General features: G+C 65.8%; 51 protein-coding genes and 2 pseudogenes (1 of these 53 running past the window's edge). 34 read left to right on the top strand and 19 right to left on the bottom strand.

Going from position 1 to position 57,671, the window contains the following annotated elements; genetic code table 11:
• A protein-coding gene (locus AC5RWD_RS10395) for a VOC family protein (protein WP_494019923.1) crosses the window boundary here: on the bottom strand, nt 1-179 show its start. Its footprint begins 184 nt before the window's first position; 179 of the gene's 363 nt are visible here — the first part of the coding sequence; the start codon lies at nt 177-179; the stop codon falls past the left edge of the window.
• Nucleotides 180-235: 56 nt separating this feature from the next.
• On the bottom strand, nt 236-1,198 hold the full coding sequence (locus AC5RWD_RS10390; RefSeq protein ID WP_494019922.1) for a sugar-binding transcriptional regulator: 963 nt from the start codon (nt 1,196-1,198) through the stop codon (nt 236-238).
• Between the two features lie 139 nt (nt 1,199-1,337).
• On the opposite strand from AC5RWD_RS10390, the gene AC5RWD_RS10385 reads away from it, so the two are divergent.
• The 10 genes and pseudogenes from AC5RWD_RS10385 (at nt 1,338) to holA (ending at nt 15,658) form a co-directional block, all read left to right on the top strand.
• Nucleotides 1,338-3,104 (top strand): glycerol-3-phosphate dehydrogenase/oxidase, encoded by a 1,767-nt coding sequence (locus AC5RWD_RS10385; RefSeq protein WP_494019921.1) that lies wholly within the window; start codon nt 1,338-1,340, stop codon nt 3,102-3,104.
• A gap of 57 nt (nt 3,105-3,161) precedes the next feature.
• Nucleotides 3,162-3,908: an MIP/aquaporin family protein gene (locus AC5RWD_RS10380; RefSeq protein ID WP_494019920.1), complete on the top strand. Its 747-nt coding sequence runs from the start codon at nt 3,162-3,164 to the stop codon at nt 3,906-3,908.
• Between the two features lie 88 nt (nt 3,909-3,996).
• Entirely contained in the window at nt 3,997-5,511 is a 1,515-nt protein-coding gene (gene glpK, locus AC5RWD_RS10375) for a glycerol kinase GlpK (protein WP_494019919.1), read from the top strand.
• A gap of 362 nt (nt 5,512-5,873) precedes the next feature.
• On the top strand, nt 5,874-8,399 hold the full coding sequence (leuS, locus tag AC5RWD_RS10370) for a leucine--tRNA ligase (protein WP_494019975.1): 2,526 nt from the start codon (nt 5,874-5,876) through the stop codon (nt 8,397-8,399).
• Nucleotides 8,400-8,472: 73 nt separating this feature from the next.
• The gene (locus AC5RWD_RS10365) at nt 8,473-9,501 is read left to right on the top strand and encodes a DegV family protein (RefSeq protein ID WP_494019974.1); all 1,029 of its coding nucleotides are present in this window, start codon (nt 8,473-8,475) and stop codon (nt 9,499-9,501) included.
• A gap of 126 nt (nt 9,502-9,627) precedes the next feature.
• Nucleotides 9,628-11,273: pseudogene (locus AC5RWD_RS10360) on the top strand (HNH endonuclease signature motif containing protein).
• A 176-nt stretch (nt 11,274-11,449) separates the two neighbouring features.
• Nucleotides 11,450-11,635, top strand: coding sequence for a hypothetical protein (locus tag AC5RWD_RS10355; RefSeq protein ID WP_307103089.1), 186 nt, complete (start codon nt 11,450-11,452; stop codon nt 11,633-11,635).
• A 213-nt stretch (nt 11,636-11,848) separates the two neighbouring features.
• Entirely contained in the window at nt 11,849-12,760 is a 912-nt protein-coding gene (locus AC5RWD_RS10350; protein ID WP_494019918.1) for a ComEA family DNA-binding protein, read from the top strand.
• A 160-nt stretch (nt 12,761-12,920) separates the two neighbouring features.
• A complete protein-coding gene (locus AC5RWD_RS10345; protein ID WP_494019917.1) occupies nt 12,921-14,708 on the top strand; it encodes a ComEC/Rec2 family competence protein in 1,788 nt (595 codons plus the stop codon).
• Complete coding sequence (gene holA, locus AC5RWD_RS10340) at nt 14,645-15,658, top strand: DNA polymerase III subunit delta (protein WP_494019916.1); 1,014 nt, start codon at nt 14,645-14,647, stop codon at nt 15,656-15,658. The genes AC5RWD_RS10345 and holA overlap by 64 nt, the downstream gene beginning before the upstream one ends.
• 219 nt (nt 15,659-15,877) lie before the next feature.
• Here holA and rpsT read toward each other — a convergent pair whose 3' ends face one another.
• Together rpsT and AC5RWD_RS10330 are read right to left on the bottom strand one after the other, a co-directional pair.
• Entirely contained in the window at nt 15,878-16,138 is a 261-nt protein-coding gene (rpsT, locus tag AC5RWD_RS10335; protein ID WP_003800822.1) for a 30S ribosomal protein S20, read from the bottom strand.
• 185 nt (nt 16,139-16,323) lie between these two features.
• The gene (locus AC5RWD_RS10330) at nt 16,324-16,884 is read right to left on the bottom strand and encodes a type II toxin-antitoxin system PemK/MazF family toxin (protein ID WP_494019915.1); all 561 of its coding nucleotides are present in this window, start codon (nt 16,882-16,884) and stop codon (nt 16,324-16,326) included.
• Between the two features lie 182 nt (nt 16,885-17,066).
• Here AC5RWD_RS10330 and lepA point away from each other — a divergent pair, with 182 nt between their 5' ends.
• Entirely contained in the window at nt 17,067-18,920 is a 1,854-nt protein-coding gene (gene lepA, locus AC5RWD_RS10325; protein WP_494019914.1) for a translation elongation factor 4, read from the top strand.
• A gap of 36 nt (nt 18,921-18,956) precedes the next feature.
• Nucleotides 18,957-20,186: a radical SAM family heme chaperone HemW gene (gene hemW / locus AC5RWD_RS10320; RefSeq protein ID WP_494019913.1), complete on the top strand. Its 1,230-nt coding sequence runs from the start codon at nt 18,957-18,959 to the stop codon at nt 20,184-20,186.
• Between the two features lie 124 nt (nt 20,187-20,310).
• Here the strand turns inward: hemW and AC5RWD_RS10315 are convergent, their stop codons facing one another.
• Both AC5RWD_RS10315 and AC5RWD_RS10310 read right to left on the bottom strand, forming a co-directional pair.
• Nucleotides 20,311-20,730: a DUF4870 domain-containing protein gene (locus AC5RWD_RS10315; protein WP_003800826.1), complete on the bottom strand. Its 420-nt coding sequence runs from the start codon at nt 20,728-20,730 to the stop codon at nt 20,311-20,313.
• A gap of 123 nt (nt 20,731-20,853) precedes the next feature.
• Nucleotides 20,854-21,705 carry a DUF3097 domain-containing protein gene (locus AC5RWD_RS10310; RefSeq protein WP_494019912.1) on the bottom strand — a complete coding sequence of 284 codons (852 nt, stop codon included), beginning with the start codon at nt 21,703-21,705 and terminating at the stop codon, nt 20,854-20,856.
• A gap of 212 nt (nt 21,706-21,917) precedes the next feature.
• Between AC5RWD_RS10310 and hrcA the strand changes: the two genes are divergently transcribed.
• Genes hrcA through AC5RWD_RS10295 form a run of 3 tightly spaced genes read left to right on the top strand, consistent with a single transcriptional unit; the run spans nt 21,918 to nt 24,887 of the window.
• Complete coding sequence (gene hrcA / locus AC5RWD_RS10305) at nt 21,918-22,931, top strand: heat-inducible transcriptional repressor HrcA (RefSeq protein ID WP_494019911.1); 1,014 nt, start codon at nt 21,918-21,920, stop codon at nt 22,929-22,931.
• Between the two features lie 58 nt (nt 22,932-22,989).
• Nucleotides 22,990-24,114, top strand: coding sequence for a molecular chaperone DnaJ (gene dnaJ / locus AC5RWD_RS10300; protein WP_494019910.1), 1,125 nt, complete (start codon nt 22,990-22,992; stop codon nt 24,112-24,114).
• Nucleotides 24,115-24,116: 2 nt separating this feature from the next.
• Nucleotides 24,117-24,887, top strand: a complete 771-nt coding sequence (locus tag AC5RWD_RS10295) for a 16S rRNA (uracil(1498)-N(3))-methyltransferase (RefSeq protein WP_494019909.1) — start codon at nt 24,117-24,119, stop codon at nt 24,885-24,887.
• Nucleotides 24,888-24,889: 2 nt separating this feature from the next.
• On the opposite strand, the gene AC5RWD_RS10290 is transcribed toward AC5RWD_RS10295, so the two are convergent.
• Nucleotides 24,890-25,921 (bottom strand): GerMN domain-containing protein, encoded by a 1,032-nt coding sequence (locus AC5RWD_RS10290; protein ID WP_494019908.1) that lies wholly within the window; start codon nt 25,919-25,921, stop codon nt 24,890-24,892.
• Nucleotides 25,922-26,153: 232 nt separating this feature from the next.
• Between AC5RWD_RS10290 and AC5RWD_RS10285 the strand changes: the two genes are divergently transcribed.
• From AC5RWD_RS10285 to AC5RWD_RS10265, 5 genes are all read left to right on the top strand, one after another.
• Complete coding sequence (locus AC5RWD_RS10285) at nt 26,154-27,254, top strand: PhoH family protein (protein WP_494019907.1); 1,101 nt, start codon at nt 26,154-26,156, stop codon at nt 27,252-27,254.
• Nucleotides 27,238-27,711, top strand: a complete 474-nt coding sequence (ybeY, locus tag AC5RWD_RS10280) for an rRNA maturation RNase YbeY (protein ID WP_306923804.1) — start codon at nt 27,238-27,240, stop codon at nt 27,709-27,711. Before AC5RWD_RS10285 ends, ybeY begins: the two co-directional genes overlap by 17 nt.
• Nucleotides 27,708-29,039, top strand: coding sequence for a hemolysin family protein (locus AC5RWD_RS10275; protein ID WP_494019906.1), 1,332 nt, complete (start codon nt 27,708-27,710; stop codon nt 29,037-29,039). Before ybeY ends, AC5RWD_RS10275 begins: the two co-directional genes overlap by 4 nt.
• Nucleotides 29,023-29,982, top strand: a complete 960-nt coding sequence (era, locus tag AC5RWD_RS10270; protein ID WP_494019905.1) for a GTPase Era — start codon at nt 29,023-29,025, stop codon at nt 29,980-29,982. Before AC5RWD_RS10275 ends, era begins: the two co-directional genes overlap by 17 nt.
• A gap of 143 nt (nt 29,983-30,125) precedes the next feature.
• Complete coding sequence (locus tag AC5RWD_RS10265; protein WP_494019904.1) at nt 30,126-31,703, top strand: LCP family protein; 1,578 nt, start codon at nt 30,126-30,128, stop codon at nt 31,701-31,703.
• 138 nt (nt 31,704-31,841) lie between these two features.
• On the opposite strand, the gene AC5RWD_RS10260 is transcribed toward AC5RWD_RS10265, so the two are convergent.
• Complete coding sequence (locus tag AC5RWD_RS10260; RefSeq protein ID WP_494019903.1) at nt 31,842-33,794, bottom strand: M13 family metallopeptidase; 1,953 nt, start codon at nt 33,792-33,794, stop codon at nt 31,842-31,844.
• Between the two features lie 251 nt (nt 33,795-34,045).
• Between AC5RWD_RS10260 and leuA the strand changes: the two genes are divergently transcribed.
• From leuA to AC5RWD_RS10245, 3 genes are all read left to right on the top strand, one after another.
• Entirely contained in the window at nt 34,046-35,785 is a 1,740-nt protein-coding gene (leuA, locus tag AC5RWD_RS10255) for a 2-isopropylmalate synthase (RefSeq protein ID WP_494019902.1), read from the top strand.
• 91 nt (nt 35,786-35,876) lie between these two features.
• Nucleotides 35,877-36,626, top strand: a complete 750-nt coding sequence (gene recO, locus AC5RWD_RS10250; RefSeq protein WP_494019901.1) for a DNA repair protein RecO — start codon at nt 35,877-35,879, stop codon at nt 36,624-36,626.
• Nucleotides 36,627-36,628: 2 nt separating this feature from the next.
• Entirely contained in the window at nt 36,629-37,450 is an 822-nt protein-coding gene (locus AC5RWD_RS10245; RefSeq protein ID WP_494019900.1) for an isoprenyl transferase, read from the top strand.
• A 23-nt stretch (nt 37,451-37,473) separates the two neighbouring features.
• Here AC5RWD_RS10245 and AC5RWD_RS10240 read toward each other — a convergent pair whose 3' ends face one another.
• Complete coding sequence (locus AC5RWD_RS10240) at nt 37,474-38,445, bottom strand: alpha/beta hydrolase (RefSeq protein WP_494019899.1); 972 nt, start codon at nt 38,443-38,445, stop codon at nt 37,474-37,476.
• Between the two features lie 91 nt (nt 38,446-38,536).
• On the opposite strand from AC5RWD_RS10240, the gene AC5RWD_RS10235 reads away from it, so the two are divergent.
• Nucleotides 38,537-39,613: a quinone-dependent dihydroorotate dehydrogenase gene (locus AC5RWD_RS10235; RefSeq protein WP_494019898.1), complete on the top strand. Its 1,077-nt coding sequence runs from the start codon at nt 38,537-38,539 to the stop codon at nt 39,611-39,613.
• A gap of 184 nt (nt 39,614-39,797) precedes the next feature.
• On the opposite strand, the gene AC5RWD_RS10230 is transcribed toward AC5RWD_RS10235, so the two are convergent.
• Complete coding sequence (locus AC5RWD_RS10230; protein ID WP_494019973.1) at nt 39,798-40,388, bottom strand: DUF3043 domain-containing protein; 591 nt, start codon at nt 40,386-40,388, stop codon at nt 39,798-39,800.
• 129 nt (nt 40,389-40,517) lie between these two features.
• Between AC5RWD_RS10230 and AC5RWD_RS10225 the strand changes: the two genes are divergently transcribed.
• From AC5RWD_RS10225 to AC5RWD_RS10205, 5 genes are all read left to right on the top strand, one after another.
• The gene (locus tag AC5RWD_RS10225; protein WP_494019897.1) at nt 40,518-41,948 is read left to right on the top strand and encodes a dipeptidase; all 1,431 of its coding nucleotides are present in this window, start codon (nt 40,518-40,520) and stop codon (nt 41,946-41,948) included.
• A gap of 164 nt (nt 41,949-42,112) precedes the next feature.
• Nucleotides 42,113-42,502: a HesB/IscA family protein gene (locus AC5RWD_RS10220; protein ID WP_306923786.1), complete on the top strand. Its 390-nt coding sequence runs from the start codon at nt 42,113-42,115 to the stop codon at nt 42,500-42,502.
• 185 nt (nt 42,503-42,687) lie between these two features.
• Nucleotides 42,688-43,560, top strand: a complete 873-nt coding sequence (gene ctaC / locus AC5RWD_RS10215; RefSeq protein WP_306923784.1) for an aa3-type cytochrome oxidase subunit II — start codon at nt 42,688-42,690, stop codon at nt 43,558-43,560.
• Between the two features lie 10 nt (nt 43,561-43,570).
• Nucleotides 43,571-45,292, top strand: a complete 1,722-nt coding sequence (ctaD, locus tag AC5RWD_RS10210; protein WP_307103042.1) for an aa3-type cytochrome oxidase subunit I — start codon at nt 43,571-43,573, stop codon at nt 45,290-45,292.
• On the top strand, nt 45,289-45,690 hold the full coding sequence (locus AC5RWD_RS10205) for a cytochrome c oxidase subunit 4 (RefSeq protein WP_494019896.1): 402 nt from the start codon (nt 45,289-45,291) through the stop codon (nt 45,688-45,690). The genes ctaD and AC5RWD_RS10205 overlap by 4 nt, the downstream gene beginning before the upstream one ends.
• An 80-nt stretch (nt 45,691-45,770) precedes the next feature.
• On the opposite strand, the gene AC5RWD_RS10200 is transcribed toward AC5RWD_RS10205, so the two are convergent.
• Complete coding sequence (locus AC5RWD_RS10200) at nt 45,771-46,064, bottom strand: HPr family phosphocarrier protein (RefSeq protein WP_494019895.1); 294 nt, start codon at nt 46,062-46,064, stop codon at nt 45,771-45,773.
• 185 nt (nt 46,065-46,249) lie between these two features.
• On the opposite strand from AC5RWD_RS10200, the gene AC5RWD_RS10195 reads away from it, so the two are divergent.
• The gene (locus AC5RWD_RS10195) at nt 46,250-47,041 is read left to right on the top strand and encodes a GntR family transcriptional regulator (protein WP_494019894.1); all 792 of its coding nucleotides are present in this window, start codon (nt 46,250-46,252) and stop codon (nt 47,039-47,041) included.
• A gap of 125 nt (nt 47,042-47,166) precedes the next feature.
• On the opposite strand, the gene qcrB is transcribed toward AC5RWD_RS10195, so the two are convergent.
• From qcrB to ctaE, 4 genes are all read right to left on the bottom strand, one after another.
• Nucleotides 47,167-48,837, bottom strand: a complete 1,671-nt coding sequence (gene qcrB, locus AC5RWD_RS10190; protein ID WP_494019893.1) for a cytochrome bc1 complex cytochrome b subunit — start codon at nt 48,835-48,837, stop codon at nt 47,167-47,169.
• Entirely contained in the window at nt 48,815-49,885 is a 1,071-nt protein-coding gene (gene qcrA, locus AC5RWD_RS10185) for a cytochrome bc1 complex Rieske iron-sulfur subunit (RefSeq protein ID WP_494019892.1), read from the bottom strand. Before qcrA ends, qcrB begins: the two co-directional genes overlap by 23 nt.
• Before the next feature lie 100 nt (nt 49,886-49,985).
• Entirely contained in the window at nt 49,986-50,774 is a 789-nt protein-coding gene (qcrC, locus tag AC5RWD_RS10180; protein ID WP_494019891.1) for a cytochrome bc1 complex diheme cytochrome c subunit, read from the bottom strand.
• An 88-nt stretch (nt 50,775-50,862) separates the two neighbouring features.
• Nucleotides 50,863-51,501 (bottom strand): aa3-type cytochrome oxidase subunit III, encoded by a 639-nt coding sequence (ctaE, locus tag AC5RWD_RS10175; protein ID WP_217491537.1) that lies wholly within the window; start codon nt 51,499-51,501, stop codon nt 50,863-50,865.
• Between the two features lie 148 nt (nt 51,502-51,649).
• On the opposite strand from ctaE, the gene trpD reads away from it, so the two are divergent.
• Nucleotides 51,650-52,708: an anthranilate phosphoribosyltransferase gene (gene trpD, locus AC5RWD_RS10170; RefSeq protein ID WP_494019890.1), complete on the top strand. Its 1,059-nt coding sequence runs from the start codon at nt 51,650-51,652 to the stop codon at nt 52,706-52,708.
• 79 nt (nt 52,709-52,787) lie between these two features.
• Here the strand turns inward: trpD and AC5RWD_RS10165 are convergent, their stop codons facing one another.
• Together AC5RWD_RS10165 and AC5RWD_RS10160 are read right to left on the bottom strand one after the other, a co-directional pair.
• Nucleotides 52,788-53,069: an Lrp/AsnC family transcriptional regulator gene (locus AC5RWD_RS10165; protein ID WP_003800871.1), complete on the bottom strand. Its 282-nt coding sequence runs from the start codon at nt 53,067-53,069 to the stop codon at nt 52,788-52,790.
• Between the two features lie 109 nt (nt 53,070-53,178).
• Nucleotides 53,179-53,589 carry a DUF3054 domain-containing protein gene (locus AC5RWD_RS10160; RefSeq protein WP_494019889.1) on the bottom strand — a complete coding sequence of 137 codons (411 nt, stop codon included), beginning with the start codon at nt 53,587-53,589 and terminating at the stop codon, nt 53,179-53,181.
• A gap of 98 nt (nt 53,590-53,687) precedes the next feature.
• On the opposite strand from AC5RWD_RS10160, the gene AC5RWD_RS10155 reads away from it, so the two are divergent.
• The 3 genes from AC5RWD_RS10155 to AC5RWD_RS10145 all read left to right on the top strand — a co-directional run bounded on the left by AC5RWD_RS10155 (nt 53,688) and on the right by AC5RWD_RS10145 (nt 55,334).
• Nucleotides 53,688-54,071, top strand: coding sequence for a VOC family protein (locus AC5RWD_RS10155; RefSeq protein WP_494019888.1), 384 nt, complete (start codon nt 53,688-53,690; stop codon nt 54,069-54,071).
• Nucleotides 54,072-54,240: 169 nt separating this feature from the next.
• Nucleotides 54,241-54,714 carry a VOC family protein gene (locus tag AC5RWD_RS10150; protein WP_494019887.1) on the top strand — a complete coding sequence of 158 codons (474 nt, stop codon included), beginning with the start codon at nt 54,241-54,243 and terminating at the stop codon, nt 54,712-54,714.
• Nucleotides 54,715-54,791: 77 nt separating this feature from the next.
• Complete coding sequence (locus AC5RWD_RS10145) at nt 54,792-55,334, top strand: glycoside hydrolase family 16 protein (RefSeq protein WP_494019886.1); 543 nt, start codon at nt 54,792-54,794, stop codon at nt 55,332-55,334.
• 59 nt (nt 55,335-55,393) lie between these two features.
• Here AC5RWD_RS10145 and AC5RWD_RS10140 read toward each other — a convergent pair whose 3' ends face one another.
• Together AC5RWD_RS10140 and AC5RWD_RS10135 are read right to left on the bottom strand one after the other, a co-directional pair.
• Nucleotides 55,394-57,157, bottom strand: a complete 1,764-nt coding sequence (locus AC5RWD_RS10140) for a thiamine pyrophosphate-dependent enzyme (RefSeq protein WP_494019885.1) — start codon at nt 57,155-57,157, stop codon at nt 55,394-55,396.
• A gap of 50 nt (nt 57,158-57,207) precedes the next feature.
• Nucleotides 57,208-57,671: pseudogene (locus AC5RWD_RS10135) on the bottom strand (amino acid permease); the annotation flags it as partial.

Here is a 57,671-nt window from a genome sequence, read left to right as displayed (position 1 = left end):
CATTCCGGCGGTACGTGGTTGGGCGCAAGCTGAAAGCCCAAACGCGGTTTCCCGTCGACGCTTACCGTGTGCCAGTCGTCCTCCGCGTCCACGGTACCTCCCAGCAGGCCGGCCCAGAAGGCGCTCTCAGCAGGAAGGTCGGCCGCGTCGAACACGACGATCTCTCGGGTGACTTTCATGCGGTCATCCTTGCACGCCTGCCTTGAATTTCCGAGAGCTTTCCACCGGTTGCCGTTCAGTTCCCGCCCTCGAAGCTCACGAGCCGCCGGGCCGAGGCCTCGTCCAGGATCAGGTCCGTCGCCAGCCCGGCCGCCAGTGCCCCGCGGAGCCCGTTGATCTTGGACGCGCCGGACACCACGCAGATCCGGCGGCGCACCTGTCGGAGCTGGTCCAGCGACGGGCCCGTGGAGCGTTCATTCAGGGTGATGCCGCCGGAGGAGCCGTCGCCGCGGAAGAATACCGTGGCCACGTCCCCGACGACGTCGGACTCGGCCAGGGTCGCCAGATCGTCCTCGTCGAGGTAACCGCCGGCGTATACGTGGCTGGGATAGTCGGCGTCCACCGAGCCCACGCCGAAGATCGCGATGCTCATGCGGGACTGCAGCTCGAGGATGCGCTGCACGCTCCGCTCATTCCACATCGCGGTCTTGGTGGCGGCATGGTCGAAGAAGGCCGGCACGGGAAACTGTTCAACCCGCGCCCCATAGGCGCTGCCGAAGCGCCGCATGATGTCGCTGGCGTAGGTGATGCCGGTGGTCTGCATGTTGCCCGCTCCGTTCAGTTGCACCACCACGCTGTCGTGGGTGATCTTGCGCGTGAGGTGCCGGCTCACCGCGCTGAGGGTGGCTCCCCAAGCCACGCCGATGATCGCGTTGGAGTCCACGAGGGGGCCAATGGTGCGGGCCGCCTGCATGGCCACGCGGTCCAGCGTCTCCGCCTCATTCAGCGTGTCCAGGACGGGCACCACGTGCACATCCACCCTGTAGTGCGCCCGGATCAGCCGCTCCAGCTCCGGGCCCGTATCGAGCGGACTGCGGATCTGGATCTGCACCAGCCCCGTCTCCCTGGCGGTTGCCAGGAGCCTGGAAACCGTGGAGCGGGAGGTCCGCAGTTCCCGGGCGATGGCGTCCATGGTGAGGTCCTGCATGTAGTACAGCTGGGCGGCGCGGAGCGCTTCGTTGTGCCGGGGACGGGGCATGCATGGTTCCGTTCTGCACGTTTGTGCATAGTGCTTGACGTCATTTTCCAATAATTCAAACAATAGTGGTGAACGGCCCCGCACCTTTCGGTGCGCCGCCTGCAACAAGCCTTTCCGAACCAAACCCAAAGGAGCAGATTTGGGACTCAAGGATTCATCCGGCCATACCAACAGCGCCGCCGGCCGCGGCGCGGAGCGCGAGTCCGTCTCCCGGTTGCGCCGCAGGCCCAACGCCCGGGTCCTGATCATCGGCGGCGGCATCAACGGCGTCGGAACATTCCGCGACCTCGCCCTGCAGGGCGCCGACGTGGCGCTGGTGGAGCGCGGCGACTACTGCCAGGGCGCCAGCGGCGCCTCGTCGCACATGATCCACGGCGGCATCCGCTACCTGGAAAACGGCGAGTTCCGCCTGGTCCGGGAATCCGTGGTTGAGCGCAACCGGCTCCTGCGGATCGCTCCCCACTATGTGAAGCCGCTGCAGACCACCATTCCGATCTTCAGCACATTCTCCGGTGTCCTGGCCGCGCCCCTGCGGTTTCTGACCCACAAGCAGCAGGGCAAGCCGAAGGAGCGCGGCGCGTTCCTGATCAAGCTTGGACTCAGCCTTTATGATTCCTTCTCCCGCGACGGCGGCAGCGTCCCGCGTCACCAGTTCCGCACAAGGCCGGCGGCGCTGGCCGAACTCCCGATGCTGCACGCCGGCGTCAAATACACGGCCACCTACTTCGACGCGTCCGTGCACAACCCCGAGCGGCTCACCCTGGATGTCCTGCAGGACGGCGAGAAGGCCGGCGGCCGGGCAAGCAACTACCTGTCCCTCGCGTCCGTCAGGTCCAATGCAGACGGTTCCAGCACCGCGACGCTCCGGGATGAACTGACCGGCGAGGAGTTCGCCTTCACCGCGGACGTCATCGTCAACACCACCGGCGCGTGGGTGGACCTCACCAACCAGGCCATGGGCGCGCCCACCACGTTCATGGGCGGGACGAAGGGCTCGCACATCGTCCTGGACCACCCGGGCCTGCTCGCAGCCTGCAAGGGCAGGGAGATCTTCTTCGAACACACTGACGGCCGGATCGTGCTGATCTACCCCATGGGCGACCGCGTGCTGGTGGGAACCACCGACGTCGACGCCGACATGTCCGAAGCCGCCGTGTGCACCGACGCGGAGATCGACTACTTCTTCGACCTCATCGGCCATGTCTTCCCCGACATTGCCGTGAACCGCGGACAGATCGTCTACACGTTCTCTGGTGTGCGTCCGCTGCCCCGGCACGACGCCACCCAGCCGGGGTTCGTTTCCCGGGACTATCGCATCGAACGGCGAGCGCCGGAAGCCGGCGGCAGCGGCGCCGTCGTCCTCAGCCTCGTGGGCGGCAAGTGGACCACCTTCCGTGCCCTGGCCGAACACCTGGCAGATGACGTCCTCGCCGAACTGGGAACGGAACGGAAAATTTCGACGGCGAAACTCGCCATCGGCGGCGGCGCCGGGTTCCCGGACAGCGAGGCCGGGATCCAGAAGTGGATCAAGGCGCATATGACTGCAGCCCGCGACGCCGACCGGACCGCCGGCCTCCTCACCAGGTACGGCACCCGTGCCGAGGAAGTCATCACCTATCTCGACGCCGGCCGCGACCGCCTGCTGCGCTCCACTCGGGAACTGAGTGTCAGGGAACTGCACTTCATGGCGGCCCACGAACAGATCGGGCACCTCGTTGACGTCCTGATCCGGCGCACGTCCTTGGCCTTCCGCGGCCTGGTCACCGGGGAACTGCTTAACGAAGTGGCCGAAGCCTTGGCCGAACCGCTCGGCTGGGATGCGGCAGGGGTTGCCGCTGAGATCAACCACGCGCAGGAGGTGCTGAAGCGATACCACGGCGTCGAAGTCCACAGCCTCGTCGCTTAGCGGGAACCGTCCTTCAATCACGCGAAGGACTGACAACAGAAAATAGAGGAGTCAAAGATGTCTCTTGGATTGGTTTTTCTTTCCGAAGTATTCGGAACCGCGATGCTGACGCTGCTGGGTTGCGGCGTGGTGGCCAACGTCGCACTCAAAGGCACGAAGGGCAACAACGGCGGATTCCTGATGGTGACCTGGGGATGGGGCATCGCCGTCTTCGCCGGTGTCTACGTCGCCGCCAGGTCGGGCTCGCACCTGAACCCCGCCGTCACGCTTGGCCTTCTATTGAACGGCAAACCGGAGTACGCCTCCGGCGTTCCGGTGGACTTTGCCTCCACGCTCACGTATTTCGGCGGTGAAATGACCGGCGCCTTCGTGGGCGCCGTGCTGGCCTGGCTTGCGCACAAGCAGCACTTCGACGCCGAACCCGAGCCCGCGAACAAACTCGGCGTCTTCTCCACCGGCCCCGCCATCCGGTCCACGCCGTGGAACCTGGTCACGGAAATCATCGGCACCTTCGTGCTTGTGTTCGTCATCCTCACGTTCGGCGGAACGCCGTCGGGGCTTGGCCCGTTTGCGGTGGCACTTCTCGTCGTCGGAATCGGTGTCTCGCTGGGCGGACCCACCGGCTACGCCATCAACCCCGCCCGTGATCTCGGGCCACGGATCGCGCACGCGATCCTGCCCATCAAGGGCAAGGGATCCAGCGACTGGAGCTACTCCTGGATCCCGGTGGTCGGACCGCTCATTGGTGGCGCGCTGGCCGGCCTGGTGGGGTACCTCCCCATCGTGTTCACGGCGGCCACCTAGCGCGGCATCCGGGCCGCCGCTCCTAATTTCGAAACCATATCCATAACCACATCTGTTCAACGAGAAGCACAACGACAAGGACGTCATCATGAGCCAATACGTAATTGCCATCGACCAGGGCACCACCAGCACCCGCGCCATTGTCTTCGACCAGAGCGGCAGCATCGTGTCCTCCGGCCAGATGGAACACGAGCAGATCTTCCCGCAGGCCGGCTGGGTGGAGCACGATCCCGCGGAGATCTGGGACAACACCCGCGAGGTCATCGGCTCCGCCCTGTCCAAGGCGAACCTGACCCGGCACGATATTGCCGCCGTCGGCATCACCAACCAGCGCGAAACAGCGGTGGTCTGGGATAAGACCACCGGCAAGCCGATCTACAACGCGATCGTGTGGCAGGACACGCGCACCCAGCCGATCGTCGACGAACTGGCGAAGGATGGGGGAGCGGACCGGTTCAAGCAGAAGGTCGGTCTGCCACTGGCCACGTACTTCTCCGGAACCAAGATCAAGTGGATCCTGGACAACGTCGACGGTGCGCGGGAGAAGGCCGAGGCCGGGGATCTGGTCTTCGGCAACACTGACTGCTGGGTGCTGTGGAACCTCACCGGCGGGGTGGACGGCGGAGTGCACGTCACCGATGTCACCAACGCTTCGCGGACCATGTTCATGGACCTCGACACGCTGTCCTGGGACCAGGAAATCCTGGATGCCTTCGGCGTTCCTGCCTCGATGATGCCCGCCATCAAGTCCTCCTCGGAGGTCTACGGCACGGTGCACACCTCGCAGCTGCTGCGGGAGGTCCCGGTGGCCGGCATCCTCGGCGACCAGCAGGCCGCCACCTTCGGCCAGGCGGCGTTTGAGACCGGTGAAGCGAAAAACACCTACGGCACCGGATGCTTCCTGATCTTCAACACCGGCGAGGAGATTGTGCACTCCAAGAACGGGCTGCTGACCACCGTCGGCTACAAGCTGGGGGACGCTGCCCCGCACTATGCCCTGGAAGGGTCGATCGCCGTGACCGGTTCGCTCATCCAGTGGCTGCGCGACAACCTGAACATGATCAGCAGCGCCCCCGAGGTGGAGACACTCGCTGCCTCGGTGAAGGACAACGGCGGCGTGTACATCGTTCCCGCGTTTTCCGGACTCTTCGCACCCTACTGGCGCTCGGACGCCAGGGGCGCCATCGTCGGCCTGACCAGGTTCGTTAATAAGAGCCACATCGCCCGGGCAGCGCTCGAGGCCACGGCCTTCCAGACGCGCGAGGTTTTGGATGCTGTCAACGCTGATTCGGGCGTTCCGCTCACAGAACTGAAGGTCGACGGCGGGATGGTCGCCAATGATGCCCTCATGCAGTTCCAAGCGGACATCCTCGGCGTGCCGGTCATCCGCCCGAAGGTGGTGGAAACCACGGCTCTTGGTGCGGCGTACGCGGCCGGGCTCGCCGTCGGTTTCTGGAAGGACCTCGGCGAGCTGTCCGCCAACTGGTCGGAGGACAAGCGCTGGGAGCCGAACCTGGATACAGAGGAGCGGGAACGGCAGCTGCGGCTCTGGAGGAAAGCGGTCACCAAGTCCATGGACTGGGTTGACGCGGACGTGAGGTAGGTCTAGCTTCCCAAAAAAGGGCCGGTGACTCCCGCCCGCCCGTCCCCGGCTGCTCCCAACACTCGCAAGCTCGTGTCGGGGCCCTCGCAGCCGTGGGCGCACCCGGGTGCCCACCACCATGGCGGGGAGTCACCGGCCCTTTTTCGGCCATTGACGGGTGTGAGGGTGCGCTAAAGTAGGTGTATGCGTGCGATCCTTCTGCTTAGCTAGCCGCTTGGTATCCCGAACAAATACGGATTATCGAGCGGCCGCCCCTCCATGTCGAGGGGCTTTTGTGTGTCCGGGGAGACCTTCCCGGCAGGCGGCGGGGATCAGACCGTTGTGACAGGACAGAGGTCATGACAGAACAGAAGAGGGCATCAGTGAGCGTTCAGCCGGAGACCGAAACCGGAACAGCAGCAGGTGGAGCGGAGACGCCCGAAGAGGGCGCGTACAGCTTCGCGGCGATGGAGGCCCGGTGGCCGCAGGTGTGGGAAGACCTAAAGGTTTTCACCCCCGCCGACGACGGATCCCGGGAACGCCGCTACGTCCTGGACATGTTCCCGTACCCGTCCGGCGACCTTCACATGGGCCACGCCGAGGCCTTTGCCATGGGCGACGTGGTGGCGCGCTACCTGCGGCAGCAGGGATACGATGTGCTGCACCCGATCGGCTGGGACTCGTTTGGGCTCCCCGCGGAAAACGCGGCCATCAAGCGCAACGCCCACCCGAGCGAGTGGACCTACGCCAACATCGACACGCAGGCCGCCTCCTTTAAGCGCTACGCGATCTCCGCTGACTGGTCCCGTCGGCTGCACACCTCCGACCCGGAGTACTACCGCTGGACGCAGTGGCTGTTCAAGCGCTTCTACGAACGCGGCCTTGCCTACCGCAAGGACCACCCGGTCAACTGGTGCCCGAAGGACCAGACCGTTCTGGCCAACGAACAGGTAGTCAACGGAGCCTGCGAACGCTGCGGCACCGCGGTGACCAAAAAGTCGCTGAACCAGTGGTACTTCAAGATCACCGAGTACGCCGACCGGCTGCTGGATGACATGGAGCAGCTTCGCGGCCACTGGCCCGAGCGGGTTCTGGCCATGCAGAAGAACTGGATCGGCCGCTCCGAGGGCGCCCACGTCAACTTCGTCATCGAAGCCGACGGCGGCAAGCCCGCCAAGGACGTCACCGTCTTCACCACGCGCCCGGACACGCTGTACGGCGCCACGTTCTTCGTGGTCGCGGCCGACGCCCCGCTGGCCTTGGAACTGGTCACCGAGAAACACGCCTCCGCCCTTGACGATTACCTGGACAAGGTCAAGGCGCTGTCGGAAATTGAACGCCAGTCCACCGAGCGCGAAAAAACGGGCGTCTTCACCGGCCGCTACGCCATCAACCCGCTCAACGGCGAGAAGCTGCCCGTCTGGGCTGCCGACTACGTCCTGGCCGATTACGGCACGGGCGCCATCATGGCCGTTCCCGCACACGACCAGCGTGACCTCGACTTCGCCAAGGAATTCGGTCTCCCCGTGCGTGCGGTGCTCGACACCGGCGAGGAGGACCCGGCCGTGTCCGGCACTGCCACGGCCGGCGAAGGCACGCTCATCAACTCGGGTTCGCTCAACGGAATGCCCAAGAGCGAGGCCATCCCGGAGGCCATTCGGATCCTTGAGGAACAGGGCACCGGCGAGAAGTTCGTCAACTTCCGGCTGCGCGACTGGCTGCTGAGCCGCCAGCGCTTCTGGGGCACGCCCATTCCGATCATCCACTGCCCCGCCTGCGGTGAGGTGCCGGTCCCGGACGAGCAGCTGCCCGTCGAATTGCCGGCCGACCTGCGCGGCGAGGACCTGGCCCCGAAAGGCACGTCGCCGCTGGCCGCGGCCGAGGCCTGGGTCAATGTCGAATGCCCCAACTGCCACGGACCGGCGCGCCGGGACACGGACACCATGGACACTTTCGTTGACTCGTCCTGGTACTTCCTGCGCTTCGTCTCGCCGCACTACACCGAAGGCCCGTTCGATCCCGAAAAGATCAACGACTGGATGCCCGTCGGCCAGTACGTGGGCGGCGTGGAGCATGCCATCCTGCACCTGCTGTACGCACGGTTCTTCACCAAGGTCATCAATGACCTCGGCCTCATTGAGGCCAACGAACCGTTCAGCGCCCTGCTCAACCAGGGCCAGGTGCTGAATGGCGGCAAGGCCATGAGCAAGTCGCTGGGCAACGGTGTTGACCTGGGCGAGCAGCTGGACAAGTTCGGCGTCGACGCCGTCCGGCTCACCATGATCTTTGCCTCCCCGCCCGAAGACGACGTCGACTGGGCGGATGTATCGCCGTCGGGGTCCGCGAAGTTCCTGGCCCGCGCCTGGCGTCTCGGTCAGGACGTGTCCAGCGCCCCCGGCGTTGACTTCAGCACCGGCGACCGTGCGCTGCGTTCGGTCACGCACAGGACCATCGCTGACGCTGCGGAGCTGCTGGACAACAACAAGTTCAACGTCGTGGTGGCCAAGCTGATGGAACTGGTCAACGCCACACGCAAGACCATCGACTCCGGCGCCGGCGGTGCCGATCCGGCCGTCCGTGAAGCCGCGGAGGCAGTGGCCGTCATCCTGAGCCTCTTCGCGCCGTACACGGCGGAGGACCTGTGGAACGTCCTCGGGCACCCGGCGTCGGTGGCCAACGCCGGCTGGCCTTCGCACGACGACGCCCTTCTGGTGCAGGAGACCATCACCGCGGTGGTCCAGGTCCAGGGCAAGGTCAGGGACCGGCTCGAGGTCTCCCCGGCCATCTCCGAGGACGAGCTGCGAGAGCTTGCGCTGGCGTCCGAGAACGTCCAGCGGGCCCTCGACGGCCGGGGCATCCGGACCGTGATTGTCCGTGCCCCTAAACTGGTGAACATCGTCCCGGCCTAACGGGAGCGACTGACCGGCCGGGTTCCGGCCGCCGGCACTGCCGGCGGCCGGAAACAACTGCAGGAGGTGTGCCCTGATTGACCGCGAACCGGCAGCCTGGCTGTGGTTGAAGGAGCACCTGGTCCGTCTCCGCCAGGCCACCAGGCCGGGTCAGGCCCCGCCCACGGGTGAGCCCGCCGTCGTCGTCCGCACTGCCGTGGTGACGGACTCCGCCGCCGCCCTGCCCGCCGACTGGGTGCGGGCCTTCTCCATCAACGGCCGGCTGGCCGTCATCCCCATGCCCGTCATGGTGGGTGAGGAGATCTACGGCGAGGGCCGGGATGACATCGCCGGTACCATCGCCGTAGCCCTGGCCGCCGCGACGCCCGTAAAGACCTCCCGGCCGTCGCCGGGGCAGTTTGAGCAGGCCTATCTGGCCGCCGAACGGCAGGGCTTTGAGTCCGTTGTGTCCATTCATATTTCCGGAGGCCTATCCGGCACCGCTGATGCCGCCCGCCTCGCTGCCGGCCGGGTGAAGATCCCCGTGGAGGTGCTGGACACCCGCACCGTGGGAATGGCACAGGGACTCGCCGTCCAGAGCGCCGTGGTGGCAGCGGCGGACGGCCGCGATGCCAGCGAAGTGCGCCGGCTCGCCGAGGAACGCGCGGCGAGGTCCAAAGTGTATTTCTACGTGCCCAGCCTGGAACAGTTGCGGCGTGGCGGACGCATCGGCGCTGCAGCCTCCCTGGTCGGGGCCATGCTCGCCATCAAACCACTTCTCGCGGTCGACGACGGCAAGATCGTTCCGCTGGAAAAGGTCCGCTCCGCCGCGAAAGCCATTGCCCGGCTTGAGGAGATCGTGGTGGCGGAGGCCGCCGGGCGGCCTCGGGGGGAGGCACGGCTCGCCATCCACCACTTTGGAAACCAGCCCGAGGCCGAGATGCTCGCAGCCCGGCTTGCGGCGAAGCTCCCGGCCATTCCGCCGGCCCAGATCAGCTCCCTGCCTGCCGTCCTGGCGGCGCACGCCGGGCTTGGCGTCCTCGCGGTGATCGTGGGGGAGAGCAGCTCGTCGGTTGCCGGTTGCCTCGCCGCCGATGCCGGTGGCACTGAGGCCGCATCCTGAACCTTCGCAGGGTGCGCCCGAAGCCCTGATCCGGTTCCTGTACAGCGCCCCTTGTACCGCGCTTCTGTGGGCGGCGTTTAATGTCGGTGCCCGTGCGATGCTTTCGGCAGGAAGGACAGTGCAGTTGTGGAGGCGGTGAAGGCAGTCGGTGCTTCCTTCTCGGCGCTTGCTGTTTTGGCCCGCCGCGGACGGGCGGCGCGCTGGTGACTGGTGCTGGCGCCGGTCCGAATGTACTTGTCCCGGGTCAGGTGGACCCTTTGCAGGAGCGGGCGGATGCGTGCCTGGACGGGCTGGCGGAGGCGGCCAGGCTCGAGGCCCGGGTGGCCGCGTTGAAAGTCCATCTCGTTGCCGAGTATGACAACACTTCCGCGGCATTGGCGGCGCCGGCTGAGAGCCTGCGGGACCGTGAGGTCCGGCAGATGTCTGTGACTGCGCCGGTGGCGTGTGCGCTGACGGTGAGTGAAAGGTCGGCGGCACGGTTCCTGGCTGAATCCGCCACGCTAAGCACGGGCCTGCCCTTGACGCTGGCCGCGCTCAGGGCGGGGACCCTGTCCTGGCAGCACGCCCGGGTGATGTGCGATGAAACAGACGGCCTGGACCTGGCCGCTGCAGCCGCATTTGAGGCGCATTTCCTGGACCCTGACGCGCCCAACGCGGCGCGAGGCTGCCCGGCCGGGGAACTGACGTCAGGCAGGTTCCGGGCCAAGGCGCGGTACTGGCGGGAGCGGCACCATCCCGTCGGCATCGAAACCCGCCACCGCAACAGTGCGAAGGACCGCCGGCTGGAGTATGCGCCGGACCGGGACGGCATGGCCTGGCTGTCCGCATATCTGCCCGCGGACCAGGCTGCCGGGATCTGGGACCGCGCCACCACCGCCGCCCGCGCCCTGCAGGGCCCGACCGAGTCCCGGACCCTGACCCAGCTACGCGTGGACGTCGCCGCCGCGTGGCTGCTCGGCCCAGCTTCGGGAGTTATCCGTGCACCTGGCCACCGGGCGGCAGGATCGTTTCCCGCAGGTTCCCTGCCCGCAGGATCGGCGCCGTCCGGTGAGGAGCAGGCCGGTGGCGTGCCGGCGAGCCCTCTGCAGGCCGGTGAGGTTCCGTCTCCGGCGGCGCAGGTCCTGGTCACGGTTCCGGTGTTCTCGCTGCTCGGCCTGACCGAGGAACCAGCCACAATCGACGGGTACGGGCCGATCCCGCCGTCATGGCCCGCCGGCTCGTCGCCGACGGGGCTACGTCATTCCTGCGGGTCCTCACGGCCCCGCGGGACGGGGCTCCGCTGGAGATCGGACGCACCAGCTACCGGCTCACCAAGCCCATGCGCCAATGGCTCCGGCTCAGAGACGCGCGGTGCACCTTCCCGGCCTGCAACAACCACTCCCTGGACAACGACGCCGACCACATCCTCGCCTGGGCCGCCGGCGGCGCCGGCGTCACGAACCTTGGCCAGCCCTGCCCCAAACACCACAGACTCAAACATCAAACGGCATGGAAACCTGTCGGAGCTACGCCGGACAGGCCGCCCGGCTGGATCTCACCGTCAGGCCGCTCCTACCCCAGCGAACAACAGGACTGGGAACCACCACACTGGCCTCAACCGTCGCTAGGACAGGACTGTCCTGACCCGTCACCTTGGGAAGCTCCCGACGACCTTGACGGTGCTGCTCCGGACGGACCTTGACGATGTTGCGAGCCCGGTGGCTCCCTATGGCAGTGAACCACCGCTGCCAGTGGACCCATGGCCCGCCTGGGCGTCCTCCACAGCAGCGTAGGATGAAGCCTGCCCCACGCCACGGCCGTCGGCGCGGCAAGACAGCTGCCCACGCCTTCGCGGCACGAAACCTGCCTCCAGCCCAAGGTGAAACCAAGATCCTGTTCGCCTTCTCGTCACGCCTAGCAGCGCCTGCCCACCGGTAGTACAGTCTCCCCACCGAGCAAGGAGGCTTTCATGTCAATGCAAGTCCACCACGTCGCCCAGCTTGACCGGGATGTGGCCGACGAAGTCACGAAATGGCTGAAGTACCTGAAGGGCCAGGTGACGAGCGTCCAGTTCCTCACCACCACAATCCCCGATCCCAAGGAACCGGAGAAGTGGCGCGTGCAGTACGAGGCGTACATCACGTACCAGCGGTAGCGGCGCTATCCACATAGGACATGACGGGGCTGTCGGGAGGACTCCCTGCTTCCTAGCGTGGTAGATATGTCACGCCGGACCGCTGGAGCCGCAGCCAGCGCTCAACTGCGCGTTGGTGAGAGGCTCCCCGGTGATGGAGGCGGCTCCGTGCAGCGGAGGGCCACAGATGGGCAGGCGGCCAGAAGGCTGGCCGCCTCGCTTGGGCAGCCTGCCATGCCGGAATCTCCTGTCGATGAAGGGCCCAACCGGCAACAACCGGGCGGCCCTCCAGGACTGCTGGAGGCGGGAACGGGGGTTGGCTTCACCTACGGCCGCCGGGCCGGGTCTCCCGGCTCTGCCGGATCCGCAGCATCCGGCGAAGTGGCCGAACCGCGGTTCCGCTGGCGTCTGGGCGTCCGCGCCGCGGCATTGGTCGGCGTACTGTCTCTGATAGCCGGAGCCTTGTTCTGGTGGCAGGTGGCCGCTAACGGTCCTGTTGTCCTTCCGCTCAGCTCGGTGAGCCATGACGCGGCGGAAAAACCGGCTGGCAGCATTCCTGATCAGGAAGGCAGAGGCCCGGACAATGGCGGTACGGAAAGGAGTGCGCCGGACGGAGAAGGGAACGGCGTTGACCGTAACGATGCTGACGCCACGAGCAATGAGGGGATGCCGGCAGGGAAGGCCGTGGTGCACGTCGCCGGAGCGGTGAAGAAGGCCGGCGTGGTCCGGCTCCCGCGGGGAAGTCGGGTACATGAGGCCATAGCTGCGGCCGGGGGAGCCAGTCCGGAGGCCGACCTCGACCGGCTTAACCTCGCTGCCCTGCTGGAGGACGGCCAGAAAATCTACGTGCCGCGCCGCGGCGAGCCAGCACCAGCCGACAAATCCGCCCCGGCCGCCACATCAGGAGCAGATGCCGCCGAAGGAACTGCCGGGCCCGCAGGCGAGGGCAGCGGAGGCAAGATCAACCTCAATACTGCCACCGCGGAGGAACTCGCTGAGCTGCCCAAGGTTGGCCCCGTATTGGCCCAGCGCATCGTCGACTGGCGCACACAGCAGGGACCCTTCAAGTCCCCTGAGGAACTGGACGCCGTCGACGGAGTGGGCCCCAAAATGCTCGAATCGCTGCTTCCGCTGGTGACCGTCTGAAATGGACAGCAGGAACGGACGCGCGCCGAGCCGATGGCACCGCTATGTCCAGGCGGCTGTGGATTTCCCAAGGGTCGACTCCACGCCGGGTGAACCTTCAGCTGGCGATTCCGCGCCCGCTCATGATCTGCCGTCACAGCCCAAGTCGCGGCCGGGACAAGTGAGTGCGCTCGGGCAAAGGATCCGGGCGGATCTCCGCGAGCGACTGCTGCCGGACGAGCAGGACGCTGCCACAGCCGAACTGAACCGCCGCCGGACCGACCTTCGCCTTGCCCCGCCCGCACTACTGGTGTGGGCAGCCACCATCGCCGGGCCGTGGCTGACGCCGGCAACACACCTGCTTGTGTGGGGCGGTCTCGCCGCTTGGGCCGGAGTGCTGTTCGCCATGGTTCTACGACGGAAGAAAACAGGAGGAAACTGGCGGCGCAGTTTCCTGACCACGCTGACGGCTGCACTCATGCTTGCCGCAGCCTCGACCGCTCATTCGGCAGTGTCGTCGGCCCAGCGCCACGACCAGCAGGTGGCAGGACTGGTCGCCGGACGGGCATCAGTTGTGGCGGAAATAGAGATCACCGGGGCTCCGCGTGCCCTCAAGACGCCCGGCCCCTCCGGGCATGCCGAACGCTGGGCGGTGGGGGCAACGGCTCGGGTACTGACGTCGGGCGGTCAGGTAACTCATGCCCGTCTGACGCTCGTCATCATTGGCGGGCAGGATTGGCAGCACGCCGGCACCGGCCAGGCGCTCCGGGTCACCGGAAAGCTCCGGCCCCCGGACGCCGGCCGGGTGGAGGCGGCGATCCTGAGCGCGTCATCACCGCCGGCCAGGCTCGCAGCGGCTTTGGATTGGCAGCAGGCGCCTGCTGCTCTGGGCGAGCGTTTCGCTTCGGCCGCCGCCTGGCTGGCGCCTGACGCGAGGGGTCTCCTCCCGGGCATGGTCACGGGCGATACCGGAGGCTTGAGCGAGGAACTCGAAGCAGCGATGAAAACCGTGGGCCTGACTCACCTGACGGCCGTCTCCGGCGCCAACTGCAGCCTGATACTTGGCGCCCTGCTATTGGCCGCTCGCTCGCTCCGACTTGCCAGGATTCCGGCCGCAGCCGTCGCTCTCTCCGGCCTCGGCTTGTTCGTTCTCATGGTGGGTCCCGATGCCAGCGTGCTCCGGGCTTCGCTGATGGGCGCTGTTGCTGTCGTGTCCCTGGCAGGCGGCCGGGCCGGCCGAGGACTGAGTTTCCTTTGTCTGGCCGTGATTTCCCTGCTGCTCGTGGAGCCCGAACTGGGCGTCAGCTTCGGATTCCTGCTCTCGGTTCTTGCCACCCTCGGGATCGTTGTGTTGGGCCGGTGCATCATGGGCTGGTTTCCAGCGAGCGTGCCACGCTGGGGGGCGGCTGCCATCGCCGTGCCACTGTCTGCCCAAGTGCTGTGCGGCCCCGTCATCGTGGTGCTGCAGCCGCAGTTTGCGACGTACTCGCTGCTGGCCAACGTGCTGGTTGCCCCACTCGTAGCACCTGTCACCATCCTTGGTACGGCTGCCATGGCGCTCCTTCCCCTCGCCCCGTGGCTGGCGGCAGTACTGATCGGCGTGGCCGGCTTCTTTGCCGGTGGCGTGGCAGCCATCGCCCGGTTCACCGCCAGTCTTCCCGGCGCTGCACCAGCCTGGCCGGAGGGCATGTTCGGGTTGCTGACCATGCTGCTGTTCTCCATTGTGACTTTGCTCGCCCTTTGGATGGCTGCCCATCCCGCCAGGACCGTCAAGCTCGTCCTCGATGCACACGTCGCCACCGCCCGGCTCCTCGACCGGCTGCCGGAGGCCTGGTTCCGCCGCGGCAGCCCCAGCGGCCGTGGGAGACTTAGAGTCTGCAATCTGAACTTCGGGAGGAATCACCAGTGGCCGCTGCCCAGCAACGACCGAAGGCGCCGGCAGCCAATTCGGCGTCCTGGCGGGACGTAACCCCTGCTGGGGTCGTCCTGATCACAGGTCCCGAGGAGTACCTCGGCATCCGGGCGATGGACCGGGTCCGGACACAGGTCCGGGCAGCGGCGCCGGACGTTGAAGTTACCAGGCTCAGTGCCGGAGCGTACGAGCCCGGGGCGTTGGCCATGAATGTCAGTCCGTCACTGTTCGGCGAAAGCAAGCTGATCGAGGTGGACGGCCTCGAAGCGATGAACGACGCCTTCCTGACGGACGCACTGACCTATCTCAAGCACGTGGAACAGGACGCTGTCCTCGTGCTCCGGCACAGTGGCGGAACCCGGGGCAAGAAGCTCCTCGATGCCGTGAAGGCCGGCGGATGGCCGACTGTCGACTGCCAGCCGCTGAAAAAGGATGCGGAAAAGACCGCCTTTGTCACCTCGGAGTTCAAGGCCGCCGGCAGGCGGATCACCCCTGAAGCAGTGCAGTCCTTGGTCAACGCGGTCGGCGCCAACCTCTCAGAGTTGGCGGCGGCATGCAGCCAGCTCATTGCCGACGCCTCCACTGCCGTTGACGCTGACATGGTCGACCGCTATTACGGCGGCAGGGTGGAAGCAACGGCCTTCAAGGTGGCCGATGCCGCGATGGCAGGCAACGGTCCCGTGGCCCTGTCCACACTCCGTCATGCACTGGCGACAGGCGCAGACCCGGTGCCGCTGGTCGCGGCCCTGGCAGCGAAGCTGCGGACCGTCGCCAAGGTCGCCGGCGCCAAGGGCTCGGCAGCGCAGATCGCCAAGCAGTTGGGCATGCAGCCGTGGCTGGTGGAGCAGGCACAGCGGGACGTCCGGAGGTGGACGCCGGAGGGCCTGGCGCGGTCCATCCAGGTCACGGCCGAAGCCGACGCGCAGGTCAAGGGACTGTCGCGTGATCCCGTCTACGCCGTGGAACACGCCGTGACGGTGATAGCGGCTGCCGCCCGCGGCCGCTAGCAATTCTCCGGCAAGGCAGTTCAGACGGGGGTAGTCCAGGCGGGGGCTGTGCAGACAGATCCAGTCGTTGAGCGCAGTCAGCCATAGCGGCCCTGGTGGGCGACCATAAGGGCGGGGTCAGGGACCGCCGTCGGAAGCGCCGCCGTCGGAAGTTAAAAGAGAAGTGGCCGGCACCAATGGTGCCGGCCACAAACATCAGTTCAGATGAACTGGAAAACCTTAGAGTGCGTTGACCTTCTTGGAGATCGCCGACTTGCGGTTTGCAGCGTTGTTCTTGTGCAGAACACCCTTGCTGACAGCCTTGTCCAGCTTACGGCTGGCAGAAACGAGCGCAGTAGTAGCAGCTTCCTTGTCGGAGGACTCAACGGCGGTGTTGACGGCGCGGATGGCCGTCTTCAGCTCAGACTTGACTGCGTTGTTGCGCAGGCGAGCCTTCTCGTTGGTCAGGATGCGCTTCTTCTGGGACTTGATATTTGCCACGTGTGAACTCTCTTTGTAATGCGGAAATGGTCTAGAGGGCTTTCAAGCTGGCCTTGACTGAGCGGCGTGGGGATACCTATGGCGGCCAGCCATCAGTGACCGTCGACCTGCACGGACACACAGCTATGAATCTTAGCAGGTCGGGGCCATTTGTGGCCATTCAGCGCCCGGACGGCGCGCCGAGGTCATTTCCAGCCGTGCAGCCGCCGCAACTCGTCCGCCACCAGCCTAAACTTCTTCCGGTCCAGAACCGACCCCTCGCGCCGGATGTCGGCCGGATGGATCTGCAGGACGCGGTCCAGCTTGGCCTCGCTGGGTCGGCCCTGCCGGTCCCAAGGGCCAATACCGATATCCACATAATCGGGTCGGGCGCGCCGGTGGCCGTCATGGTCCTTGCTGGTCAGCATCAGGCCCAGCAGATACCGCCCGTGGCTGCCAACAAGGAGGACCGGCCGGTCCTTGCCGCACGAATGGTCCTCTTCGAAGGGAACCCAGGTCCACGCGATCTCACCGGGGTCCGGGCGCCCGTCCGGGGAAGGGGAGTACCGCAGCGTCACCGTGCCTGTGAAGTCGCCCGGGTAGGTCCCCGTTACGCCGGCCCGGAGCCGGGGTGCGTTTCCGGACCTGCCCCGGGCGGGCGCCTGAGACCGCAGCGCCGGAGTCCGGACCGCCGGTTGCCCCAGCAGGCCGAGGAAACGGAGCGATGCGCGGACGGCGCCGCCGATGGAGGAGAAGTTCAAGGCCATGCGGGCCACCCTACCTTCGCGACCCCCGGGGCTGCCGGACCTCCGGACGTGCAGGCCGTGCAAAATGTACTGCCAGCGCCCCGGACGTGGGAGACTAGAGGTTCAGATATTGCGGCAGGCAGCAGGATGGCCAGAGTTCAGCCTGAACAACGCCGCTGAAATGCCAACAGTAAGGACCCTGCGTGTCTCCCATGGCCCGCACCGCCCCGGTGCCCGCCGCGACAGATCCGGCCATTATTCGGAATTTCTGCATCATCGCGCACATTGACCACGGTAAGTCCACCCTGGCCGACCGCATGCTGCAGTTCACCGGCGTCGTGCAGTCCCGCGACATGAAGGCCCAGTATCTGGACCGCATGGATATCGAGCGGGAGCGCGGCATCACCATCAAGTCCCAGGCTGTCCGTATGCCCTGGGAGCTCGATGGCGTGAGCTACGCCCTGAATATGATCGACACGCCGGGCCACGTGGACTTCACTTATGAGGTGTCCCGTTCCCTCGCCGCCTGCGAGGGCGCCGTTCTGCTGGTGGACGCAGCGCAGGGCATTGAGGCCCAGACGCTCGCCAACCTGTATCTGGCCATGGAGAACGACCTCACCATCATCCCGGTCCTTAACAAGATCGACCTGCCGGCCGCGCAGCCGGAGAAGTACGCCGCCGAACTGGCCAGCCTGATCGGCGGCGAGCCCGAAGACGTGCTGCTGGTCTCGGGCAAGACCGGCGTCGGTGTCGAAGCACTGCTGGACAAGATCGTGCGCGACCTGCCCGCACCCGTCGGCGACCCCGAGGCGCCTGCCCGGGCCATGATCTTCGACTCCGTCTACGACACGTACCGCGGCGTCGTCACCTATGTCCGCGTGGTGGACGGCATGCTGCACCCGCGTGAGCGCATCCAGATGATGTCCACCAGGGCCAGCCACGAACTCCTGGAAATCGGCGTCAGCTCCCCGGAACCGATTCCGTCCAAGGGCCTGGGCGTCGGTGAGGTGGGATATCTCATCACCGGCGTGAAGGATGTCCGCCAGTCGAAGGTGGGCGACACCGTCACCAACCTCGCCAAGCCGGCTGCGGAATCGCTGAGCGGCTACGCGGACCCCAAGCCGATGGTGTTTTCGGGCCTCTACCCGCTGGATGGCACCGACTACCCGGTGCTGCGTGACGCGCTGGACAAGCTCAAGCTGAACGACGCCGCCCTGATCTACGAACCGGAAACCTCCGCAGCCCTGGGCTTCGGCTTCCGCGTGGGCTTCCTCGGCCTGCTGCACCTGGAGATCGTCCGTGAGCGCCTCGAACGCGAATTCAACCTGGACCTGATCTCCACGGCGCCGAACGTCGTCTACGAGGTCACGCTCGAGGACAAGAACGTGATCACCGTGACGAACCCCAGCGAGTTCCCCTCCGGGAAGATCAACGAGGTCCGCGAACCCATGGTGGCCGCGACAATCCTCGCGCCCAACGAGTTCGTCGGCGCCATTATGGAACTCTGCCAGGGCCGCCGCGGCGTCATGCGCGGCATGGACTACCTGTCCGAGGACCGGGTTGAACTGCGGTACTGGATGCCGCTGGCCGAAATCGTCTTCGACTTCTTCGACCTGCTCAAGTCCAAGACGCGCGGCTATGCCTCGCTGGACTGGAAGGCCGACGGCGAACAGGTCGCCGACCTGGTCAAGGTGGACATCCTGCTCCAGGGCGAACAGGTGGACGCGTTCAGCGCCATCACCCACAAGGACAAGGCCTACGCCTACGGCGTGATGATGACCGGCAAGCTGCGCGAACTCATCCCGCGCCAGCAGTTCGAGGTGCCCATCCAGGCCGCCATCGGCTCCCGGATCATCGCCCGCGAGTCCATCCGCGCCATCCGCAAGGACGTCCTTGCCAAGTGCTACGGCGGTGACATCTCCCGTAAGCGCAAACTGCTGGAAAAGCAGAAGGAAGGCAAGAAGCGCATGAAGATGGTGGGGCGCGTAGAAGTGCCGCAGGAAGCCTTCATCGCGGCCCTGACCACCGACGAATCCAAGGACAAGGCCAAGAAGTAGTGATGACCGTGGCCGGAACCTCCGGAGGCCGCACGCATGCCTAGCGTTCTTCCCCTGGGTGACCCCGCGCCGTCGGACGGCCTGCTGCCGCAGCAGGCGGCTGACGGTGCAGCCAACCGGGCCTTCGGGCTCTACGTGCACATCCCGTTTTGCGCGGTGCGCTGCGGTTACTGCGACTTCAACACCTACACCGCCACCGAGCTCGGCGGCGGCGCGTCCCAGGACGCGTACGCCTCCACCGCCATCTCGGAGGTGGTTTTTGCCGCGCGTGTCCTGGCGGAGTCGGGCCTGCCGGCGCGCAAGCTGAGCACCGTGTTCTTCGGCGGCGGCACGCCCACGCTCCTGCCTGCCGAGGACCTCGCCAGAATCCTCCGTGCCGCCATCGACACGTGGGGAATCGAGCCCGGTGCCGAAGTGACCACGGAGGCCAACCCGGATTCCGTCACGCCGGAGTCCCTGCAGCTGCTCGCCGACGCCGGCTTTACAAGGGTCTCCTTCGGCATGCAGTCCGCCGTCCCCCACGTGCTGAAGGTCCTCGACCGCACCCACACTCCGAGCCGTGTCCCGCTCGTGGTGGAGTGGGCGCGCGACGCCGGACTGGCCGTCAGCCTGGACCTGATCTACGGCACACCCGGCGAGTCAATCGAGGACTGGCGCTTTTCGCTGGAGACCGCACTGTCGTACCGGCCGGACCACATCAGCGCCTATGCGCTGATCATTGAGGACGGCACCAAGCTCGCCGCCCAGATCCGCCGTGGCGAAGTTCCGGAAATCGACGACGACGACCACGCCGACAAATACGAACTCGCCGACCGGATGATCTCCGACGCCGGCCTGCACTGGTACGAGGTCAGCAACTGGTCCGCGACGCCGGAGCAGGCGTGCCGCCACAACCTCGCCTACTGGCGCGGGGATGACTGGTGGGGCATCGGCCCGGGCGCGCACTCGCACGTGGGCGGGGTGCGCTGGTGGAACGTCAAGCACCCCACCGCGTATGCCGGCAGGCTCGGCTCAGGTGTCTCGCCCGCTGCCGGACGCGAGACCCTCGACGCGGAAACCCGCAACGTCGAAAAAGTCATGCTGGAAGCCCGGCTTTCCTCGGGGCTGGAAACTGCTGCCCTCTCGCCGACCGGAAAGAAGGCCGTGGCCGGCCTGATCGCCGACGGCCTCGTGGTGCCCGAAGATGCCTTCCGGGGGCGCCTGGTCCTCACCCTGAAGGGCCGCCTGCTGGCGGACGCCGTGGTCCGCAGGATCCTGCCGGACTGAATCTCCAGCCCGGCTGGCACCACCCGAGCATGGCCCAAACAACCGCAGGCGTGACTGACAGACAGCGGCCCCAGACCCGAATGAAACAGGTCTGGGGCCGCTGTCCTCGTGAGGACTATGGGGACTACTTGATCCAGCGGAGGTTGTACTGGTACCGGTGCGGCTGGCCCTTGTTGACGTGCACGCCGGCGGACACCGCGAAGCAGGTCAGCGCAATCCAGATGAGCGTGGCCACGACAGCGAACAGGTTGCCGACGACGGGAAGAAGCACCAGGAGGTTGGCCACGAAGGCTGCAATCGTCGGCGGCAGGGTGAAGTTGAGGGCTTCTTTGGACTCCTGCGCGGTGAACGGGCCGCGGTCACGGAAGATCAAGTAAATCAGCAGTGCCGGAACACAGCCGAGGATGCCGCCGAAGTGCGCGAGGGTGGCCCACTGCCGGTCCTCGCTGGCGGTCAGCGGAAGCGCGTTGGCCGGAACCCCATGGTACTGGGGCAGGTCCTGGCCGGACTGTGTGTCCCTGCGGTCGCGAGCGTCTTCTGCCACGGTGTCTTCCTTTAGCTTGCGTTGGTGCGATGGTGGCGCCGGGCCCGCGGTGCGGTGGCGCCGTACCAAGGATACCGGCCCGTAGGGCAATCGCGGGCTCAACGCCCAATCGCGGGACCGGAGCTACGGAACTGTTAGGAAATCGATGACCTCTTCCACCCGGCCCAGGAGGGCCGGCTCCAGGTCAGCGTAGGTGCGCACGGCGCCGAGGAGTTTCTGCCAGCCGAGGCCGATGTCTTCCTTCGTCTCGTGCGGCCAGCCGAAGGCCGTCAGGATGCCGGTTTTCCAGTCAGTGCCGCGCGGCACCACAGGCCACTGCGGGATGCCCAGTACGGAGGGCCGGATCGCCTGCCAGACGTCGACGTAGGGGTGGCCCACGATCAGCACGTTCCCGGCGGCGCCGGGGGACGCCATCACGGCGTCGGCGATCCTGGACTCCTTGGAATCGGGGACCAGGTGGTCCACCAGAACGCCCAGCCGACGGCCGGGACCGGGGCGGAAGGAGGCGACGGCCGCCGCCAGGTCGTCGATGCCATGGAGGGGTTCGACGACGATGCCCTCCACCCGGAGATCGTCACCCCAGACTTTTTCCACGAGTTCGGCGTCATGCTTGCCTTCAACCCAGATCCGGCTGGCCTTGGCGACCTGCGCGCGCTGCCCTTCCACCCGCACCGAACCCGACGCCGTCCGTGCAGCGCCCTGCCCTGCGGGCTTCGCTTTGGGGGCCGGGGGCATCAGCCGGATCGGCTGCCCCTCCAGGAGGAATCCGAAGCCCAGTTTGAAGGACCGCGACTTTCCGCGGCGGTCTTCGAGCGCCACCAGGTGCATGCCGCCGGACTTCTCCACCCGGGTTACTGCACCCACCCAGCCGGACTGGACGTCCTCGAGCACCATGCCGCGCTCCACCGGCACCTCGGGAAGGCTGTTCTTCGCGGGCGCTGCCATTTCCTGCGGGCCCCAGGTCTGGTACTGCATTCGTTCACCGCTCTGCACTCGGAAGGAGCCGCTCCGGCCGCGGGGATGCCGCCGGGGGACAGGCGCCCGGAATTTCGCCCGGAGCGGTACCAATGCTAACAACGCGGCGACTCATATTAGACTTGTTAGCACTTAGGCATGTCGAGTGCTAACCACAGCGTCTGCGGGCAGGATTAATGCCCCGCGCGGTTACGGCCAAAAGGAGGTGGACTGTGAGCGAACCACGGAAGCTTGAGGTGCTGCGCGCCATCGTGGAGGACTATGTCCATTCCCGCGAACCCGTCGGCTCCAAGGCCCTGGTGGAGCGACACCACCTCGGCGTTTCCAGCGCCACCATCCGCAACGACATGGCGGCGCTGGAGGACGAGGGCCTCATCACCGCCCCGCACACCAGCGCGGGCAGGATTCCCACGGACAAGGGTTACCGCCTGTTCGTCGACCAGATCTCGGCGGTCAAGCCGCTCTCCCCGGCGGAGAAGCGCGCCATCCAGACCCTGCTCGAGGGGTCCGAGGATCTTGACGACGTCCTGGACCGGACGGCCCGGCTCCTGTCGCAGCTGACCAACCAGGTCGCCGTCGTGCAGTACCCGCACCTGAGCCGCGCCGTGGTGCGGCACATTGAATTCGTGCTGCTGGCGCCCCGGAAGGTGCTGATCGTGCTGATCGCCGACTCCGGCAAGGTTGACCAGCGCGTCGTCGACGCCGGGCAGGACCTGTCGGACGACACGGTCGCCGCACTGCGCACCCGGTTCCTGACCGGTGTGGCCGGAACACCGGTGGCCATGCTGCCCCAGCACCTGGCCGCCGTCGTGGCCGGCTGCACTCCCGCCGAACGCCCCGTCGCCATGGCCCTCGGCAAAGGGCTTGAGGGCCTCGCCCACAACAGCCGGGAAGACCGGATGGTCCTTGCCGGAACGGCCAACCTGGCGCGGTCCAATGTTGACTTCCCGCTCAGCATCGGACCCGTGCTGGAGGCCCTCGAGGAGCAGGTGGTGATGCTGCGGCTCCTGAGCGACATGGCGCAGGACCCTCGCGGCGTGGCCGTCAGCATCGGCCGGGAGAACCCCTACGACGGGCTGGCCGAGGCGTCGGTTGTGGCCACCGGCTACGGCCCCGACGCCACAGCCAAGGTGGGCATCCTCGGCCCCACCCGGATGGACTACCCCACCACCATGGCCGCCGTGCGCGCGGTGGCCCGCTACCTTTCGAGGATTCTGGGCCCGTGACAGCACGCCCCGGACATTCTTTGACCACAGGCAGTACAACCAGGAAGAGATACGAACTTTGAGCAGCCACTACGACGTTCTTGGAGTCTCCCCGGAAGCCACCGGCGAGGAGATCAAAAAGGCCTACCGCAAGCTGGCCCGCTCGCTTCACCCGGACGTCAACCCCGGGGACGACGCCGCCGAACGGTTCAAGGCCGTCACCCACGCTTACGAGGTGCTGTCCGATCCGCAGAAGCGCAGGGTCTACGACACCACGGGCAACGAGAACGGCACCGACAACGGCTTCGGCGGCGGCTACGCCGGCCAGGGCTTCGCGTTCCAGGACATCTTTGACACCTTCTTCGGCGCCGGCGGCACGTCCGGGCCCGCGTCGCGTGTCCGCCGCGGCCAGGACGCGCTTATCAGCGTCCGGATCGACCTCCGCGATGCTGTCTTCGGCGTCAACAAGAAGCTGGAAGTGGACACGGCCGTCACCTGCCCCACCTGTGAAGGCTCCTGCTGCCGCGAGGGAAGCCACCCGGAACGCTGCGACATCTGTGGCGGCAGCGGCCAGGTGCAGCGGGCGGTCCGTTCCATCCTCGGCCAGGTCATGACCGCCGCACCCTGCGGATCCTGCGAGGGCTTCGGCACGGTCATCAAGGACCCTTGCAACGAGTGCAGCGGCCAGGGCCGCATCCGCAGCCGCCGGTCCCTGACCATCAAGGTTCCGGCCGGCGTTGCCACCGGAACGCGGATCCAGCTCTCCGGTCAGGGTGAAGCCGGCCCCGCGGGCGGCCCGTCCGGCGACCTCTACGTGGAAATCCGGGTCAACAACGACGCCACCTACGTCCGCGAGGGCGATGACCTCCACGCGACCCTGAACATCCCCATGACTGCCGCTGCCCTTGGCACCGAGCTGAGCCTGGAGACCTTCGACGGCAAGCAGGAGATCGACGTCAAGGCGGGCACGCAGTCGGGCGAGATCATCACCCTCCGCGGCCTCGGCGTCACCCACCTTCGCGGCTACGGACGCGGTGACCTCAAGGTCCACCTGCAGGTGGAAACCCCGTCCAAGCTCGACCCCGCCCAGGAGGACCTGCTTCGGCAGCTGGCAAAGCTCCGCGGCGAGCAGTTCTCCGAGGGCAAGCTCGCAGCCAGCGGCGGCGTCTTCGCCAAGCTGCGGGACCGCCTCGGTAACCTGTAGCGGTGAGCAACCCCGTTTTCTTCACCCCGGCCGGCGCGCTGGACGGAACGGTCCCCGGTTCTGTGTTTGTGCTCGACGGCGCGGAGGCCCGGCATGCGGTGACCGTCAAGCGCCTGGCCGTGGGGGAACAGGTGGACATTGCCGACGGCGCCGGCAAACGCATCACCGGAACCGTGACGGATGCCGCCCCCGCCGCGCTGACGGTCGAATGCACGTCCGTCAGCGCGGAGCCGCGGCCGGATGTCCGCCTGGTGCTGGTGCAGGCACTCGCCAAGGGTGACAGGGACGAACTCGCGATCGAAACCGCCACCGAGTTGGGCGTCGACGCCGTGGTCCCATGGCAGTCGGAACGGTCCATTGTCAGGTGGAAGGGTGACCGGGCGGCGAAAGCCCACGGGAAGTGGCAGTCCACCGTGACGGCCGCCGCCAAGCAGGCGCGCCGAGCCTGGATCCCCGAGGTGCGCCCCGCCGTCGACACCCAGGCGCTGGCCAAGGAAGTGGCGGGAGCCGGCCTTGCCGTGATTCTGCACGAGGACGCGGTTACGCCGCTTCGGCGGGTTCTCGGCAAGTGGTCTGAGGAGCGCCAGGAGGCGTCCGGCCCCAGCGAGATATTCCTCATCGTTGGTCCCGAAGGTGGCATCAGTCCGCGTGAGGTCACCCGGCTGTGCAGCGCCGGGGCGGTCACGGCCCTGCTGGGGCCGCACGTCCTGCGGTCATCGACGGCGGGACCTGCCGGCGTCGTGGTGGCCAGTGACATCCTGGGCCGGTGGTAGCTTTAGCGGACTGAGAATCCGCGGCTGTCCACGTTGAGTTCGTCCTCGGGCTTGCCCGGATTGATCTGCGAGACGCGCACCTCGTAGTTGCCCGGCGCCAGATTGACCGTGATGCCGAAGACTCCGGAGGCGGCGGGATCCGCGGCGGCCGTGGCTTCGCCGGTCAGGTAGCTTTCCTTGTCGCCGTTGTCCTGGACCTTGAGGATGCGCCAGTGGAGTTTGCCGCTGGGGACGGTGCTTCGCCCGGAGATCTTGACCCGGCCGTCGCCGACTTCGGTGCCCTGCTGCGGATCGATGATCCATACCGGCGCCACCATTCCGGCGCTGCGGGCCGTGGGGGCGCCGAGCTTGACGTGCTTGAAGGCCAGGTAATCGGTGTGCCCGTCCACCAGGATCACCACTTCGATTTGCTGGCCGGCATCAATCAGGCCCGAGCTGGCTCCAGCGGCCGTTGCTGTGTACACCAGTTGCTGGATGGCCCGCTGGGCCATGTCCGCATCAAGGTTGCTGTTGAATGCATCGGCGGAAACGTCCACGGTAATGACGTTGGTGCCCGAGATCGACGTCGCGAGGTTCTTGGGGTTCTGCCACGGCGTGAAGAAGTCCGGATCCAGCGGGGTCTCCGACATCATGGCGCGGAGGGCCCGCGTGATCGGGTTCTCATCGTCCGGCACGTCGCGGAACTCGCGGTACAGGAAGACGTTGCTGTTGCTCCGCCCGATCCAGTAGACCGGCGCCTTGTTGGACGACTGCGTCGTTTCAAGCGGCGCGCTGGTGGTGGGAACGCCGTCCGTGCCCGCGGCCCGGCGCGACGAGGACGTCGGCGAGTTCGCGGACGTCACTGCGGGATCGGGATCAGCGATGCACCCCGACAGCAGCAGGGCAGCCGGAAGCAGCGCGGACAGCAGCACGGAGCGCGTCCGCGGTACTTTCCGGCCAGGAGTTCCTTGCTGACTGATGCTGGCGATCCCTTCAAAATGAGCTGTTGCGTGCGGGCATCCCGGACCGTTGCCGGCGGGGTCCTTTTCCAGCATTACACGAGACTTTGGAGCCCTGCGTGCCTTTTGCGGCAGGCGGCCGAACTGCAACGGGAACGATATGAGGCCGATACAAAGTTGATATCTAATTGCGGGAACGTGTTACAACATTGCGGGCCGCCGTCACCTTCCGGGGCGGCAGGCTTGGGCGTGCGCTGGCGTAAGATGTAGAGACACAAACGAGTTATATTCCGAACTGGAGGGAACCGAAGGCCCTAGGGCCGTCACCATGACTGAATCAGCAAACGGAAAGCGCCGCCTCAACACGGGGGATCGCACCACGGGCGAATTCCCCCATACTCTTCCCGGTGTCCGGACGGAGGTGGTCATCTTCGATAACTCTGATCAGATGGTGCAGTCGCTGGGCAGCCACGACGAGGCCCTCCGCTTCATCGAGGACCAGTTCCCGGCCGTCAGTTTCCACGTCCGCGGCAACGAACTCTCCATCAACGGGCCCGCAGCCGATGTTCCGCGGATCATGCGCCTGCTCCACGAGGTCCGGGGCCTCGTGGCCCGCGGCACCGTGATCACGCCGGCAGTCCTCCAGCAGTTGGTGTCGCTGCTGCGCAGCCAGTCGCTGCAGAATCCGGTGGAGGTGCTGACGCACGACATCCTGTCCAGCCGCGGCAAGACCATCCGGCCCAAGACGCTGAACCAGAAGAACTATGTGGACGCCATCGACGCGAACACCGTGATCTTCGGGATCGGCCCCGCCGGTACCGGCAAGACCTACCTCGCCGTGGCCAAGGCGGTGCAGGCCCTGCAGCAGAAGGAAGTCAGCCGGATCATCCTCACGCGCCCCGCTGTTGAAGCGGGCGAACGGCTCGGTTTCCTGCCCGGCACGCTCAGCGACAAGATCGACCCGTACCTGCGGCCGCTCTACGACGCGCTTCACGACATGATGGACCCCGAGTCCATTCCCCGGCTGATGGCGGCCGGAACCATTGAAGTGGCGCCGCTGGCCTACATGAGGGGCCGGACCCTGAACGACGCCTTCATCATTCTTGACGAGGCACAGAACACCACGCCGGAACAGATGAAGATGTTCCTCACCCGGCTCGGCTTCGGCTCCAAGATGGTGGTCACCGGCGACGTCACGCAGGTGGACCTTCCGTTCGGAACCCGCTCCGGCCTGCGCATCGTCGAGGAGATCCTCAGCGGAATCGACGACGTCAGCTTCTCCGTTCTGGACGCCGCCGACGTCGTCCGCCACCGCCTGGTGGGGGACATCGTCAACGCCTACAGCATCTGGGACGAGGCACAACGCAACCGGGTCAAGCATTCCGTTCCCCGGGAACGACGGGAGAGCACGCATGAGCATCGAAGTTAACAACGAATCCGGCATCCAGGTGGACGAAGCCCGGCTGGTGGCGTTGGCACGCTTCATCTTCGAGCAGCTGTACATCCATCCGCAGGCGGAGCTGTCCATTCTGCTGGTGGACGAGCCCGCCATGGAAAAGCTGCACATCGAGCTCATGGATGAGCCCGGCGCCACCGATGTGCTCTCCGTGCCCATGGACGAGCTGACCCCGGGAACCCCGGACAAGCCGACCCCGCAGGGCATGCTCGGCGACATCGCCATCTGCCCCCAGGTGGCCGAGGTCCAGGCCCGGAACGCCGGACACTCCACGCAGGACGAGATGCTGCTGCTGACCACGCACGGGATCCTGCACCTGCTCGGCTATGACCACGCCGAACCCGAGGAGAAGGCAGAAATGTTCGGCCTGCAGCGCGAACTGCTGACGGCATTCACCGGCAAAGAAGCACCGGCCGAGACCACCCAGTGACCTCCCTGCTCCTTGTCTGCATGGCGCTGGCGTTTCTCGGTGCCGCAGCGCTGCTGACTGCTGCCGAGGCGGCGTTCAGCTTTCTTCCGCGCCACGACGCCGAGCAGGCGTTGCAGGGGAGCCAGGGGCCGGCGTTGCGGAGGATTCTCGAGCAGCCGATGACGCACATGCGTGCCCTGCGTTTCTGGCGGATCTGGTTCGAGTCGGCCTCTGCCGTGGCAGTGGCCGTGCTGCTTTACAGCCTGCTCGACAACGTCTGGATGGCCGGCCTGGCCGCCACGGGCATCATGGCGATCCTCGGGTTTGTACTGGTGGGGGTCTCGCCGCGCCAGCTGGGCCGTTCGCATCCGGCGGCCGTGGCCCAGTATTCGGCGTCGATGGTCCGGTTCCTGGCCTGGATTCTCGGACCCATCCCCGCCTGGCTGGTCCGGCTGGGCAGCTCCGTGGCCCCGGGTTCACCCAACGGAGACGACTCCTACTTCAGCGAGGAGGAGTTCCGCGAACTGGTTGACCGGGCCACCGAGTCGGACATGATCGAGGACAACGAGGCCGAACTCATCCAGTCCGTTTTCGAGTTCGGCGACACGCTGGTCCGCGCGGTCATGGTGCCGCGGACGGACATCCTGACCATCGACGCCGGCTCGAGCCTCCACAGCGCGATGGCACTGTTCCTGAGATCGGGGTATTCCAGGATCCCCGTCATCGGCGAAAACACCGACCAGATCCTTGGCATTATCTACCTCAAGGATGTGGCTGCCGCTATTCACGGCATGGACCCGGAAGCCGAACCTCCGGTGGTGGACGTGCTGGCCCGCGAGGTCCGCTACGTTCCCGATTCCAAGCCGGTGAGCGACCTCCTGCGGGAACTTCAAAAGGAGTCAACCCACGTGGCCATCGTCATTGACGAATACGGCGGGACCGCAGGGCTGGTGACCCTCGAGGATCTGATCGAAGAGCTCGTCGGCGAAATCGTGGATGAATACGACTCGGAAAGTGCCGCCGTCGTCGATCTGGGCGACGGCACATATCGGGTCAGCGCCCGGATGGGAATCGACGACCTCGGCGAGCTGTTCGGCATCGAACTGGACGACGACGAAGTGGACACCGTGGGCGGCCTGCTGGCCAAGGCCCTTGGCCGGGTCCCGATCGTGGGCAGCGCCGTCGATGTCGACGGCGTCTCGCTGCGCGCTGAGCGGCTGGAGGGCCGCCGGAACCGCGTCAGCCACATTATTGCGGCCGTTGCGCCGAAAGAACACACTGACCTTGAAGAACTTCTCGACGAGGCCGAATCAATGCAACAGGGAGTTCCACGTGAGCAAGCAGAATAAGGCCGACGGCGGCGAGCCGTTCGGCGGGTACCATGCCGGATTCGCGGTGCTGGTGGGCCGGCCCAACGCGGGCAAATCAACCCTCACCAACGCCCTCGTGGGCAAGAAGGTGGCCATCACGTCCGCCAAGCCGCAGACCACGCGGCACACCATCCGGGGGATCGTCCACCGCGAGGACGCCCAGCTGATCCTGGTCGATACCCCGGGCCTGCACCGGCCACGCACCCTGCTGGGCAAGCGGCTCAATGACCTCGTGGCCGACACACTCTCAGAAGTGGACGCCATCGGGTTCTGCATCCCCGCCAATGAGAAGATCGGCCCCGGTGACAAATTCATTGCTGCCCAGCTCGCCGCCGTCGGCCGCAAGCCGGTGATTGCCCTCGTCACCAAGGCAGACCTGGTGGACCGGCAGGCCCTGACGGAGCAGCTGCTCGCCGTCGCCGGGCTCGGCAGGGAAGTGCTGGGCGAGGACGGTTGGAAGGACATCGTTCCGGTCTCGGCCGCGGACGGGTTCCAGGTGGGCACGGTGGCGGATGTCCTGATCAGCCACATGCCGCCGTCGCCGCCACTCTACCCGGACGGGGAGCTGACCGATGAGCCGGAAGCCGTCATGGTGGCCGAACTCATCCGCGAGGCTGCACTGGAGGGTGTTCGCGACGAGCTGCCGCACTCCCTGGCCGTGGTGGTGGAGGAAATCGTTCCGCGCGAGGGCCGGACCGAAGACAACCCGCTCCTGGACGTCCGCGTCAACCTCTACGTGGAGCGCCCGTCGCAGAAGGCCATCATCATCGGCAAAGGAGGAAGCCGCCTGCGCGAAGTGGGCACCAATGCCAGGAAGGGCATCGAGGCCCTCCTGGGCACCCGCATCTACCTCGATCTGCACGTCAAGGTGGCAAAGGACTGGCAGCGCGATCCCAAGCAGCTGGTGAAGCTCGGGTTCTGACCGCTGCCGCCTGCTTTCCGCTGCCGCCTGTATTCCGGGGCTGCTGCCCGCGCGCCGGGCCGCGCACGCCGGATGTCCGGCGTTTTCCCAGAAACGGCCACTAAAATGGGCCGGATCCCATTTTTTCGAGGAAGGTACACCCTGTGGTGCGACGCCGCGACAACCGCGCCCAAGGACCGGGCACACCCGCCCGCTCCGAGCCAGCTGCCCGGCATGCCGAGGACTCCAAGCTGGGCGCTGCCCGGCACCTGAATGTGCGCCACATGCCCACGTGGCTCAAGGTGACCACCGCCGTCGTCGCCCTGGTCCTGGTCGGTGGCCTGGCCTTTGCCGGCTACTGGTACTTCCGGCTCCAGTCCAACATCTCCACGGCCGCACTGGGCGCCGGCAGCAGCCGCACGGACACAACGGACGACGCCACCGGCAGGCTCCAGATCCTGATTCTCGGCTCCGACACCCGTGACGGCAAGAACTCGAACTACGGCAGCACCGAGGATTCCACCGGCTACGGCAATTCCGACGTCATGATGCTCATGGACATCTCCGAGGACAACAAGCGGGTCAACGTCATCAGCTTCCCCCGCGACCTGCTCGTGGATATCCCCAAGTGCACCGACCAGAAGACCGGCAAGCAGTACCCGGCCCGCACCGGCATCATGATCAATGAGGCCATGAAGGAAGCCGGCATCGGCTGCGCCGTGGACACGGTCAACAAGCTGACCGGCATGGAGGTGGACCACTTCATGATGGCGGACTTCAACGCCGTCAAGGAGCTGTCGAACGCCGTGGGCGGCGTCGCCGTGTGCATCAGCGATGCCGTCTATGACCCGGACTCGCGGCTGCGGCTTCCCAAGGGCACCTCCCAGGTGCAGGGCGAACAGGCCCTCGCGTTCCTGCGCACACGCCACGCCTTCGGCGACGGCGGCGACCTCGGCCGGATCAAGGCGCAGCAGGGCTTCCTGTCCTCGCTGACCCGGAAGATCAAGGATGACGGCACCCTCTCCAACCCGGCGAAGCTGCTGAACATCGCTGATGTCATCACCAAGAACCTGACCGTCGACGACGGGCTCGCCTCCGTTCCGTCGATGATCACCATCGCCAACCGGCTGAAGACGATCGACGTCGGCAAGGTCGCCTTCGTGGCCCTGCCCACTGTCCCTGCCACCGACGATCCCAACAGGCTCGAAGCCGCCCAGCCGGCCGCCTCCCAGCTGTTCGCAGCACTGCGGAAGGACGTCGACCTGACGGACCCGGACGGGAAAGAGACCCCTTCGCCGTCGCCGACGCCCACGCCTTCGGCCAGCTCCACCCCCAAGCCCACACCGAAGCCGACCGCGGCGCCGTATGACAAGGCGCTGCAGCCGGTCACCGTGGCCAACGGAACCGGATCAGCCACCAGGACGCAGGAAATCGTTGAGGCCGTTGTTGCTGGCGGCTTCACCCAGGTGGGGCAGCTGGAGGCCGACACCACGCCAAAGACCATGGTCTACTACGGACCCGAGTTCGCGGACGTCGCCGCAGATGTGGCAGCCCTGTTCGGGATTCCGGCCGCCCAGGTGGCGCCGTCGTCCGGCGTCGCGGGGGTGCAGCTGTACCTGGGCAGCGACTTCCCGTCCGGAACCAAGTACGGCAAGACCACCGTTCCCAAGGACATCGTCAACCAGACAGCCAGCGACACCGTCTGCCAGCAGGCAAACCCGGAGCTGATCGTCCAGCAGTGATCGTCCAGATGTGATCTCCAGGCCGTCCGGCACGCCCCGGGAAAGTGTGCCACGGACAAGGTGGGCCGCAGACAGAAGGTAGGCCGGATACAAAAATGCCGGGCCGCCCCGAACAGGGGCGGCCCGGCATTTCTGCGCTCACCAGATGCTGACGCGCTCCGCCGGAGGCATCCACATGCCGTCCTCCTCCGTGACGCCGAACGCGGCGTGGAAGGAATCGAGGTTCTTGGCAATGGCGTTGGTGCGGAACTCGTTGGGGGAGTGCGGGTCCGTGGCGAGGCGACGGATAGCCTCTTCAGTGCGGATCACCTGGCGCCACCCGGCAGCCCAGGAGGCGAAGAAGCGCTGCTCTCCTGTCAGGCCGTCGAGTACGGGAGGTTCCTGCCCGTCGAGGCTGAGGCGGTAGGCCTTGTGGGCAATGGTGAGCCCGCCAAGGTCGCCGATGTTTTCGCCCAGCGTGAGCTTGCCGTTGACGTTGTGCCCGGGCGCGGCGTACGGGGACAGTGCGTCGAACTGGTCCACGAGGCGTGCGGTCAGGGCTTCGAAGGCCTTCCGGTCGTCCTCGGTCCACCAGTTGCGCAGCTCGCCCGTGCCGTCGAACTGTGAGCCCTGGTCATCGAAGCCATGGCCGATCTCGTGTCCGATCACAGCCCCGATGCCGCCGTAGTTCACGGCGTCGTCCGCTTCGGCGGTGAAGAACGGCGGCTGCAGGATGGCTGCCGGGAAGACGATCTCGTTCAGCATCGGGTGGTAGTACGCGTTGACGGTCTGCGGCGTCATGAGCCACTTGTTGCGGTCCACCGGCTTGCCCACCTCGTCCAGGTGCCGGTCGACGTCGGCATTGTGAGCCCGTTCGACGTTCCCCAGCAGGTCTGCGGGGTCGATCACCACTGCCGAGTAGTCGATCCACTCGTCGGGGAAGCCGATCTTTGCCCGGAAGGCCCCCAGTTTCCGGAGCGCCTCGGCTTTGGTGTCCTCGCCCATCCATTCCAGGGCGCTGATGCTGTGCCGGTAGGCCTCGATCAGGTTGCCCACGAGCGTCTGCATGCGGGCCTTGTGGCCCTCCGGGAAATGCTTGGCCACATAGATCTGGCCCACGGCCTCGCCCAGTGCTGCCTCGACGACGGCGACCCCACGCTTCCAGCGGTCCTTGTTCCGCGGTGTGCCGCTGATGGTGGTGCCGTAGAAGGCGAAGTTCGTGTCTACAAACGCTGACGACAGGTACGGGGCTGCCGAGTTGATGACCCGCAGGGCAAGCCATTCCTGCCACACCGGCAACGATTCCGAATCCAGGAGGGCGGCTGCGCCGGCAAAGAAGTCAGGGGTGCTGACCACGATCTCCTGGCGCTTGTCCGCGGCGATGTCTGCGGCGTCAAACCACGTGTCCAGCAGGGGGAACAGCTCGCGTGCCTCGTCCGCAGACTTCAGGTTGTACGTCTTCTGTGGATCGCGGAGCGTCACGTTGTCCCAGTGGTGCGAGGCGAGGGCGGTCTCCAGCGCCACCACGCGGGCCGCGGCGTTTTCCGGGTCTGCCACGCCGGCCAGGCCGAACATGGTGCCCACGTACTCCCGGTAAGACTCCACCACCGGGGCGAATTTCTCTTCGCGGTAATAGGACTCGTCGGGGAGCCCGAGGCCGCCCTGGCCCGTGTACAGCAGAACGCGGTCGGGGTTGCCGGCGTCGGGGGCAGGGTAAATGTAGAAGAGTCCCGAAACATCTGCGCGGAAGAGCCGGCCGGCCAGTGCCAGCAGCTCGGAAATGCTGGCCGTGGCGAAGACCTCGGCCAGGCGTCCGCGGATGGGGTCCAGGCCTTTGGCCTCGACTGCAGCCTCATCCATGAAGCTGCTGTAGAGGTCGCCGATTTTCCGCTCGATGCCGCTGGCCTCGGATCCCTTGGCCGCGGCCTCCTCGATGATTTCCTTGACCGCCAGCTCGGCGCCGTCGCGAAGGGCTGTGAATGTGCCTTCCAGCGGGCGGTCGTCAGGGATGGTGGTGTCCTTGAGCCAGGCACCGTTCACATGCTGGTAGAGGTCGTCCTGTGGCCTCACGCTGCGGTCGATGTTTGACAGGGCGATCCCCGAAATTGGCACAGGAGCTCCTTCGATGACGGGCTGCTGCCGGCACTTTCACCGGTGCAGCGTCTGCATGGTGGACGTTGCGGGAGGTGTTGCCCCTTCATCTTACGCACCCGTGTTACTGTGAAATGGTGCGTGCAGAGCTCCTTCTTCTTAGCTGCCGCGGCGAGGCCTCAGACGCGATCTAGCGCAAGGCCCATCCTCGTCGCGGAGTTTGTGTTGCCCGGCCACCCTTTCACCCAGGAATCAAAGAAAAGGCCAGATTAATGCGAAACGCACAGAAGCCCTCGGGAATGCCGATCCACCGCTACATCCCCTTTCAGGACCAGATCAAGGTCAATCTGCCGGACCGCACCTGGCCGGACAAGATCATCACCACGGCCCCGCGCTGGTGCGCAGTGGATCTGCGGGACGGCAACCAGGCACTGATCGATCCCATGAGCCCGGCGCGCAAGATGAAGATGTTCGACCTGCTGGTCCGGATGGGCTACAAGGAAATCGAAGTGGGCTTCCCCTCCGCCTCCCAGACCGACTTCGACTTCGTCCGCCAGCTGATCGAGGGCAACCACATCCCGGACGACGTCACCATCCAGGTGCTGACCCAGGCCCGCGAACACCTCATCGAGCGGACCTACGAGTCCCTGGTCGGTGCCAAGCAGGCCATCGTGCACCTGTACAACTCCACATCCGTCCTGCAGCGCCGAGTGGTGTTCAACCAGGACGAGGACGGCATCCTGGACATCGCCCTGCAGGGCGCCCGCCTGTGCAAGAAGTATGAAGAAACGCTGGGGGATACCCACATCACCTACGAGTACTCGCCCGAGTCCTTCACCGGCACCGAGCTGGAGTACGCGGTCCGCGTCTGCAATGCCGTCGCCGACGTTTTCGAGGCATCCGCCGACCGCCAGGTGATCATCAACCTTCCCGCCACCGTGGAGATGGCCACGCCCAACGTCTACGCGGACTCCATCGAGTGGATGAGCCGCCACCTGCACCCCCGCGAAGGCATCATCCTCTCGCTGCACCCGCACAACGACCGCGGCACCGGCGTGGCCGCGGCCGAGCTGGGCTACCAGGCCGGCGCCGACCGCATCGAGGGCTGCCTGTTCGGCAACGGTGAGCGCACCGGCAACGTGGACCTGGTGACCCTCGGCCTGAACATGTTCGTGCAGGGCGTTGACCCGATGATCGACTTCTCCGACATCGACGACGTCCGGCGCACCGTGGAGTACTGCAACCAGCTGCCCGTGGCGGAGCGTGCACCCTACGGCGGCGACCTCGTCTTCACTGCATTCTCCGGGTCCCACCAGGACGCCATCAAGAAGGGCCTCGAAGCCCTGGAGAAGGATGCGGCAGCCGCAGGCAAGGACGTCAGCGACTTCACCTGGCAGGTGCCCTACCTGCCGGTGGATCCGAAGGACCTCGGCCGCAGCTACGAGGCCGTGATCCGCGTTAACTCCCAGTCCGGCAAGGGCGGCGTGGCCTACCTGCTGAAGAACGAGCACAGCCTGGACCTGCCGCGGCGGGCACAGATCGAATTCTCCGGCGTCATCCAGCGGCAGACCGATACCGTGGGCGGCGAAGTCAGCGGTGCCCAGCTGTGGCAGCTGTTCCAGGACGAGTACCTGCCCTCGGCCAAGGCGGAAAGCCAGTGGGGCCGGTACTCGCTCGGCTCGGTGAAAACCGAGACCGACGAGGACGGCTCCATGACCCTGCACGCCTCGCTTGGTGTGGACGGCACCCACGTCAGCCGCACCGGCACCGGCAACGGCCCCATCGCCGCGCTGCTGGACATCCTCGGCCAGGACGGTGTGGACGTGCGGGTGCTGGACTACAGCGAGCACGCCCTGTCTGAAGGCGGCAGCGCCCTCGCCGCCGCCTACGTCGAATGCGCCGTGGGCGAACGTGTCCTGTGGGGCGTAGGCATCGATTCCAACACCAGCACCTCGGCGCTGAAGGCAGTCATCTCCGCCGTGAACCGTGCCATCCGGGACGCCCAGGCCTGAGTTCCCTGACAGCTGCGCCGCCGGTCCCCACCGGCGGCGCACCTGTTTGGCGGCTGAGCTGTTTTCATGGAGTCAATGGGAAGATAAAAGCGTGGTCCAATCATTTGCAGCGCGCAGCTACCGCGACGACGCCGTGGTGCTGCGCACCCACAAGCTGGGCGAAGCGGACCGCATCATCACCCTCCTGACCAAACACCATGGCCAGGTCAGGGCGGTGGCCAAAGGGGTCCGGCGGACCACCAGCCGCTTCGGCGCCCGCCTCGAGCCCTTCATGGTGGCAGACCTGCAGCTCGTGTCCGGCAAGACCCTCGACATCGTGACGCAGGCCGTCGCGAAAGGGGCGTACGGGGGCAACATCGCCGCCGACTACGGGCGGTACACGGTGGCAGCGGCCATGACCGAGACCGCCGAGAAGCTCACCGACGTTGACGGTGAAGCCGGAACCGCGCAGTACAACCTCCTGGTGGGCGCCCTGGCCTCGCTGAGCCGGGGGGACCACGCACCGGAGCTGATCCTGGATTCCTACCTGCTGCGGGCCCTGTCTACCGGCGGCTGGGCGCCCAGCTTCACCGGCTGCGCCCGCTGCGGCGCGCCCGGACCGCACACCGCCTTCTCTGCCCCGGTGGGCGGCATGGTCTGCGGCGACTGCCGCCCGCCGGGCTCACCGGCACCGGCGCCCGAGACGGTCTCCCTGCTTGCTGCGCTGCTCACCGGGGACTGGCCGACGGCGGATGCCTCCCTTCCGCTCAACCGCCGGGAATCCGCGGGCCTGGTGGCAAGTTACCTGCAGTGGCACCTGGAGCGTGTCCTGAAATCCCTCAAACATGTGGAGCGTACCTAACAGTGTCCTTGGGAAAGAAGACAAGTCCTGCCCGGCGGCGGACCGCCCCGGTGGTGGCGCCGTACCCGCACCACTCGGGCGCTGTTCCGCCGTCGATTCCGGCCGAGTTCGTGCCCCGGCACGTGGCCATTGTCATGGACGGCAACGGCAGGTGGGCCAACCAGCGCGGCCTGCCGCGGATCGAAGGCCACAAGGCGGGGGAGCCGGCACTGCTCGACGTCGTGGCCGGGGCCATTGAACTCGGCATCGAATACGTCAGCGTGTACGCCTTCTCCACGGAGAACTGGCGCCGGTCGCCCGAGGAAGTCCGTTTCCTGATGGGTTTCAACAAGGAGGTGCTGCGCAGGCAGCGCAACCAGCTGGATGACTGGGGGGTGCGGATCCGCTGGTCGGGCCGGCGACCCCGGCTCTGGGGTTCGGTGATTCGCGAACTTGAGGAGGCGGAGGAGTACACCTCCGGAAACAGCACCTGCACGCTGACCATGTGCGTGAACTACGGCGGCCGGGCGGAAATAGCGGACGCCGTGTCCGCCATTGCCCGGGATGTTGCCGACGGCAGGCTCAAACCCGGGGCCATCACCGAAAAGACCATCCAGAAGTACCTCGACGAGCCGGACCTTCCCGACGTCGACCTCTTCCTCCGCAGTTCCGGTGAACAGCGCCTGTCCAACTTCATGCTGTGGCAGTCGGCGTATGCGGAGTTCGTCTTCCTTGACACCCTGTGGCCCGACGTCGACCGCCGGACCCTCTGGGATGCGGTGGAGATCTATGCGCAGCGGGACCGCCGGTACGGCGGGGCGGTGGACGCCGCCCAGACCCTCTAGGTTCCGGATATCCCTGCACCTGCCTAGGCGGCGTAACCCCTGATCCACCTGGCCAGGCGCCCGTAGGCGTCGGCCCGCACGTCGGCGTGGGAAAGGAACACATCGTGGAGGGCGCCGTCGATGCGCTCCACGGTGACGCTCCTGCCCAGCGACATGGCGCGGGCGGCAATGGTGTTCACGTCCAGCACCGCGTCCGTCCGGCGCATTTCCTCGTTCCACACCATCCCGTTCTCGCTGGCCGCTGACAGCAGCACCAGGATGGGGACCCCGATGCCCAGGCCGCGCGCCACCTTCGCCTGCCCGGCCAGAATGGCGCTGAGCCAGGCGGCACGCACCGGAAAGGCCAGCGGCGGCCGGTAGGCAGGGTCCAGGGTCCACTCGCCCTCGGCGGAACTGCTGATGCTCCGCCAGTAGAAACCCCGTTCCGGCAGCCTGAGCACCGCCTCCGGCCGCAGGCGGGCGATCGGCTCCACCATGGTCCACGCCGCGCGCCGGACCAGGGCACTGCCGTGCATTTCCAGCCACGGACTGTTCAAAACCAGCTGGGAAACCGCACCGGTATTGCGGCTGGCCCACAGCGCTGCCACGAGGCCACCCGTGGAGTGCCCCATGAGCACGAGCTGCACGGGTCCTGCCCCGCCGGGCCCGGCAATCATGCCCACCGCGGTGCCGATCTCGGCGTCATAGTTTCCCAGGTCCGCGACGTAGCCGCCGTGCGTGCCCGGCTGCAGGCTGCGGCCATGGTTGTGCATGTCCAGGGCAAAGAACTCGAAGCCGTGTGCGTCCCAGAACCGTGCCAGCTCAACATTGAAGAAGTAGTCGCTCCAGCCGTGCAAGAAGAGCACCGCCCGCCGCGGCCCCGCAGGACGGACCCCGGAGGCATCCGGGGGAGTGAAGCGGACCAGCGTCGCCTTGCGTCGGACGCCGTCTTCGCCCGCGGCTTCGAAGGCGCAGGACTCGAAGCCCGGCCCCAGGATGTCGCTCTGCCACTCCATGGCAACAGCGTAGGCTTTCCAGTCGCGGCCCAGGGTGGTGTTTGCGTCATGCCGTTTTGGTCTGTACCGCCGAAGACGGAAAACTAGAGGCATGCGCGTATACCCCACATTTTTCAGGCTGGCCTTTTCATGGATGGACGCCGAACGCGCCCACAAGATCGGTTTCAAGGGAATCCGGCTGGTCCATTCCGTGGGAGCGGGTCGGCTCCTGGAACGGTTTACGGCACCGCCGGCGTCCCTGCAGACGAACGCGCTCGGCCTGACCTTTCCGTCGCCGTTCGGGCTGGCTGCCGGCTTCGACAAGGAGGGCCACGGGATCGAGGCCCTGACGGAGCTTGGCTTCGGCCACGTTGAGGTGGGCACCATCACCGGCCAGGCCCAGCCCGGCAACGAAAAGCCCCGGCTGTTCCGGCTGATTGAGGACCGGGCCGTCATCAACCGGATGGGATTCAACAACGACGGCGCCTCTGCCGTGGCCCCGCGGCTGAAGTCCGCCCGGGCTGCGCTGCAGCGGCGCCATGCCAAGGTGCGCCCCGTGATCGGCGTGAACATCGGCAAGACCAAAGTCGTCGAGCTAGAGGACGCCGTGGAGGATTATCTCATCAGCGCCCGCGGCCTCGCCCCGGCAGCGGACTACCTGGTGGTGAACGTCAGCTCGCCGAACACGCCCGGGCTACGGCTCCTGCAGAACGTGGAGACGCTGCGGCCGCTGCTGAAGGCAGTGGGGGAGGAGGCCGACAAGGCAGCCGGCAGGCACGTCCCGCTGCTGGTCAAAATCGCACCCGACCTCACCGATGAGGACATCGACGACGTCGCCAGGCTGGCGATGGACCTGGACCTGGACGGCATCATCGCCACAAACACCACAATCAGCCGCGACGGGCTCGAGTCTGCTACGGAAAAGGTGAAGGCCTGCGGTGCCGGCGGTCTGTCGGGTGCTCCGCTGAAGAGCCGTTCGCTGGAGGTGCTGCGTCGGCTGAAGTCGGTCACGCAGGACAGGCTGACGCTGATTTCCGTGGGCGGCGTGGAGACCGGCCAAGACGTCCAGGACCGACTGGACGCAGGCGCCACCCTGGTACAGGGCTACACCGCCTTCCTCTACGAGGGACCGTTCTGGGCTGCCCGGATCAATAAGGAACTGGCCAGGAACCGCCGGAACGCCGTTTAGGCACGGAGAGTCCTATAAAAACGGAAAGTCCCCTAAACAGGGAAGACCTTCAGACACGGAAAGCACGCCCAACGCGGCACGTGCATTAAACACAGCAGCCCGGCGGTTCGTTCACCGCCGGGCTGCTGTGTTTAGGTCCGGGACCGACTCCGGGCGGGGTGGGCCGCCGAAGTACGACGAGGAATCAGGACGGGTACTGCCCGCGGCGCACCAGGGGCTTGGGCAGCCGAAGCTTGCGGAACTGCAGCGAACGCATGGAGCCGTACCAGACGGTGCCACGCTCAACTTCGCCGAATTTCTCGGCAAGGCGCTTGCGGAGCTTGCGGGACAGGATGAACACGTCCACGAAAACGGCGAGGAACATCACCCAGAAGCCGCCCAGCACGTAAATCATCATGTCGCTGTTGGCAGGCACTACGAGGGAGATGATGACGAACAACAAGGCGCCGAACATGAGGTATTCGCCCAGGCTAATGCGGGCGTCAACGTAGTCACGGGCAAACCGCTTCTGCGGGCCCTTGTCGCGGAGCGGCAGGAACCGCTCGTCGCCGGTATCCAGTGCCTGGCGCATCTTCAGGCGCTGCTCCTGGGCGGCGGCACGTTCCGCTTCCTTGGAGGCCTTGCGGTCCTCCGGCACGAGGGGGCGCTTACGGGCCGCGACCTGTGCCTTGCGCTTGGGCGTGGGCGCGCCTTTGCCTGCTATTGCGGCTGCCTCGGCAGCCTGCTGGTCAACTACATCCTGCGCCGCTGGCGCTTCCTTTTTACGTCCGAACACCACAACAGAATACCTTGACGGGGTGTGCCCCCGGTCATGCCCGGGCGCCCGCGCAACGCCATGGCGGGGCAGCCGGTCGCCGCTGACGGCGATCTTTGTAGTGGCCTGTGACACAGGTAGTGTTTGGCCATGACTACATTCCCTGCGGCGACCCCGCAACAGTACGGCGCCGCCGTGGCCGGCGTTGACACCGACGCCCTGAGGGCCGCCGTTGACGCGGCCTTCGCCACCACGGTCGCTCAGCTGAAGGACCTGGTGGCCATACCCGGCATTGCCTGGGCCAGCTTTGACCCCGCCCCGCTGGACGCCAGCGCCGAGGCCGTGGCCAGCCTGGTGCGCGCGGCGGGCATCGCGGACGTCCGGATCCTGCGGTGCGACAAGGAGGACGGGACCCCCGGCGGGCCAGCCGTGGTGGCCCGCCGCGAGGCCGCGCCCGGCAAGCCGACCATTCTTCTCTACGCACACCACGACGTCCAGCCGCCGGGTGATCCGGCATTGTGGGAGTCCGACCCGTTTACCGCCGTCGAACGCAACGGGCGGCTCTACGGACGCGGCGCAGCCGACGACAAGGCCGGGATCATGGCCCACGTCGCCGCGTACGGCGCCGTCACCCAGGTGCTCGGTGAAGAATTCGGGCTGGGCGTCACTCTGTTCTTCGAAGGGGAGGAGGAGGCCGGTTCACCGACGTTCAGGACGTTCCTTGAAACCCACCGCGAACTGCTCCGCGCCGACGTCATCGTGGTGGCCGATTCCAGCAACTGGAAGGTGGGCGTGCCGGCACTGACCACCAGCCTGCGCGGACTGGTCGACGGCACCATCGAGGTGCAGGTCCTCGACCATGCCGTGCATTCGGGAATGTTCGGCGGGCCGGTACTCGATGCACCCACCCTGCTCTCGCGCCTGATCGCCACACTGCACGATGACGATGGCAGCGTGGCCATTGCGGGGCTGGTGAGCCGGGATGAAACCGCCGTGGATCTCACCGAGGAGGAGTACCGGGCGGATTCGTCAGTGCTTGACGGCGTGAAGCTGGCAGGCACGGGGACCATCGCCTCGCGCCTGTGGACCAAGCCGGCGCTTTCGATCATCGGCTTCGATGCGCCGTCCGTCAGCGTAGCGTCCAACACCCTGCTGCCCCGCGCCCGGGCCAAGTTCAGCCTGCGGCTGGCCCCCGGGCAGGACCCGGCGGAAGCCATGGAAGCGGTGCGCCGGCACGTGCAAACCCACGCGCCGTTCGGCGCCAAGGTGACCTTCACGCCGGGGGAGACCGGCAGCGCCTTCCAGACCGACACAGGCTCGGCAGCTGCCGGCACCGCCTTGTGGGCGCTCGGCGAGGCCTGGGGCGTTCCGGCCGTCGAAATGGGAATTGGCGGTTCGATTCCGTTCATCAGCGACCTGACCGAGCTGTATCCCGAGGTCCAGATTCTCGTCACGGGCGTGGAGGACCCCGATTCGAGGGCCCATTCTGCCAACGAGTCGCTGCACCTCGGGGACTTCCGTAACGCCGGGGTTGCCGAGGCCCTGCTCCTGGCACGGCTGAATTCAGAGGGTCTCGGCTAACTGACAGGCCTCGGAGGGAACAATGAAGAGCCCGGGAGGGTTACGCCTGAAGTTAGAGCTCCGCGCCGGATCGACGTAGCATGTAGCTATAGCCCGTACTGTTTCCGTAGGGGCAGGCACCGTGCAAGCGGGGCAGCCACAACCGTCGTTAGTAAGGTAGGCCAATGAGCACTACGACCAATGAAAACAGCACCGAACCCACCGGCACTGCCAGTGAGGAACTGGCGAGCCACGAGGTTCAGCTGACGGACGTTGCAGCAGGCAAGGTCCGCAGCCTCCTGGAGCAGGAAGGCCGCACCGATCTCCGCCTCCGCGTTGCCGTGCAGCCGGGCGGGTGCTCCGGCCTTATTTACCAGCTGTACTTCGATGAGCGCCTCCTTGAAGGCGACGCGGTGCGCGACTACGACGGCGTCGAGGTCGTCGTGGACAAGATGAGCGTGCCGTACCTCAGCGGTGCCAGCATCGACTTTGAAGACACCATCTCCAAGCAGGGCTTCACCATTGACAACCCGAATGCGGGCGGCTCATGCGCATGCGGTGATTCGTTCCACTAAAGGGTAAGTAAGCCCTTCCTGAACCTCTTGGCGGCGCCGGTGAAAACCGGCGCCGCCACACGGTGGGGACATGTGGGCGAAAACCTGCGGGGAGCGGTAAGCTCTACACCGAGTAGTAAAACTTTTAGTGTGCCCGGGAAGCTTTTTGCCGCCCTGGCAACAGCAACAAGTAGGAAGGGCCGTCTGTGAGTTCGCAGAACCGAACCGGCAGCCGACGCAAAACGATCACTACGATCACTGGCTTGGCAACTGCCGGCGCGTTGGTTTTGACTGGATGTTCGCCAGAGGTAGAGAAGGGGTGGCTGCCCACCGAGCGTGGCACCACCAATCACACTGACCGCATCATGGACCTCTGGGTCAACTCATGGATTGCCGCCCTCGTGGTGGGCATCATCACTTGGGGCCTGATCGTCTGGTGCCTCGTTGCCTACCGCCGCCGCAAGGGCACTGTGGGCTTCCCGCGGCAGACGAGCTTCAACCTGCCCCTTGAGGTCTTCTACCTGACGATCCCGCTCTTCATGGTCCTGGTGTTCTTCTACTTCACCGACCGTGACCAGCAGGCGATCGATGACCGCTCGCAGCCGGCCGACGTCGTAGTGGACGTCCGCGGCAAGCAGTGGGCATGGGACTTCAACTACAAAAAGGGCGACGTCATTACCGAGGACGTCCACGAAGCCGGGGTCCAGGCGCACCTGACGGGCAAGGAAGTGGACAAGGAGAAGCTCCCCACCCTCTACCTGCCGGTCAACAAGTCCGTTGACCTGGAACTGAACTCGCGCGACGTCATCCACTCCTTCTGGGTTCCTGCGTTCCTGCAGAAGAGGGACATGATCCCGGGCAAGACGAACTACATCCGGTTCACGCCCACCAAAGAGGGCACCTACGACGGCAAGTGCGCCGAGCTCTGCGGTGAGTACCACTCCGAAATGCTGTTCCGCGTCAAGGTTGTTTCCGAGTCTGAATTCCAGGCCCACATGAACCAGCTTCGCCAGGACGGCAACACGGGCCTGCTCGGCCCTGAGTATGACCGCAACCCGAACCTGAACGCTACGAAGTAAGGGAAGCGAAGTGGCTACTTACACCCAGACCCCCGGGATCCTCGAGGCTCCCGTAGTTCCCAAGTCCAAGGGACGCATCGTCGTCAACTGGATCACCTCCACCGACCACAAGACCATCGGGTACATGTACCTGATCGCGTCCTTCGTGTTCTTCTGCTTCGGCGGCGTGATGGCCCTGCTGATCCGCGCCGAGCTCTTCGAGCCTGGCATGCAGATCCTGCAGACCAAGGAGCAGTACAACCAGCTGTTCACCATGCACGGCACGGTGATGCTGCTGATGTTCGCCACCCCGCTGTTCGCCGGCTTTGCGAACGTGATCATGCCGCTGCAGATCGGTGCGCCGGACGTCGCGTTCCCCCGCCTGAACGCGCTGGCCTTCTGGTTCTTCCTGTTCGGCTCCACCATCGCCGTTTCCGGCTTCATCACCCCGCAGGGTGCTGCTTCCTTCGGCTGGTTCGCGTACGCACCGCTGTCCAACACCACCTTCAGCCCCGGCGTCGGCGGTGACCTGTGGGTCTTCGGCCTGGCACTGTCCGGCTTCGGCACCATCCTGGGCGCGGTCAACTTCATCACCACCATCATCTGCATGCGTGCCCCGGGCATGACCATGTGGCGCATGCCGATCTTCACCTGGAACACCCTGGTCACGGCCATCCTGGTCCTGATGGCGTTCCCGCCGCTGGCCGCCGCACTCTTCGCCCTCGGCGCGGACCGCCGCTTCGGCGCCCACATCTTCGACCCGGAGAACGGCGGCGCCGTCCTCTGGCAGCACCTGTTCTGGTTCTTCGGCCACCCCGAGGTGTACATCATCGCGCTGCCGTTCTTCGGCATCGTGTCCGAGATCTTCCCGGTCTTCAGCCGCAAGCCGATCTTCGGCTACAAGGGCCTGGTCTACGCGACCATCGCCATTGCCGCCCTGTCCGTGACCGTGTGGGCGCACCACATGTACGTCACCGGCTCCGTGCTGCTGCCGTTCTTCTCCTTCATGACCATGCTCATCGCGGTCCCCACCGGCGTAAAGTTCTTCAACTGGATCGGCACCATGTGGCGCGGTTCGCTGACGTTCGAGACCCCCATGCTGTGGAGCATCGGCTTCCTCATCACGTTCCTCTTCGGCGGCCTGACCGGCATCATCCTGGCTTCCCCGCCACTGGACTTCCACGTCTCCGACTCGTACTTCGTGGTGGCCCACTTCCACTACGTGGTGTTCGGCACCGTGGTGTTCGCGATGTTCGCCGGCTTCTACTTCTGGTGGCCGAAGTGGACGGGCAAGATGCTGAACGAGCGCCTCGGCAAGATCCACTTCTGGCTCCTGTTCCTGGGCTTCCACGGCACGTTCCTGATCCAGCACTGGCTCGGCGTCGAGGGCATGCCCCGCCGTTACGCCGACTACCTGGTCGAGGACAACTTCACCTGGATGAACCAGTTCTCCACCATCGCCTCGTTCGTCCTGGGTGCGTCCCTGATCCCGTTCTTCTGGAACGTGTACATCACCGCACGCAGCGCCGAGAAGGTTCAGGTCGACGATCCCTGGGGCTTCGGTGCCTCGCTTGAGTGGGCCACGTCCTGCCCGCCGCCGCGGCACAACTTCACGTCCCTGCCGCGCATCCGCTCGGAGCGTCCGGCCCTGGACCTGCACCACCCTGAGCTCTCCCAGTCACACACCGTTGAGTCGCCGGCACCTGCAGCAAGCGTGCTGGGCAACGCCGATCAGAAGGACACCGCGCAATGAGAATCGAGTCATGGATTTTTGGAGCAGGAGTCTTCTTCTTCGTTCCGGTTTCCATCATCTACGGCTTCCTCACCAACTGGTCTGAGTGGGTCGGCATCCTGGGCATCCTCCTCGTAGGCGGCCTCGCAGGCATGATCGGTGCCTACCTGGGCTTCACCGGCAAGCGCGTGGGCATGCGTCCCGAGGACCGTTCAGATGCCGAAATCCACGAAGGCGCCGGCGAGCAGGGGCACTTCAGCCCCTGGAGCTGGTGGCCGCTGGTCCTCGGCCTGTCCTGCGCCGCAGGATTCCTCGGCCTGGCCGTAGGCTTCTGGATCGTGTTCATCGCCGGTGGTATGGCGCTGGTGGCCCTCGTGGGCTGGGTCTACGAGTACAGCCGCGGAGACCACGCACACTAGCGTTTCTGTTCCATAAGAACGACGGCGGGCCCCACCTTTTGGTGGGGCCCGTCGTCGTTCTTCCTGTCTTTAAGCCGGGACTAGCTGGCCTTCTGCGACGCCAGCAGCTCCACGAGACCCGAGAGGGCCGCCTCAGCCTCACCGAGGCTCCTGCCAGCGGGCAGGGCTGATTCCTTGACTGCCAGCTCAACCTCGCAGCCGTAGTTGAAGTCGGCAGTCATGACCTCCAGCAGGGAGCGGGCATCCACGGCGTCAATGCCGTCCTTGCGGATGGTCACCGGTAAGCCTGTCTCCGTGACCGCGCGGACGAACACCGCTGCCGGCCTGGCGTGCAGGCCGATGGCCGCAGAAACGATTGCCTTACGAACGGGCAACTGGACTCCTTCGTCTTGGACGGGATGGCACATTAGGGGGGGAAGCCTCCGTCGTCTTTCCATTTGTTCGCCTTTAAGAATATCGGCCCCTGTGCCGCCACCCAGCCGGGGACAGGCCTGGTCTAGACCTGTGGCCGCGTTGGCTTACCCTTGAACTGTGAGCATGCAAGACAGGAGCGGCCCCCATGGCCGCTAACGTGGCCGGCATTGCCGGTGAAATCGACAGAACCAGCGGGACGCCGATCTACGTCCAGCTCCGTGAGATCCTCAGGAACTACATCGCGACGTCCTGCCCGCCCGGCTCGGCGTTACCGTCCGAACGGGACCTGGCCGAACGTTTCAGCCTGGCCCGGATGACGGTCCGCCAGGCCATCGACGCCCTGGTGGGGGAGGAAGTCATTGAGCGGGTGGTGGGCCTGGGCACCTTCGTTCGGAAACCGAAGCTGGACCTCCAGGTCAAGCTGACCTCCTACAGCGAGGAAATGCAGCGCCGCGGCATGGTGCCGGCGGCGAAGGTGCTTAGCTTTGAGCAGATCAACGCCAGCGCCTTTCTGGCGCGCGAACTGCAGCTGGAGGAGGGAACACCCCTGGTGCGCTTCCGGCGCCTCCTGCTGGCCGATAACGAGCCGATGAGCGTGGATGAGAACTTCATCCCGGCCCACCGGGTGCCCGGGCTGCTCGACGGCGAACCGCCCACCTCGCTCTACAACGTCCTAAGCGAACAGTTCGGCCTGGTCATGGAATGGGGCGAGGACATGATCGAGGCGACGGCCGCGTCACCCTCCACCGCCCGGCTGCTCAATGTAGAAATCGGAGCGCCCCTGCTGAAGATCCAGCGGCATGCCTTCGTCGCCCGGGCGATGGTTGACTACTCCGTGTCCTACTATCGGGCCGACCGGTACAAGCTCTGGGTGCCGCTGCAGCGGCCCGGAGTACGGCCCACCCGCAACTACGCGTCGGGTTACCGGCAGCAGTAGCCAAGCCGGCTGCTGCCTGTGTCAAAAGCGTCTGTTCTGAGACACAGATAAGGCCCGGTCCTGGCGGACCGGGCCTTATCTGTGTACTGCTTTGGCAAAGCGCTGCTGCCTAACGGCCCAGCTCTTTAGTGGCTGAGGGTCTTCTGTCCCTCGCCGGCTTCAACGGCCTCGTGGTGGCCGTGGCTGGCTTCCAGCTCGGCGGGCGTTGCCGGAGCAACCCGGTCCTCGAAGAACCAGCGGGACAGCTTGGCGCGGCGGTTTTCCTTGCGGGTCACCACACCGTGCTCGTTAGGCTCGGCCGGAAGCGGTGCGGGCGACTCGAAGCCAACAAGCTTGTAGCGCTTGTACTCGTCGAGCGGAGCGTGCACCTCAATGAACTCGCCGTGCGGGAGGCGGACGATACGTCCGGTCTCGCGGCCGTGGAGGGCGATTTCCCGGTCCTTGCGCTGCAGGGCCAGGGCCACGCGCTTGGTAACGACGAACGCGATGACCGGTCCGAGGAAGAACAGAGCGCGCAGCCAGTAGGTGACGTCGTTCAGTGCCACGTGGAAGTGCGTTGCAATGAGGTCGGAGCTGGCGGCGGCCCACATGACGCAGTAGAACGTGAAGCCGGCCATACCGATCGCCGTACGCGTGGGAGCGTTGCGGGGACGGTCCAGGACGTGGTGCTCGCGGTTGTCCTTGGTAATCCAGCGCTCGATCCACGGGTAGGTGAACAGCACGGTGAACACGAGCCCTGCGGGAACGAGTGCCGGGAGCAGGACGTTCAGCGTAAGCACGTAGCCGAAGATGACGTATTCGAAGTGGAAGTCGCTGATCACACCGGGCATGAGGCGCAGTGCGCCGTCAACCCAGCCGATGTACCAGTCAGGCTGGGTGCCTGCGGACACCGGGGAGGGGTCGTACGGGCCGTAGTTCCAGATCGGGTTGATGGTGAAGAACGCAGCCATGAGGGCGACGACACCGAACACGATGAAGAAGAAGCCGCCGGCCTTCGCAGCGTAGACCGGGCCCAGCGGGTAGCCAACGACATTGCGGTCGTTGCGCCCCGGGCCGGGGTACTGCGTGTGCTTGTGCACGACAACCATGAAGAGGTGCACCACGATCATGAGCAGGATCAGTGCCGGAACGAGCAGGATGTGCAGCGTGTAGAGGCGGCTGATGATGACCGTTCCGGGGAACTCGCCACCGAACAGGAAGAACGAGATGTAGGTGCCGATCACGGGGATCGACTTGATCACGCCGTCGATGATGCGCAGGCCGTTACCGGACAGCAGGTCATCGGGGAGGGAGTAACCGGTGAAGCCGGCAGCCATGGCCAGGATCAGCAGGACACCGCCCACCACCCAGTTCATCTCGCGGGGCTTGCGGAACGCACCGGTGAAGAACACACGGAGCATGTGCACTGCGACGGAGGCCACGAACAGCAGCGCTGCCCAGTGGTGGACCTGGCGCATGAACAGGCCGCCGCGGACGTCGAAGGAGATGTCCAGCGAGGAGCTGTAGGCCACGGACATTTCAACGTTCTTCAGCGGCGTGTAGGAGCCGGCGTAGTGCGTCTCCGCCATGGACGGATCGAAGAAGAACGTCAGGAACGTGCCGGACATGAGCAGGATGACGAAGGAGTACAGCGCCACCTCGCCAAACATGAAGGACCAGTGGTCCGGGAATACCTTGCGGCCGAATTCGCGGAGGATTCCAGACCCGCCGACGCGCTCGTCGACGAAGTCAGTGAAACGTCCGACTTTGGTGTTGGCTACGTAGGCGGGGGCTTCAGCTGTTGATGCTGCGCTCATGCTCATCACGCTCCCAGTAACTTGGTCCTACAGGTTCTTTGAAGTCGCTGGTGGCGACCAGGTAGCCCTCATCGTCAACTGCGATGGGCAGCTGGGGGAGCGGGCGGCTGGCCGGGCCGAAGATAACCTTGCATTCCTGGGTCAGGTCGAAGGTTGACTGGTGGCACGGGCACAGCAGGTGGTGCGTCTGCTGCTCGTAGAGGGCAACAGGGCAACCGACGTGGGTGCAGATCTTGGAGTAGGCAACGATGCCGTTGTAGCCCCAGTTTTCGCGTCCCGCGGAGGGGTTCAGCGAGGCGGGGTCGAGGCGCATCAGCAGAACGACGGCCTTGGCCTTTTCGTTCAGCTTGCCTTCGTGCAGTTCGTTGAGGCCCTCCGGGATGACGTGGAAGGCGGAACCGATGGTGACATCCGAGGCCTTGATGGGGGTTCCATCGGGGTCGCGGGTCAGGCGCTTGAGCTTGCCGTCCTGCGGGGCCCACATGGTGTGCGCCAGCTTGTCGTCAGGGCGCGGTCCGAGGTCACCGAAGATGGCGATGGCCGGCAGGGGTGCCAGTGCCACAGCGCCAAGCAGGGTGTTCCGGATGAGGGGACGGCGCTTGATGCCCGTTTCCTCGACGATGTCGTCAACGATGCGGACCGCAGCCTGGCGGTCGTCCTCCGTGCGGATCGCGTGGCGTTCCTCGGAGACTTCGTGGTCCGGCATCAGGGCCTTGGCCCAGTGCACGATACCGGTGCCGATGCCCAGCATGGCGAACGCCGTGCCAAGGCCGAGCAGCGCATTCTGCAGCCGGATGGTGGCAATGCTGGAGTCGTCTCCCAGGTCGATGGCGAAGTACGCCACCAGGAAGACCACGGTGCCAATGACTGAGGTTGCGAACAGAGCGGCAACCTGCCGTTCTGCCCGCTTGGCGGCCTTCGGGTCCGTGTCAGCCAGGCGCAAGCGGTGCGGGGGAATTCCAGGATCCTGGAATTTCTCCACCTCATGCTGACCAGCCGTAGCTACGGTGCCCGAGTGGTTCGGACTGCCGTCACTATGGTTGCCCATGATTCGCCTCATCCTTCTCTCGTCTCGGCCTTTGCCGAGTTATGTTCAGTTCCAAACCTGCTGTGCTATCAGCAGGACATTCTTGTTGTGCCTGGGTTGGCTAGGACGTGCGGGACGTCAGCCAGATGGTGAAGGCGATGATGACGCCCAGGCCGGCGATCCATACGAACAGGCCCTCAGAAACAGGACCAAGTGCACCCAGGTCTGCGCCGCCCGGGGAGCCGTTGGCTTCAATCTGCTTCAGGAAGGTAATGATGTCGCGCTTGCCTTCGGGGGAGATGTTCGAGTCGTTGAACACCGGCATGTTCTGCGGTCCGGTGGCCATTGCTTCGTAGATGTGCTTGCCGGAGACGTCGGCCAGGGCCGGGGCGAACTTGCCGCGGGTCAGTGCACCGCCCGCTGCTGCAGCGTTGTGGCACATGGCGCAGTTCACGCGGAACAGCTCGCCACCTTCGGCGGCGTTGCCCTTCTCATCGAGGTATTCCTCGGCCGGGATGGCCGGACCTGCGCCCAGCGACGCTACGTAAGCAGAGAGCTGGTGGGTCTGGGTGTCGTTGAACTGGGCCGGCTTCTTGTAGGCCTGGGGTCCGTTCATCTGCATGGGCATGCGTCCGGTGCCGACCTGGAAGTCAACAGCGGCGGCGCCGACGCCAACCAGTGAGGGACCATCCTGCGTTCCGCTGGCACCCATGCCATGGCAGGTGGCGCAGTTGGCTTCGAAGAGCTTCTCGCCTTCCTGTGTATCGCTGGCGGTGAACTCTGCAGTGCTGGCTTTGGCCTCGTTGACGGAGGTGGCAACGGCGTACAGCCCACCAGTGAGGAGGAGGCCCATCAACAGCAGGGCTATTGCTGCCAGTGGGTGACGTCGCTTCTGCGAGAGTGCCTTCACGTGGTGGTTCCTTTATTCGATCGTGCGTCGGCTCCGTGAGCCGCTTCTTGAAATTCGTTCTCTTGGGAAAGAGGGAGAAAAGCCTGGGCTACTTGAGGACGTAGATGACCAGGAAGAGGCCAATCCACACGACGTCCACGAAGTGCCAGTAGTAAGAGGTGACAATTGCCGAGGTCGCCTCGAAGTGACCGAACTTCTTGGCGGCGAAGGAGCGGCCCATGATGAGCAGGAATGCGACCAGGCCGCCGATGACGTGCAGGCCGTGGAAGCCGGTGGTCATGTAGAAGGCGGAGCCGTAGGCGTTGGAGGACAGCGACACGTGCTCAGAGACCAGCATGGCGTATTCCGTGGTCTGGCCGGCAACGAAGAACGCACCCATCAGGAAGGTGAGGGTGAACCATTCGTTCATGCCCCAGCGGGTGAACTGGAGCGGCCCGCCGCTGCGTCGCGGCTGGAGCCTTTCGGCGGCAAAAACGCCCATCTGGCAGGTGAAGGAACTTGCCACGAGGACGATCGTGTTAACAAGCGCAAAGGGGAAGTTGAGCTTGGCCGTCTCTTCCGCCCACATCTGGCCCGAAGTGGACCGGAGTGTGAAGTACATGGCGAAGAGGCCTGCGAAGAACATCAACTCGCTGGAGAGCCAGACGACGGTTCCAACGGAGACCATATTCGGGCGGTTCAGCGTGGGGTGCGCAGGGGTACTGGGGGCATGGGTCGCAGATGTCACATAGACATTATGTCTGTAAAACTTCGGCTTGCCCAACGCAAACCGCCTTTTGCGGAGACTTTTTCTACAAAGACGCGAAATCGCGCTGAAAAGTTCCTGGGGACGTTCATATTCGTCTTAGCGACGGGCGCCTCGATAGCATCAGGAGGTGACTTCACAGGTATCGGCACCGGCGGCAGGCAACACCTGGCCGCGCCTCATCTCGGCACTGTTGAACGGCGAACACCTGAGCGCGGACAGTACGTCATGGGCCATGGACACCATCATGTCGGGTGCCGCCACACCCGTCCAGATCGCCGGTTTCCTGGTGGCCTTGCGCGCCAAGGGTGAGACCGTGGAGGAGATCGCAGGCCTCGTGGATGCCATGGTGTCCCATGCCAATCCGATCTCCATCTCCGGTGAAAAACTGGACATCGTGGGCACCGGGGGTGACCAACTCAACACTGTGAACATCTCCACCATGGCCGCGCTGGTCTGTGCCGGAGCGGGCGCAAAAGTCGTTAAGCACGGCAACCGGGCGGCGTCGTCGTCGTCCGGATCGGCGGACGTCCTGGAAGCGCTGGGGGTGCGGCTCGACCTGCCCATAGCCGACGTTGCCCGGAACGCCGAGGAAGCGGGCATCACCTTCTGCTTCGCCCAGGTCTTCCACCCATCCTTCCGGCACACGGCGGTTCCCCGGCGTGAGCTCGCCATCCCCACAGCCTTCAACTTCCTGGGCCCCCTCACCAATCCCGCCCGGGTGCAGGCCTCCGCGGTAGGTGTGGCGAACGCCCGCATGGCGCCGCTGGTCGCTGGCGTCCTGGCGCGCCGCGGCAGCCGCGGGCTGGTGTTCCGGGGAAGCGACGGCCTGGACGAACTGACCACCACTGGACCCTCAACCGTGTGGGAGATCCGCGGCGGCGAGGTGGCCGAACAGACTTTTTCGCCCCAGGACCTGGGCATCCGTCAGGCGACGGTGGAGCAGCTTCGCGGCGGGGACGCGCAGGCGAATGCCGCCGTCGTCCGCAATGTCCTGGCCGGGGAAACCGGCCCGGTCAGGGACGCTGTCCTGCTGAACGCGGCGGCGGGCCTGGTGGCGTACGACCTTCAGGCCGACGGTCCGCTTACCGACCGGATGAAGCTTGCCCTGGACCGGGCGGCGGAATCCATTGGTTCCGGCGCAGCGGCCGCCGTCCTCGAGAAGTGGGTCAGCCTCTCGCAGGCATGAGCACCGGCAGCCTGACGCCTAACGATGAAGGGCCGGACACCTGCAGGTGCCCGGCCCTTCATCGCTGTTTAATGGGCTGCTATTCCTCGAACCCCAGCGCGAACGCGGCATCGAGGTCGTGCTGGGAGTAGGCGCGGAAAGCAATGTGGGTGGTGGTGTGCACGACGGCGGGCACCTTGGACAGTTTGTCGGCGATGACGTCTGCGAGGTCTTCGTGCTGCGCCACGCGTGCGACGGCGATCAGGTCCCATTCCCCGGTCACGGAGTAGACCTCGCTGATGCCCTCAATGGCCGAAATTTCCTCGGCCGTTTCGGGGATTCGCGAGGCGTCTGTCTTGATCAGGACGAATGCGGTGATCACTGTGAACCCTTCCGGATCTGTTGAGCTGTGCTGCCAGCCTAATACATGGGCAGGCCGGTTCATGGGTGGCCGGCCGCCGTGCCCCAGGCCGGGCGGCGGCCCGCAGGAGTCAGGCGCTGCGGCGTCCGCGCAGCCGGAGAAGTATGGCGACGATGAGGCGGTAGCCGAGGAGGAACACAGCAAGGCTCAGCAGGGCCACGATCACAAACGGCAGGACCACGGTCTGTCCCGTCAGGGCCCGCAGCGCCATTCCAATGGCTACGGCGCCGAGCCACACAGCCACCCCGGCCGGCCACAGCGCCAGGGGCCGCCGCCAGACCCGGAGCAGCAGCCAGGCGACGGCTGCGCCGGCCAGGAACGGCCAGGCAGTGGCCAGGATTCCCGTCACTGACTCGCCGCGTGCGTGGGCGTCGCGGCCAATGGCGGCAAAGACCAGAATGAGGATGAAATCGGCCACAGCCGCGGCTGCTGCGGAGGCCGGAACCGCCCGTGTTCCGGAACGGTCTGTCGTGGAAGGCATGCTTCCGAGCCTATCCGTTTTTGGCGGGTCTTGCCCCGGCGGGACTATGCCGTGACGATGTCAGTCAGAACCGATGTGCACTGCTGAAAAGGAGTCCTGTGAAGCTCACCCAGATCGCGCAGCATGCCGAAGACCTTGACCGGGCGGCGGGGTTTTACTCCACCCTGCTGGGCACCGCTCCGGCGGCGGTCTTCGAGCCGCCGGGACTGCTGTTCTTCGATCTCGACGGCGTCCGGCTCCTGCTGGAGCGGGGAGCGCCTACGTCGGTGATCTATCTCAGTGTCCCGGATGTTCGCTCCCGGGTGGCGGAACTGGAGGCCGCGGGAGTAGAAGTGGTCGCCGCGCCGCACGTGATCTTCCATCACGATGACGCTCGGCTCGGCCCGGCGGGCACGGACGAATGGATGGCATTCATCAGGGACAGTGAAGGGAACACCGTCGGCTTGGTGAGCCACACGCCCTGCGACGGTCCGTCCGCCTGACAGGGCAGAAAACGGTCGGGCAATCCCCCGGGGGAGCACGCGAACTTGTCCTGCCGCGGCCATTGTTCCCGGCAATCTGCGGGACTAGTCTCAGGGCGGAATGCTCAGGAAATTTCCGGGTGCCCGCGCCTGTCGGACGGGCTTCGGCCCCACGAACGAGGAGAGCGGCGTGCAGAAAATCACACCTTGCCTGTGGTTCGACAACCAGGCGGAGGAGGCGGCCGAATACTATGTGTCCGTCTTCGACAATGCCTCGATCACCAGCGTCTCACGGTTCTCCGAGGGCGGCCCCGGGCCGGCTGGCCAGGCCGTCGTCGTGGAATTTGAAATTGAGGGCCAGCCTTTTCAGGCATTGAACGGGGGCCCGGCGTTCTCCTTCACTGAGGCGGTGTCCTTCGTGGTGGACTGCGCCTCGCAGGAAGAGGTCGACCGCTACTGGAACACCCTTACGGACGGCGGGACCGAGAGTCAGTGCGGCTGGCTCAAGGACAGGTACGGCGTTTCTTGGCAGATAGTGCCGACGGTTCTCAGCGAGCTCATCAACGGGCCGGACCCCGCGGGCGCCCAGCGTGCGGTCCAAGCCATGCTGGGTATGCAGAAGCTGGAGATCGACGAACTCCAGCGGGCTTACGACGGCGGGTAGTCCCCGGCCAGCCGGCCCACCCCGGGACCCCAAGGTTTTCCCAAGAACCGTTACCGTATGGGCAGGGGAGACTTCTCGTGGGCCACGACGGCAACGGGATCCGCAGTCCGAAGGCCATAAAAATTGCCAGCGGGGCGGCCTTCATCACCGGCGACGCCCAAGGCACCACGGGCGGGATGTCCGCCAGGTTCGCCCAGCAGAAGTACGGCCGCTGGGAAACCAGGATGAGGACCACTGTGCGGGATGTGGAGTACCATCCCGTGGTGCTGCTGTGGCCCAATAACAACCAGTCACCGAACTGCGCCGAGGTTGACTATGCGGAGGCGCTGGGCAATCACAACATGATCAAGTTCAGCCTCCATTACGCCTGCACGCGGTCCAACTTTCAGACGCGGGCGGCCAGGAACCTCGACCTTACCCAGTGGCACAACTACGCCGTTGAGTGGACCCGGACCGGAATCACCGGCTACATCGACGGTGTCCCGTGGTTCATCGACACGAATCCGGCCCATTTGCCGACCGTGGGAATGCATCAGACGCTCCAGCTCGACTGGTTCCCGGACGGAACCGTTACCAATCAGACCCAGATGATCGTCGACTGGGTGCGCGTTTACCGGTAGCACCGGATCAGGAAGGTCTCCGGGGGACGACGGCGGGAGGTCCCGCCGTCGTCCGTATGTCAGTGGATGGCCTGGTAGGCCTTGACCCGCTGTTCCACCACGAGGTGGATGAGGGCGAAGACGCCGTCGTCATCGATGGCGGCGAATGCCGCGTCCAGGGCTGCCGGAACGTCCTTGTCCTCGGTGACAGTAATTCCGAAGCCGCCAAAGGCCGCGGCCATCATGCCGAAATTCGGATTCTTCAGCTGGGTGCCGGAGACGCGTTCGGGATAGTGCCGCTCCTGATGGGTCCGGATGGTGCCGTACTCCTGGTTGTCCATGACGATAACCAGAGGCGTGGCACCGTACTGGGCGGCGGTGGCCAGTTCCTGGCCGTTCATCAGAAACTCGCCGTCGCCGGCAATCGTGACCACGCGGCGCATTGGTTCCGCAAGTGACGCCGCGACGGCCGACGGGATCGAATAGCCCATCGAGCCGTTCCGGGCGCTGATCATGGACGCGTACCGGCGGGTGGGGAAGTATCGGTGGGCCCAGTTGGTGTGCTCGCCTGCCCCGAACGTCACCATGGCGTCCTCCGGCAGCCGGGGTACCAAATTTGCCATCAGGGTGTCCATCCTGGCCGGGCCCACAGCGGGAGTGGATGGGGGGAGCGCGGCGAATGCCTCCTGCTCGGCTCGCATCCGGCCTGTCCACGCCCTCCACTCCTCCTTCACCTGCAGGTCGATGCCGGCCAGGTCACGGACAAAGGCCTCGGGTTTGGCCAGGATCTGCCGCGAGACGGGACCCGACCGGCCCCGCAGTGAGGGGTCAATAGTGACCAGGAAGTTCTTCTTGCTCCAGTCCTGCCGGCAGACGAATCCGTCCGTAATCACGTCTCCCGGGACAGTGCCCACAAATACCAGAAGGTCGGTCTCCTCAAGCAGGTCGTAGGTGGGGCGCGGGCGGCCGTACCCGATGGGGCCAACATAGGACGGGGAATCGAAGGATACGGTACCCTGGGTGCGCCATTCCGCGGCGGCTGGAATCTGGTGCCGCTCCAGCCAGCCGGTCAGCTGGTCCGCTGCCGACTGGGTCCAGTCGTTGCCTCCGGTCACGAATAGCGGCTTGTTGGAAGTAGCGAGTGCAGCCTTGAGGGCCTCGGCGTCGCTGCTGCTCATGCCGCCGGCCGCCACCGGGATCGCCGGATGCAGCGTCGGATCAATCAATTGCCGGATGATGTCCTCCGGCAGGCCCACTACCACCGGCCCCGGCCGGCCGCTCATTGCGGCAAACATTGCTTCGGCCACGATCTCGGATGCCCGCTCCGCGTGGTCAAGGACCATGACGCGTTTGGCGCCGGTATCGAACCAGGCTTTGATGTCGAACTCCTGGAAGGCTTCGCGGTCCCGGTGCGCGAACGGAATCAGGCCCACGAACAGCAGCATCGGCGTCGAGTCCTGCCAGGCCGTGTGCAGTCCCACATGGGCGTTGGCTGCCCCGGGCCCCCGCGTGACCATCGCCACGCCGGGCAGCTGCTTCATTTTTCCGTCAGCCTCGGCCATGTACGCCGCCCCGCCCTCGTGCCGGCACACGATGGTTTCTATCTCGGAGCTGTGCAGGCCGTCCAATACGTCAAGGAAGCTTTCGCCGGGAACCACATAGGTGCGTTCCACGCCATGGGCCGCGAGCGAATCGACAATCACATGCCCGGCGGATTTCAGGGCCGCGCGCGGTGCCGCAGGCACGCTTTCGTGGCCAGTCTGGGGGAACTTTTGTTCTTGGGCCCGGCCCAGATCAGGCCGGATGTTGGTTGCGGTCAGGGTGGACTGAGACTCTGTTGTCATGTGCTTTCTTTGGCTAATCGGCGGGCGGGTACGTGGGAAGGTGCGGACGCTTATCTGATGGGCGTCGGGTTGGCGACGACGGGGGACATGCCGGTGAATCCTTCGCGGGCTTCGGCGATCTCGTGGATTCGTTTGCGGCAGGCGTACCAGCCGGCGGTCATGAGGGCGATGGCGATGAGGGTGGCGACCAGGGTCAGGGGTGAGTCGATGAAGACCATGACGAGGACGCCGACGAGGAAGAGCAGTGAGAGGTAGCCGGTGTAGGGTGCGCCGAACATGCGGAACGCGGGGCGTTTGAGCCATCCTTTGTCGGCCCAGCGTTTGAGCTGCATCTGGCACAGGACGATGGTGGCCCAGGTGACGATGATGCCTACGGAGGCGATGTTCAGGACGATCTCGAATGCCTGGGAGGGGACGAGGTAGTTCAGCGGGACGCCGAGCAGGGAGACCCCGGCGGTGATGGCGATGCCGCCGTAGGGGACGCCGGCTTTGTTCATGCGCTGGGCGAATTTGG

It is taken from the genome of Arthrobacter sp. CMU6 (assembly GCF_059090205.1).
The sequence above is the reverse complement of the archived record's forward strand: the minus strand, read 5'-3'. Positions and strand labels throughout refer to the sequence as shown.

What these genes read in the sequence shown, in the direction of transcription:
- AC5RWD_RS10390 (WP_494019922.1), bottom strand. Translation starts at nt 1,198, where the DNA reads ATGCCCCGTCCCCGGCACAACGAAGCGCTCCGCGCCGCCCAGCTGTAC.
- AC5RWD_RS10380 (WP_494019920.1), top strand. Translation starts at nt 3,162, where the DNA reads ATGTCTCTTGGATTGGTTTTTCTTTCCGAAGTATTCGGAACCGCGATG.
- glpK (WP_494019919.1), top strand. Translation starts at nt 3,997, where the DNA reads ATGAGCCAATACGTAATTGCCATCGACCAGGGCACCACCAGCACCCGC.
- AC5RWD_RS10355 (WP_307103089.1), top strand. Translation starts at nt 11,450, where the DNA reads ATGTCAATGCAAGTCCACCACGTCGCCCAGCTTGACCGGGATGTGGCC.
- AC5RWD_RS10350 (WP_494019918.1), top strand. Translation starts at nt 11,849, where the DNA reads ATGCCGGAATCTCCTGTCGATGAAGGGCCCAACCGGCAACAACCGGGC.
- AC5RWD_RS10330 (WP_494019915.1), bottom strand. Translation starts at nt 16,884, where the DNA reads ATGGCCTTGAACTTCTCCTCCATCGGCGGCGCCGTCCGCGCATCGCTC.
- hemW (WP_494019913.1), top strand. Translation starts at nt 18,957, where the DNA reads ATGCCTAGCGTTCTTCCCCTGGGTGACCCCGCGCCGTCGGACGGCCTG.
- AC5RWD_RS10310 (WP_494019912.1), bottom strand. Translation starts at nt 21,705, where the DNA reads ATGCAGTACCAGACCTGGGGCCCGCAGGAAATGGCAGCGCCCGCGAAG.
- AC5RWD_RS10290 (WP_494019908.1), bottom strand. Translation starts at nt 25,921, where the DNA reads ATGCTGGAAAAGGACCCCGCCGGCAACGGTCCGGGATGCCCGCACGCA.
- AC5RWD_RS10285 (WP_494019907.1), top strand. Translation starts at nt 26,154, where the DNA reads ATGACTGAATCAGCAAACGGAAAGCGCCGCCTCAACACGGGGGATCGC.
- ybeY (WP_306923804.1), top strand. Translation starts at nt 27,238, where the DNA reads ATGAGCATCGAAGTTAACAACGAATCCGGCATCCAGGTGGACGAAGCC.
- leuA (WP_494019902.1), top strand. Translation starts at nt 34,046, where the DNA reads ATGCGAAACGCACAGAAGCCCTCGGGAATGCCGATCCACCGCTACATC.
- AC5RWD_RS10240 (WP_494019899.1), bottom strand. Translation starts at nt 38,445, where the DNA reads ATGGAGTGGCAGAGCGACATCCTGGGGCCGGGCTTCGAGTCCTGCGCC.
- AC5RWD_RS10235 (WP_494019898.1), top strand. Translation starts at nt 38,537, where the DNA reads ATGCGCGTATACCCCACATTTTTCAGGCTGGCCTTTTCATGGATGGAC.
- AC5RWD_RS10225 (WP_494019897.1), top strand. Translation starts at nt 40,518, where the DNA reads ATGACTACATTCCCTGCGGCGACCCCGCAACAGTACGGCGCCGCCGTG.
- AC5RWD_RS10220 (WP_306923786.1), top strand. Translation starts at nt 42,113, where the DNA reads ATGAGCACTACGACCAATGAAAACAGCACCGAACCCACCGGCACTGCC.
- AC5RWD_RS10205 (WP_494019896.1), top strand. Translation starts at nt 45,289, where the DNA reads ATGAGAATCGAGTCATGGATTTTTGGAGCAGGAGTCTTCTTCTTCGTT.
- AC5RWD_RS10195 (WP_494019894.1), top strand. Translation starts at nt 46,250, where the DNA reads ATGGCCGCTAACGTGGCCGGCATTGCCGGTGAAATCGACAGAACCAGC.
- qcrB (WP_494019893.1), bottom strand. Translation starts at nt 48,837, where the DNA reads ATGAGCGCAGCATCAACAGCTGAAGCCCCCGCCTACGTAGCCAACACC.
- qcrA (WP_494019892.1), bottom strand. Translation starts at nt 49,885, where the DNA reads ATGGGCAACCATAGTGACGGCAGTCCGAACCACTCGGGCACCGTAGCT.
- AC5RWD_RS10160 (WP_494019889.1), bottom strand. Translation starts at nt 53,589, where the DNA reads ATGCCTTCCACGACAGACCGTTCCGGAACACGGGCGGTTCCGGCCTCC.
- AC5RWD_RS10140 (WP_494019885.1), bottom strand. Translation starts at nt 57,157, where the DNA reads ATGACAACAGAGTCTCAGTCCACCCTGACCGCAACCAACATCCGGCCT.